Origin of the sequence: Propioniciclava sp. MC1683, assembly GCF_014164675.1 — a bacterium.
GTDB lineage: Bacteria > Actinomycetota > Actinomycetes > Propionibacteriales > Propionibacteriaceae > Propioniciclava.
This window is the reverse complement of the sequence record NZ_JACJFX010000001.1, coordinates 338,746-395,097: the sequence shown is the minus strand read 5'-3', so window position 1 is coordinate 395,097 and position 56,352 is coordinate 338,746. Positions and strand designations below refer to the sequence as shown.

Annotated in this window: 52 protein-coding genes and 1 tRNA gene (1 of these 53 only partly in view); 16 read left to right on the top strand and 37 right to left on the bottom strand. The window is 73.3% G+C overall.

What is annotated here, in order from left to right; genetic code table 11:
* A protein-coding gene (gene polA / locus H5397_RS01920; RefSeq protein WP_182814600.1) for a DNA polymerase I crosses the window boundary here: on the bottom strand, positions 1-1,812 show its 5' portion. 930 nt of this gene lie to the left of the window's left edge; 1,812 of the gene's 2,742 nt are visible here — the first part of the coding sequence; the start codon lies at positions 1,810-1,812; its stop codon lies beyond the left edge, outside the window.
* Between polA and H5397_RS01915 the strand changes: the two genes are divergently transcribed.
* Positions 1,811-2,212, top strand: a complete 402-nt coding sequence (locus H5397_RS01915) for a PaaI family thioesterase (protein ID WP_220491878.1) — start codon at positions 1,811-1,813, stop codon at positions 2,210-2,212. The genes polA and H5397_RS01915 overlap by 2 nt on opposite strands.
* A gap of 3 nt (positions 2,213-2,215) precedes the next feature.
* Here the strand turns inward: H5397_RS01915 and H5397_RS01910 are convergent, their stop codons facing one another.
* Positions 2,216-2,863, bottom strand: a complete 648-nt coding sequence (locus tag H5397_RS01910; RefSeq protein ID WP_309224250.1) for a response regulator — start codon at positions 2,861-2,863, stop codon at positions 2,216-2,218.
* A gap of 143 nt (positions 2,864-3,006) precedes the next feature.
* On the opposite strand from H5397_RS01910, the gene H5397_RS01905 reads away from it, so the two are divergent.
* Positions 3,007-3,089, top strand: a tRNA-Leu gene (locus tag H5397_RS01905).
* A 44-nt stretch (positions 3,090-3,133) separates the two neighbouring features.
* Here the strand turns inward: H5397_RS01905 and pyk are convergent.
* The 20 genes from pyk to mraZ all read right to left on the bottom strand — a co-directional run bounded on the left by pyk (position 3,134) and on the right by mraZ (position 24,786).
* The gene (pyk, locus tag H5397_RS01900) at positions 3,134-4,567 is read right to left on the bottom strand and encodes a pyruvate kinase (protein ID WP_375539335.1); all 1,434 of its coding nucleotides are present in this window, start codon (positions 4,565-4,567) and stop codon (positions 3,134-3,136) included.
* A 71-nt stretch (positions 4,568-4,638) separates the two neighbouring features.
* Complete coding sequence (locus H5397_RS01895) at positions 4,639-5,559, bottom strand: RluA family pseudouridine synthase (RefSeq protein WP_182814597.1); 921 nt, start codon at positions 5,557-5,559, stop codon at positions 4,639-4,641.
* Complete coding sequence (gene lspA / locus H5397_RS01890; RefSeq protein ID WP_309224249.1) at positions 5,556-6,086, bottom strand: signal peptidase II; 531 nt, start codon at positions 6,084-6,086, stop codon at positions 5,556-5,558. The genes H5397_RS01895 and lspA overlap by 4 nt, the downstream gene beginning before the upstream one ends.
* A 14-nt stretch (positions 6,087-6,100) precedes the next feature.
* Positions 6,101-6,517: a TraR/DksA family transcriptional regulator gene (locus H5397_RS01885; RefSeq protein WP_182814596.1), complete on the bottom strand. Its 417-nt coding sequence runs from the start codon at positions 6,515-6,517 to the stop codon at positions 6,101-6,103.
* Positions 6,518-6,648: 131 nt separating this feature from the next.
* On the bottom strand, positions 6,649-7,974 hold the full coding sequence (locus tag H5397_RS01880; RefSeq protein ID WP_182814595.1) for a DivIVA domain-containing protein: 1,326 nt from the start codon (positions 7,972-7,974) through the stop codon (positions 6,649-6,651).
* Between the two features lie 105 nt (positions 7,975-8,079).
* Entirely contained in the window at positions 8,080-8,586 is a 507-nt protein-coding gene (locus tag H5397_RS01875) for a cell division protein SepF (RefSeq protein WP_182814594.1), read from the bottom strand.
* Positions 8,587-8,670: 84 nt separating this feature from the next.
* Complete coding sequence (locus tag H5397_RS01870) at positions 8,671-9,378, bottom strand: polyphenol oxidase family protein (protein WP_182814593.1); 708 nt, start codon at positions 9,376-9,378, stop codon at positions 8,671-8,673.
* Positions 9,379-9,381: 3 nt separating this feature from the next.
* Positions 9,382-10,557 (bottom strand): cell division protein FtsZ, encoded by a 1,176-nt coding sequence (gene ftsZ / locus H5397_RS01865; RefSeq protein ID WP_182814592.1) that lies wholly within the window; start codon positions 10,555-10,557, stop codon positions 9,382-9,384.
* 197 nt (positions 10,558-10,754) lie between these two features.
* Entirely contained in the window at positions 10,755-11,477 is a 723-nt protein-coding gene (locus H5397_RS01860) for a cell division protein FtsQ/DivIB (protein WP_182814591.1), read from the bottom strand.
* Entirely contained in the window at positions 11,474-12,892 is a 1,419-nt protein-coding gene (murC, locus tag H5397_RS01855; RefSeq protein WP_182814633.1) for a UDP-N-acetylmuramate--L-alanine ligase, read from the bottom strand. Before murC ends, H5397_RS01860 begins: the two co-directional genes overlap by 4 nt.
* A 1-nt stretch (position 12,893) precedes the next feature.
* A complete protein-coding gene (gene murG / locus H5397_RS01850) occupies positions 12,894-13,988 on the bottom strand; it encodes an undecaprenyldiphospho-muramoylpentapeptide beta-N-acetylglucosaminyltransferase (RefSeq protein WP_182814590.1) in 1,095 nt (364 codons plus the stop codon).
* A 12-nt stretch (positions 13,989-14,000) separates the two neighbouring features.
* A complete protein-coding gene (ftsW, locus tag H5397_RS01845) occupies positions 14,001-15,287 on the bottom strand; it encodes a putative lipid II flippase FtsW (protein WP_220491877.1) in 1,287 nt (428 codons plus the stop codon).
* 22 nt (positions 15,288-15,309) lie between these two features.
* Positions 15,310-16,788 carry a UDP-N-acetylmuramoyl-L-alanine--D-glutamate ligase gene (gene murD, locus H5397_RS01840; protein WP_182814589.1) on the bottom strand — a complete coding sequence of 493 codons (1,479 nt, stop codon included), beginning with the start codon at positions 16,786-16,788 and terminating at the stop codon, positions 15,310-15,312.
* Positions 16,770-17,840: a phospho-N-acetylmuramoyl-pentapeptide-transferase gene (mraY, locus tag H5397_RS01835; protein WP_182814588.1), complete on the bottom strand. Its 1,071-nt coding sequence runs from the start codon at positions 17,838-17,840 to the stop codon at positions 16,770-16,772. Before mraY ends, murD begins: the two co-directional genes overlap by 19 nt.
* Complete coding sequence (murF, locus tag H5397_RS01830; RefSeq protein ID WP_375539398.1) at positions 17,837-19,261, bottom strand: UDP-N-acetylmuramoyl-tripeptide--D-alanyl-D-alanine ligase; 1,425 nt, start codon at positions 19,259-19,261, stop codon at positions 17,837-17,839. Before murF ends, mraY begins: the two co-directional genes overlap by 4 nt.
* A gap of 10 nt (positions 19,262-19,271) precedes the next feature.
* Positions 19,272-20,771 (bottom strand): UDP-N-acetylmuramoyl-L-alanyl-D-glutamate--2,6-diaminopimelate ligase, encoded by a 1,500-nt coding sequence (locus H5397_RS01825; protein WP_182814586.1) that lies wholly within the window; start codon positions 20,769-20,771, stop codon positions 19,272-19,274.
* Positions 20,771-22,624 carry a penicillin-binding protein 2 gene (locus tag H5397_RS01820; RefSeq protein ID WP_182814585.1) on the bottom strand — a complete coding sequence of 618 codons (1,854 nt, stop codon included), beginning with the start codon at positions 22,622-22,624 and terminating at the stop codon, positions 20,771-20,773. Before H5397_RS01820 ends, H5397_RS01825 begins: the two co-directional genes overlap by 1 nt.
* The gene (locus H5397_RS01815) at positions 22,621-23,265 is read right to left on the bottom strand and encodes a hypothetical protein (protein WP_182814584.1); all 645 of its coding nucleotides are present in this window, start codon (positions 23,263-23,265) and stop codon (positions 22,621-22,623) included. The genes H5397_RS01820 and H5397_RS01815 overlap by 4 nt, the downstream gene beginning before the upstream one ends.
* A complete protein-coding gene (rsmH, locus tag H5397_RS01810; RefSeq protein WP_182814583.1) occupies positions 23,262-24,224 on the bottom strand; it encodes a 16S rRNA (cytosine(1402)-N(4))-methyltransferase RsmH in 963 nt (320 codons plus the stop codon). The genes H5397_RS01815 and rsmH overlap by 4 nt, the downstream gene beginning before the upstream one ends.
* A gap of 115 nt (positions 24,225-24,339) precedes the next feature.
* A complete protein-coding gene (mraZ, locus tag H5397_RS01805; protein WP_182814582.1) occupies positions 24,340-24,786 on the bottom strand; it encodes a division/cell wall cluster transcriptional repressor MraZ in 447 nt (148 codons plus the stop codon).
* A gap of 142 nt (positions 24,787-24,928) precedes the next feature.
* On the opposite strand from mraZ, the gene H5397_RS01800 reads away from it, so the two are divergent.
* From H5397_RS01800 to H5397_RS01790, 3 genes are read left to right on the top strand one after another with little or no spacing between them, the layout of a single operon-like run.
* Complete coding sequence (locus H5397_RS01800; protein ID WP_309224248.1) at positions 24,929-25,897, top strand: MoxR family ATPase; 969 nt, start codon at positions 24,929-24,931, stop codon at positions 25,895-25,897.
* A gap of 8 nt (positions 25,898-25,905) precedes the next feature.
* Positions 25,906-27,126 carry a DUF58 domain-containing protein gene (locus H5397_RS01795; protein WP_182814581.1) on the top strand — a complete coding sequence of 407 codons (1,221 nt, stop codon included), beginning with the start codon at positions 25,906-25,908 and terminating at the stop codon, positions 27,124-27,126.
* Complete coding sequence (locus H5397_RS01790; RefSeq protein ID WP_182814580.1) at positions 27,123-29,270, top strand: DUF3488 and transglutaminase-like domain-containing protein; 2,148 nt, start codon at positions 27,123-27,125, stop codon at positions 29,268-29,270. The genes H5397_RS01795 and H5397_RS01790 overlap by 4 nt, the downstream gene beginning before the upstream one ends.
* Before the next feature lie 21 nt (positions 29,271-29,291).
* Here the strand turns inward: H5397_RS01790 and H5397_RS01785 are convergent, their stop codons facing one another.
* The 7 genes from H5397_RS01785 to H5397_RS01755 all read right to left on the bottom strand — a co-directional run bounded on the left by H5397_RS01785 (position 29,292) and on the right by H5397_RS01755 (position 36,930).
* Positions 29,292-29,642: a DUF3040 domain-containing protein gene (locus H5397_RS01785; protein WP_182814579.1), complete on the bottom strand. Its 351-nt coding sequence runs from the start codon at positions 29,640-29,642 to the stop codon at positions 29,292-29,294.
* A 67-nt stretch (positions 29,643-29,709) separates the two neighbouring features.
* Positions 29,710-30,882 (bottom strand): DNA polymerase IV, encoded by a 1,173-nt coding sequence (gene dinB / locus H5397_RS01780; RefSeq protein ID WP_182814578.1) that lies wholly within the window; start codon positions 30,880-30,882, stop codon positions 29,710-29,712.
* 64 nt (positions 30,883-30,946) lie between these two features.
* Positions 30,947-34,579, bottom strand: coding sequence for a DNA polymerase III subunit alpha (locus tag H5397_RS01775; RefSeq protein ID WP_182814577.1), 3,633 nt, complete (start codon positions 34,577-34,579; stop codon positions 30,947-30,949).
* Positions 34,572-34,937: an SAV_6107 family HEPN domain-containing protein gene (locus tag H5397_RS01770; RefSeq protein WP_182814576.1), complete on the bottom strand. Its 366-nt coding sequence runs from the start codon at positions 34,935-34,937 to the stop codon at positions 34,572-34,574. Before H5397_RS01770 ends, H5397_RS01775 begins: the two co-directional genes overlap by 8 nt.
* On the bottom strand, positions 34,937-35,251 hold the full coding sequence (locus H5397_RS01765; RefSeq protein ID WP_182814575.1) for a DUF6504 family protein: 315 nt from the start codon (positions 35,249-35,251) through the stop codon (positions 34,937-34,939). Before H5397_RS01765 ends, H5397_RS01770 begins: the two co-directional genes overlap by 1 nt.
* Before the next feature lie 45 nt (positions 35,252-35,296).
* Positions 35,297-36,727 carry a polysaccharide deacetylase family protein gene (locus tag H5397_RS01760; RefSeq protein ID WP_182814574.1) on the bottom strand — a complete coding sequence of 477 codons (1,431 nt, stop codon included), beginning with the start codon at positions 36,725-36,727 and terminating at the stop codon, positions 35,297-35,299.
* Positions 36,724-36,930 (bottom strand): hypothetical protein, encoded by a 207-nt coding sequence (locus H5397_RS01755; protein WP_182814573.1) that lies wholly within the window; start codon positions 36,928-36,930, stop codon positions 36,724-36,726. The genes H5397_RS01760 and H5397_RS01755 overlap by 4 nt, the downstream gene beginning before the upstream one ends.
* Before the next feature lie 78 nt (positions 36,931-37,008).
* Here H5397_RS01755 and H5397_RS01750 point away from each other — a divergent pair, with 78 nt between their 5' ends.
* From H5397_RS01750 to H5397_RS01735, 4 genes are read left to right on the top strand one after another with little or no spacing between them, the layout of a single operon-like run.
* Positions 37,009-37,608 carry a DUF4126 domain-containing protein gene (locus H5397_RS01750; protein WP_182814572.1) on the top strand — a complete coding sequence of 200 codons (600 nt, stop codon included), beginning with the start codon at positions 37,009-37,011 and terminating at the stop codon, positions 37,606-37,608.
* Positions 37,608-38,567, top strand: coding sequence for a hypothetical protein (locus H5397_RS01745; RefSeq protein WP_182814571.1), 960 nt, complete (start codon positions 37,608-37,610; stop codon positions 38,565-38,567). Before H5397_RS01750 ends, H5397_RS01745 begins: the two co-directional genes overlap by 1 nt.
* 49 nt (positions 38,568-38,616) lie before the next feature.
* Entirely contained in the window at positions 38,617-40,824 is a 2,208-nt protein-coding gene (locus H5397_RS01740) for a UvrD-helicase domain-containing protein (RefSeq protein ID WP_182814570.1), read from the top strand.
* Positions 40,821-41,321: an N-acetyltransferase gene (locus H5397_RS01735; RefSeq protein WP_182814569.1), complete on the top strand. Its 501-nt coding sequence runs from the start codon at positions 40,821-40,823 to the stop codon at positions 41,319-41,321. The genes H5397_RS01740 and H5397_RS01735 overlap by 4 nt, the downstream gene beginning before the upstream one ends.
* Positions 41,322-41,327: 6 nt before the next feature.
* Here H5397_RS01735 and H5397_RS01730 read toward each other — a convergent pair whose 3' ends face one another.
* Positions 41,328-42,200 (bottom strand): methylenetetrahydrofolate reductase, encoded by an 873-nt coding sequence (locus tag H5397_RS01730; RefSeq protein ID WP_182814568.1) that lies wholly within the window; start codon positions 42,198-42,200, stop codon positions 41,328-41,330.
* Positions 42,201-42,251: 51 nt separating this feature from the next.
* Here H5397_RS01730 and H5397_RS01725 point away from each other — a divergent pair, with 51 nt between their 5' ends.
* Positions 42,252-43,367 carry a polyprenyl synthetase family protein gene (locus tag H5397_RS01725; RefSeq protein WP_182814567.1) on the top strand — a complete coding sequence of 372 codons (1,116 nt, stop codon included), beginning with the start codon at positions 42,252-42,254 and terminating at the stop codon, positions 43,365-43,367.
* Positions 43,368-43,370: 3 nt separating this feature from the next.
* On the opposite strand, the gene H5397_RS01720 is transcribed toward H5397_RS01725, so the two are convergent.
* Complete coding sequence (locus H5397_RS01720) at positions 43,371-44,111, bottom strand: thiamine phosphate synthase (RefSeq protein WP_182814566.1); 741 nt, start codon at positions 44,109-44,111, stop codon at positions 43,371-43,373.
* A gap of 150 nt (positions 44,112-44,261) precedes the next feature.
* Here H5397_RS01720 and pknB point away from each other — a divergent pair, with 150 nt between their 5' ends.
* Positions 44,262-46,280 (top strand): Stk1 family PASTA domain-containing Ser/Thr kinase, encoded by a 2,019-nt coding sequence (pknB, locus tag H5397_RS01715; protein WP_182814565.1) that lies wholly within the window; start codon positions 44,262-44,264, stop codon positions 46,278-46,280.
* On the opposite strand, the gene argE is transcribed toward pknB, so the two are convergent.
* Both argE and H5397_RS01705 read right to left on the bottom strand, forming a co-directional pair.
* On the bottom strand, positions 46,267-47,448 hold the full coding sequence (argE, locus tag H5397_RS01710) for an acetylornithine deacetylase (protein WP_182814564.1): 1,182 nt from the start codon (positions 47,446-47,448) through the stop codon (positions 46,267-46,269). The genes pknB and argE overlap by 14 nt on opposite strands.
* 19 nt (positions 47,449-47,467) lie before the next feature.
* Positions 47,468-48,115: an MBL fold metallo-hydrolase gene (locus H5397_RS01705; protein WP_182814563.1), complete on the bottom strand. Its 648-nt coding sequence runs from the start codon at positions 48,113-48,115 to the stop codon at positions 47,468-47,470.
* A gap of 23 nt (positions 48,116-48,138) precedes the next feature.
* Here H5397_RS01705 and H5397_RS01700 point away from each other — a divergent pair, with 23 nt between their 5' ends.
* The gene (locus tag H5397_RS01700) at positions 48,139-48,471 is read left to right on the top strand and encodes a thioredoxin family protein (protein ID WP_182814562.1); all 333 of its coding nucleotides are present in this window, start codon (positions 48,139-48,141) and stop codon (positions 48,469-48,471) included.
* Here H5397_RS01700 and H5397_RS01695 read toward each other — a convergent pair.
* Genes H5397_RS01695 through H5397_RS01685 form a run of 3 tightly spaced genes read right to left on the bottom strand, consistent with a single transcriptional unit; the run spans position 48,462 to position 51,635 of the window.
* Positions 48,462-49,481 (bottom strand): low specificity L-threonine aldolase, encoded by a 1,020-nt coding sequence (locus tag H5397_RS01695; RefSeq protein WP_182814561.1) that lies wholly within the window; start codon positions 49,479-49,481, stop codon positions 48,462-48,464. The two genes, H5397_RS01700 and H5397_RS01695, sit on opposite strands and share 10 nt — an antisense overlap.
* A complete protein-coding gene (locus H5397_RS01690) occupies positions 49,481-50,872 on the bottom strand; it encodes a class II 3-deoxy-7-phosphoheptulonate synthase (protein ID WP_182814560.1) in 1,392 nt (463 codons plus the stop codon). Before H5397_RS01690 ends, H5397_RS01695 begins: the two co-directional genes overlap by 1 nt.
* A 4-nt stretch (positions 50,873-50,876) precedes the next feature.
* Positions 50,877-51,635, bottom strand: coding sequence for a 1-acyl-sn-glycerol-3-phosphate acyltransferase (locus H5397_RS01685; protein WP_182814559.1), 759 nt, complete (start codon positions 51,633-51,635; stop codon positions 50,877-50,879).
* A gap of 51 nt (positions 51,636-51,686) precedes the next feature.
* On the opposite strand from H5397_RS01685, the gene H5397_RS01680 reads away from it, so the two are divergent.
* The 3 genes from H5397_RS01680 (at position 51,687) to H5397_RS01670 (ending at position 54,647) form a co-directional block, all read left to right on the top strand.
* Entirely contained in the window at positions 51,687-52,442 is a 756-nt protein-coding gene (locus tag H5397_RS01680) for a carboxylesterase (protein ID WP_182814558.1), read from the top strand.
* A 202-nt stretch (positions 52,443-52,644) separates the two neighbouring features.
* Complete coding sequence (locus tag H5397_RS01675; RefSeq protein WP_182814557.1) at positions 52,645-54,375, top strand: DEDD exonuclease domain-containing protein; 1,731 nt, start codon at positions 52,645-52,647, stop codon at positions 54,373-54,375.
* A complete protein-coding gene (locus tag H5397_RS01670; RefSeq protein ID WP_182814556.1) occupies positions 54,372-54,647 on the top strand; it encodes an Lrp/AsnC family transcriptional regulator in 276 nt (91 codons plus the stop codon). The genes H5397_RS01675 and H5397_RS01670 overlap by 4 nt, the downstream gene beginning before the upstream one ends.
* 88 nt (positions 54,648-54,735) lie before the next feature.
* Here the strand turns inward: H5397_RS01670 and H5397_RS01665 are convergent, their stop codons facing one another.
* Positions 54,736-55,254 (bottom strand): peptidylprolyl isomerase, encoded by a 519-nt coding sequence (locus tag H5397_RS01665; RefSeq protein ID WP_182814555.1) that lies wholly within the window; start codon positions 55,252-55,254, stop codon positions 54,736-54,738.
* A gap of 145 nt (positions 55,255-55,399) precedes the next feature.
* Between H5397_RS01665 and H5397_RS18705 the strand changes: the two genes are divergently transcribed.
* Positions 55,400-56,341 carry a hypothetical protein gene (locus H5397_RS18705; RefSeq protein ID WP_182814554.1) on the top strand — a complete coding sequence of 314 codons (942 nt, stop codon included), beginning with the start codon at positions 55,400-55,402 and terminating at the stop codon, positions 56,339-56,341.
* Positions 56,342-56,352: the final 11 nt, after the last annotated feature.

Below are 56,352 nucleotides of genomic sequence, written 5' to 3'. Positions count from 1 at the left end.
GGTCTTGGCGTAGAGGCCCTCGAGGGCGTCGGCGTCCGTCGTCCACCCCGTGCGGGTGCGGCGGGTCTTCGGCATGCCGAGCTCGTCGAACAGCACCACCTGCAGCTGCTTGGGCGAGCCGAGGTTGATGGGCTTGCCGATGGCGTCGTAGGCCTCCTGCTCGGCGCGGCGCACCTCGACGTCGAACTCGGTCCACAGCGACTCCAGCGCGCCGGTGTCGAGCGCGATGCCGTACCGCTCCATGGTGGCGAGGGTGCGCTGCAGGGGCAGCTCGACCTCCTCCAGCAGCGATGAGCCGCCGGCCGCAGCCAGCTCGACCTCGAGGGCGCCGGCCAGCTCGGCGACCGCGCGGGCGCGGACCATGGCGTCGTGGCCCTCGTCCGGGTCCTCGAAGTCGAAGGCCAGCTGGTCGGTCGCGCTGGACCCGCCGCCCTCGGCCGCGAGCTCGCGCTTGAGGTGGCGGACCGTCAGGTCGCCCAGGTCGTAGGTGCGCTGGTCGGGCCGCAGCAGGTAGGCGGCCAGGTGGGTGTCGGACGCCAGCCCCGCCAGGTCCCACCCCCGCGACCAGATCGCCTGCAGGGGGCCCTTGGCGTCGTGCATGGCCTTGGGCCGGGCCGGGTCGGCGAGCCACGCGGCCAGCGCCGCGTCGTCGGCGGGAGTCAGGTCGGTGACGCGCACCCAGGCGGCCGCGCCGTCGAGGGACGCCAGAGCCAGGCCGACCAGGTCCCCCTGGCCGCCCTTCCACGAGCCCTCGGGCTGCACCCCGACCAGGCCGGAGGCGTGGGCGTCCAGCCACCCCGGCAGGGCGCCGGGCGCGAGCACCTCGCCGGCCACCTCGAACCCACCCTCGGGCTCGGCCGCCTCGGCGGGCAGGGTCTCGAGCAGCCGCTCGCGCAGCACCCGGAACTCGAGCGAGTCGAACAGGGTGTGGACGGCCTCGCGGTCCCAGTCCCGCCGCTCGAGACCCGCCAAGGCGACCGGCAGGTCGAGCGTGCGCACCAGCGCGTTCAGCTGCCGGTTGCGGCGCACGTCCTCGATGCGCTCCCGCAGCGACTCCCCCGCCTTGCCGCGCAGGCCCTCGGCGTGCGCGAGCAGGTTCTCCAGGCCGTCGTACTCACCCAGCCACTTGGCTGCGGTCTTGGGGCCCACGCCGGGGACGCCGGGCAGGTTGTCGGAGGTCTCGCCCACCAGCGCCGCCAGCTCGGGGTAGCGCGTGGGCGCAACGAGGTACTTCTCCTCCACCGCCGCCGGGGTCATGCGGGCCAGGTCGGAGACGCCCTTGCGCGGGTAGAGCACGGTGGTGCGCTCGTCGACGAGCTGCATCGCGTCGCGGTCGCCGGTGCAGATCAGCGTCTGCCAGCCCGCCTGCTGGGCCTGCAGCGAGAGGGTGCCGATGATGTCGTCGGCCTCGTAGCCGTCGAGCTCGAGGTGCACGATGTTGAGCGCGTCCAGCACCTCCTTCACCAGCGCGACCTGGCCCTTGAACTCCTCGGGCGAGGTGGACCGGTTGGCCTTGTACTCGGGGTACGCCTCGGTGCGGAACGTCTGCCGGCTCACGTCGAACGCCACCGCCACGTGGGTGGGCTGCTCGTCGCGCAGCACGTTGATCAGCATCGACGTGAACCCGTACACCGCGTTGGTGTGCTGCCCGGTGCTGGTGGCGAAGTTCTCCACCGGCAGCGCGAAGAACGCGCGGTAGGCCACCGAGTGCCCGTCGATGAGCAGCAGGCGGGCGTCGGACGCCGCGGGTGCAGGGGTCTGGCTGGTCACCCACCGCAGCCTAGTGGCTCGCTCTGACACGATGGCCTGCATGGATCCGACCGACCTGGCAGCACTCATGACCGGCGGGCTCGACGAGCGGATGGGGATGGAGGTGCTCGAGGTGTCCCCCGAGCGCACCCGCGGGCGGATGCCCGTGGCGGGCAACACCCAGCCGTTCGGGCTGTGGCATGGCGGGGCGTCCTGCGTTATGGCCGAGTCGCTGGCCTCGATCGCGGCGGCGAGCGCGGTCGGGCGCGGCGGGCAAGCCTTCGGCGTGGACCTCAACGCCACCCACCACGCGCCCGTGCGCTCGGGCTGGGTGACCGGCGAGGCGCGCGCGATCCGCATCGGGGGCACGCTCGGCACGTGGGAGGTCGTGCTCACCGACGACGCCGGCGAGCGGGTCTGCACGGCGCGCGTGACGTGCGCGCTGAAGCGGCCGAAGCCCTAGGCCTCAGGCCTCGTCGTCGAACTCCTCGACCGGCTTGGCCTTCTTCTTCTTGCCCTTGGGGCCCTTGCCCGACTTGCTGTGGTCGATGACGCCCTCGGCGACCTCGCGCATCGACTTGCGCAGGTCCATGGCGGTCTTCTGGATCCAGCGGAACGCCTCGGCCTCGGACAGGCCCAGCCCCTCCTGCAGCAGGCCCTTGGCCTGGTCGACGGCCTTGCGGGAGGCCAGTCGCTCCTCGAGGTCGGCGACCTCGTCGTCCAGCGCGCGGATCTCGGCGTAGCGGGCCATGGCCAGCTCGATCGCGGGCACCACGTCGGAGGCGTCGAACGGCTTCACGACGTAGGCCATCGCGCCGGCCTCGCGGGCGCGATCGACGAGCTCGCGCTGGCTGAACGCGGTCAGCATCACCACGGGGGCGATCCGCTCCTCGGCGATGGCGGTGGCGGCGGTGATGCCGTCCATCGTCGGCATCTTCACGTCCATGACGACCAGGTCGGGCTCGAGCTCGCGGGCCAGCTTCACGGCCTCCTCGCCGTCACCGGCCTCGCCGACCACGTCGTACCCCTCGCCGGTCAGCAACTCGACCAGGTCGAGGCGGATGAGGGCCTCGTCCTCCGCGACGAGAACCCGGGGACGGTCTGCCGACGGCACGTTCGAGCTCACCTTGGATCACCGCTTCCTGCTTGATGACGACCTGGTCACAACGATTCGGACCCTACACCCCACAACACTAGGTCGGTCGAGCCGGGACGACCCGGAGTTGGCCGCATGTGGCACTATGTTGCACGCGACTTGCCGGGGTGGCGGAATGGTATACGCGGACGGCTCAAACCCGTCTGGGCTCTGGCCCGTAGGGGTTCGAATCCCCTTCCCGGTACGACACAGGCCCCCTCCCGCACGGGAGGGGGCCTGTCGCGTCGGTCACGGGATCTCGGCGACCCGGAGCGAGTTGGTCTTGCCGGAGGTGTGCTTGGGGTTGCCGGCCACGATCACGATCTTGTCGCCGGCCTCGACCATGCCGGACCCCTTGAGGGAGTTCTGCACGGCCTCGACCATGGCGTCCATCGAGTAGAACTCGGGCGTCGTGAACGACTTGATGCCCCACGCAATCGACATCCGCTGGGCGGTCTCGACGTAGGGGCTGAACGAGCAGACCTGGATCTGGGAGCGCAGCCGCGTCAGGCGCAGCGCGGTGTCGCCGCTCTTGGTGAACGCGACCAGGTACGTGGCGCCCACGCGCTCGGCCACCTCGACGGCCGCCTTGGCGATGATGCCCGAGGTGGTGTGCGGGTCCCAGTCGATCGGCGCGATCTTGTTGAGCCCCAGCGACTCGATCTTGCGGATGATCCTCCCCATCGTGTCGACGGTCACGATCGGCCACGCGCCGACGGCCGTCTCCCCCGACAGCATGACCGCGTCGGCGCCGTCCAGCACCGCGTTGGCGACGTCGGACGCCTCGGCCCGCGTCGGCCGCGGGGCCGAGATCATCGACTCGAGCATCTGCGTGGCCACGATCACCGGCTTGGCGACCAGGCGGGCCGCGGTGATGATGCGCTTCTGCACGCCGGGGACGTCCTCCAGCGGCAGCTCCACGCCCAGGTCGCCGCGGGCGACCATGATCGCGTCGAAGGCGCGGACGATGTCGTCGAGCGCGGCGACGGCCTGCGGCTTCTCGATCTTCGCGATGACGGGGATGCGCCGGCCGTGCTCGTCCATGATCCGGTGGACGTCCTCCACGTCGCGCGCCGAGCGGACGAACGACAGGGCGACCATGTCGACGCCGTGCTCCAGCGCCCAGACGAGGTCCTCGGCGTCCTTCTCGGTGAGGGCCGGGACGGAGACCGCCACGCCCGGCAGGTTGATGCCCTTGTGGTCGCTGACCCGGCCGCCGATCACGACCTCGGTCACGACGTCGGTGTCGGTCACCTCCAGGGCGAGCAGCTCGATGGCGCCGTCGTTGATCAGGATCTGGTCGCCGGGGCTCACGTCGTTGGTCAGGGTCTGCAGGGTGGTCCCTGCCCGCTCCTTCGTGCCCGGCACGTCGTCGGTCGTGATCGTGAACCGGTCACCGACCTCGAGATCCTGCGGCCCGTCGGGGAACTTGCCCAGCCGGATCTTCGGGCCCTGCAGGTCGGCGAAGACGCCGATGGGGCGTCCGACGCTCTCGGAGGCCTGGCGGACCCAGCGCAGGCGGCGCAGATGGGTGTCATGGTCGCCGTGGCTCATGTTGAGCCGGGCGACGTTCATGCCCGCCTCGACGAGCTCGATGACCCGCTCGAGCGAGTCGGTCGCGGGGCCCAGCGTGCAGACGATCTTCGCGCGGCGGTTCGGCAGTCCGTCGTTCTTCAGGTTCACCACGCGCTCGACCTTAGCGCACGGTGTGTTTGCGCGGAGGTGACGCTCAGGTGGCAACCGGGCGGCAACCCTCAGTCGGCCGGGTCGGCCACCCGCCGGAGCGCGTGGGCGAGGTCCTCGGGGTAGCCCGACTCGAACACCACCCACTCCCCCGTGCCCGGGTGGGTGAAGCCCAGCTCGACCGCGTGCAGCCACTGGCGCTCGAGCCCGAGGCGTGCGGCGAGGTTGGGGTCGGACCCGTAGAGGGGGTCGCCGACGCAGGGGTGCTTGATCGCCGCCATGTGCACCCGGATCTGGTGGGTGCGGCCGGTCTCGAGCTGGACCTCGAGCAGCGTCGCGGCCCGGAAGGCCTCGAGGGTGTCGTAGTGGGTGACCGAGTGCCGGCCCCCGTCGACGACCGCCATCTTCCAGTCGTGCCCGGGGTGCCGCGCGATGGGGGCGTCGATCGTGCCGGTGAAGGGGTCGGGGTGGCCCTGCACCAGCGTGTGGTAGACCTTGCTGACCTCGCGGTTGCGGAAGGCGCGCTTCAGGGCTGTGTAGGCCGGCTCGCTCTTCGCGACCACCATCAGCCCCGAGGTGCCCACGTCGAGGCGCTGCACGATGCCCTGCCGCTCGGACGCCCCCGACGTCGAGATCCGGAACCCGGCGGCGGCCAGGTGGGCGACCACGTCGGGACCGTCCCAGCCGAGCGACGGGTGGGCGGCGACGCCGGCCGGCTTGTCGACGACGACGATGTCGGCGTCGTCGTGGACGATGCGGATGCCCTCGACCTCGCGCGGGGTCACGGTCGCGACCCGCGGGGCGGGGATCTCGAGCTCCAGCAGGTCACCGGCACCCACGCGCGCGGACTTGGAGACGACCTCGCCGTTCAGCCGGACCAACCCCTCGGCCACCAGCTCGGCCACCCGACTGCGGCTGACGCCCGTCATCCGGGACGCCGCGGCGTCGACCCGCTCGCCGGCGAGCCCGTCGGGCACGAGGTGGACGCTCACGCGGCCTCGGTCTTCGGGGGCTCCTTGGTGCTGGCCCCGTCGAGGTCGACCTGCTTGATCGCGACGAGCCAGATGATCAGCACGGCCGCGAAGGTGATGCACATGTCGGCCACGTTGAAGATGGCGAAGTTGGGCAGCTGCAGGAAGTCGATGACGTGCCCGTGCAGGGGGGCCGGCGGGCGGAACAGGCGGTCGGTCAGGTTGCCCAGGATGCCGGCCAGGATCAGGCCGCTCGCGACCACCCAGCCGCGGTGCCGCGCACGCGGCAGCAGGAAGGCCAGGACGCCGACGAGGGCCGCGATCGCGATCAGGGTCAGGACGATCGTGAAGTCTTCCCCCATGCTGAACGCGGCGCCGGGGTTGAAGATCAGCTGCAGCCGCAGCAGCCCGCCCAGCAGGACGGGCGGGTTGGCGGGGTCGAGGTAGGCCAGCGCCAGCTGCTTGGTCAGCAGGTCGACGCCGTAGCCGAGGACGGCGATGCCGAGGCCCAGGGCCCAGGCGGCCCGGCCGGACAGGACCCCGCGCACGGGATGGGGGGAGGTCAGCGCCGTTCCTCCCGCTGCTTGCAGGTCACGCACATCGTGGCGCGCGGGAAGACCATCAGCCGGTCCTTGCCGATCGGCTGGCCGCAGGCGTCGCACCAGCCGTAGCCGCCGGTGTCGAACAGCCGTAGGGCGGTCTGGGCCTGGTCGAGCATGTCGCGGGCGTTCTGGACCAGCGACATCTCCTGGTCGCGTTCGAAGTTGGTCGACCCCACGTCGGCGGGGTCGCGACCGGCGCCCTCGGTCCCCTCGTCGAAGAGCTTCTCCAGCGCCTTCTCCGCGGTCCGGATCGCCCGCTCCATGCGCGCGATGTCGAAGACCAGGTCCTCGCGGATCTCCTCGAGTTCCTCGTCGGTCCACGGGTCCTCCCCGTCGAGGACGGGAACCCGGACGTCACCGTCGGCCGGCTTGGCCATGCGCCACCCCCTCCAGGTGCTTCACGCTGCGTTGTGAGCGCAGACAGTACCACCCGCACGGTGGCTCCGCGCAAAGCGAATGCGCGACGCCCCCGACCGGTCCGGTCGGGGGCGTCACACGTGGTGGTTGCTCAGTTGTCCTTGTTGAGCAGCGCGTCGAGGCGCGGGGTCGCGGACTGGCCGCGGAGGCCCTCACCCAGCAGCTCGGGCAGCTGCTCGGGGGCGAAGCTGCCGCTGCGCAGGGCCTCGAGCTGCTGCTCGAGGTTGCCCACGAAGGACTGGCGGAAGCGACCCTCGAACTCACGCAGGTGGTCGACGCGCGTCGACAGGTCGTCGCGCTCCGCCTCCAGCGTCGAGAACAGCTCGGCGCGGCGGGCGACGGCGTCTGCGTCGACCTGGGCGGCACGGGCCTCGGCGTCACCGGTGAGCTTCTCGGCGTTGACCCGGGCCTCGGACTCGACGCGCTCGCCGCGGGTCTGGGCGTCGGCGACGATCTCCTTGGCCTTCTGCTCGGCCTCGGTGGTCACGCGCTCGGCGGTCTCGTTGGCCTCAGTGGTCACACGCTCGGCGGTCTCGTTGGCCTCGGCGGTCACACGCTCAGCGGTCTCGTTGGCCTCGGCGGTCACACGCGCGGCGGTCTCGTTGGCCTCGGTGGTGAGCCGGGTGGCCTCCTCCTGCGCCTCGGCGACCAGGCGCTCGGCCTGCTCGGTGGCCATCTGCAGCAGGCGGGTGACGGCCGGGGAGGCCTCGGCTGCGGTGCGGACCACGATCTCCTGGGGGCCGTCGCCGACCGCACCGAAGGCGACCGGGGCGGCCGCGGGGGCTGCGGTGCGCAGCGACTCGACCTCGCCACGGAGGCCGTTCAGCTCGTCGTCGCGCTGGGCGAGCTGCTCGCGCAGGGACTCGGCCTCGGCGCGCAGCTGCTCGAGGTTGCCGTCGCGGTCGCCCAGCTCGCCACGCAGGTGGTTGAGCTCGTTGTCGCGGTTCTCCAGCTCGCCGCGCAGGTGCGCCGCCTCGTCGCCGCCACCGGACAGCGAGTTGTGGAGGTTCTGGATCTCCTCGTTCTTGCGGCCCAGCTCCTCGTCGCGAGCACGGAGCTCGGCGTCCTTCGCCTCGAGGGCGGCGCGGAGATCGGCGTCCTGGCCACCGGCCTCGGCCGCGGAGCGGAGCTGCTCGTCCTTGGCCTCGAGCTGCGCACGCGCCTCCTCGAGCTCGGCGCGCACGCGCTCGAGCTCGGCGTCACGCTCCTCCAGCGCGCGCTGGAGCTCACCGTCGTCGGCGCCCCCACCGGACGAGAGGGTCGCGACCTGCTGCTGCAGCGTCGCGTTCTCCTCCGCCAGCGCCACCAGCGTCGTCTCGACCTTGTCGACGAACGTGTCGACGTCGGCCGGGTCGTAGCCGTTGCGGCGGGCCAGGTGGAAACGCGTGTCGCGCACCTGTTCGATGGTCAGGGTCATCGTTCAACCTCACGTGATGGACAGTGTGTCGGGCTTGCCGAGGCGCGACGGGGCGCGCCGAAACCTCAGGCTAGTGTAGCCAGACGAGGACCGCCAAGGTGAGCGTCAGCTCTGGTTGAAGAAGCCCCCGACGATGCGCTCCTTGTCCTCGGCGGTGACGTTCACGCCGGCCGGCGACAGCAGGAACACCTTGCTGGTGACGCGTTCGATCGTGCCGCGCAGGCCGAAGATCAGGCCGGCCGCGAAGTCCACCAGGCGCTTGGCGTCGGCGTCCTCCATGTCGGACAGGTTCATGATCACGGGGATGCCGTCGCGGTAGTTCTCGCCGATCGTGCGCGCCTCGTTGTAGGTGCGCGGGTGCACGGTGACGATGCGGCTGAGGTCCGCGGTGCGGGGCACGGGGGCGGGACGCCGCTCCTCGAGGGCGGTCACGCTCGCCTCGGCGGGCGCCAGCGCGCGGTCCTCGCGGACCTGGTCGTGGCGCTCACGCTCACGGTCCCGGTCGTGGCGCACGGGCTCGACGGCCTCGGTGAGCTCGTCGTCACGCTCGTCGTAGGGTGCGTCCGACATGAGGCCCAGCCAGACGGCAGCCTTCTTGAAACCTTCTGCCATGGTTCCTCCGTTCAGGGATCGACCATCACACTAGCGCGAGGCACCCGCGCCCCCGACGCGGCACGCCCGGGGTTCGGCAACGGTTCAGCGCGGTGCGATCCAGACGAGGCCGACCTGCCGGCCGGCGTCCCCGCCCCGGTGGGAGTGCAGCCCGGTGCCGTGCAGCGTGCAGCCGCCCACGGCGGTGGCGTCGACCCCGGCCTCGCCCAGCTGGGCCAGCGCCGCGGCCCCCAGGTCGATGGAGGGGGTGCCCCAGCTCGTGGTGGTGGGGGCGATGCCGAGCCGGGCGACGGCGTCCTCGGCCATCGCGGCGGGCACCTCGTAGCAAGCGCCGCAGACGTGCGGGCCGACCCACCCCACGAGGTCGGCGTCGGTGTCGGCGCGCAGCCGGTCGACCGCCGCAGCGATGACCCCCTGCATCAGCCCGCTGCGGCCGGCATGGACGGCGGCCACCGCCGATCCGTCGGCCGCGGCGATGCAGATCGGAACACAGTCGGCGACCCGCACCGCGAGCGCGACGCCGGGCCGGGTCGTCACGAGCGCGTCCGCCTGCTGCCCGGTCAGGTCGACCAGCCCGGACGCCGCGGGCGCGGTCTGCTCCCCCACGGCCAGCACCCCGTCGGAGTGCACCTGCGTGGTCACGGCGACGGGCACGCCCAGGCTCGCCGCCAGCGCGGCGAAGGCGGCCTCACGGCCGGTCTCGCCCTGCCCGTCGGACAGGTCGAGGTCGGCGGACGTGAACGCGACCCCGACGCCGAGGTCGGCGTCGGGGTCGCGACGGAAGACGAACACGGGCTACTTCAGGAAGTCGGGGACGTCCAGCTCGTCGTCGGCGATGGGCTCGGGGCGCGGCGCCGGCCGGGACTGCTGCTGGACGGGAGCCTGCTGCTGCGCGGGGGCGGCGGGACGCTCCTCGACCGGGGACGGCTGCGGGGACGCCTCGGGCTGGCGCACCGGCGGCTGGGGCGGCGGCTGGCGCAGGTCGGGCTTGCGGGTCACGCCGGGCTGGCGGCGCGGCGGCTGCCCCCCGTCGAACCCGGCGGCGATGACCGTGACGCGCACCTCGTCGCCGAGGCTGTCGTCGATGACCGTGCCGAAGATGATGTTCGCGTCCTCGTGCGCGGCCTCCTCGATCAGGTTGGCCGCGGCCGAGACCTCGAACAGGCCCAGGTCGGAGCCACCGGCGATCGCCAGCAGGATGCCGTGCGCGCCGTCGATCGAGGTCTCCAGCAGCGGGCTGGACACGGCCATCTCGGCGGCGGCGCGGGCGCGGTCCTCACCGCGGGCCGAACCGATGCCCATGAGTGCCGAGCCGGCGTTGCTCATGACGGCCTTGACGTCGGCGAAGTCGAGGTTGATCAGGCCGGGCGTGGTGATCAGGTCGGTGATGCCCGAGACGCCCTGCATGAGCACCTGGTCGGCCTGCTTGAAGGCGTCCAGGATCGCGACGTGGTGGTCGGTCATCTCGAGCAGCTTGTCGTTCGGGATGACGATGAGGGTGTCGACCTCCTCGCGGAGGCGCGTGATGCCGTCCTCGGCCTGGGTCGAGCGGCGGCGGCCCTCGAAGCTGAACGGGCGCGTCACGACACCGATGGTCAGCGCGCCGAGCGAGCGGGCGATGCGGGCCACGACCGGGGCGCCGCCCGTGCCGGTGCCGCCACCCTCGCCGGCGGTCACGAAGACCATGTCGGCCCCCTTGAGGACCTCCTCGATCTCGTCCGCGTGGTCCTCGGCGGCCTGGCGACCCTTGTCGGGGTCGGCACCCGCCCCGAGACCGCGGGTCAGGTCGCGACCGATGTCGAGCTTCACGTCGGCGTCGCTCATCAGCAGCGCCTGCGCGTCGGTGTTCACCGCGATGAACTCGACACCGCGGAGCCCCGCCTCGATCATCCGGTTGACGGCGTTCACGCCGCCCCCACCCACGCCCACGACCTTGATGATCGCCAGGTAGTTCTGGGATGCACTCACCACGTTGGGTACCTGTCTTCTGTCGTCTTGCCGCCAATGCTTCGCTGAGCCCCACCTCGGCGTTCCGAGTGGGAAGGCAAACGGCGCGGTACGGGGCTGCAGGTCAGGTTATTGACCCGCGGCGTGCGGAGTCCATCACCGGGGGGTCGGCGGGCGCGCCCCTCAACCTGTGGTTGAGGGTTGAGGTCGAACCCTCGACCTCACCGGGTGGTCGGGTGGGTGGGCGCGGAGACGTCGTACTCCTTGGCCTCCACCTTCAGCAGCGGCACGACGACGTCCGCCTTGAGCTCGGCCTCCTCGGCGCTTCCCCACAGGATCCTGCGTCCGTCCTCGAGGGTGATCGTCACCGAGTCCACGGTGTCGGCCTGGATGTACTCGGCCTGGGACCGCACCTCGCCGGGCAGGCTCGTCGCCACGGCGGCCAGCGTCGCGAGGACGTTCTCGTCGGCCAGCCCGCCCCGGGCGACCATGACGCCCTCCGGGCGCTCCTCGCTCGTGTGGAACGACCGGCCCTCCCCGGAGACCCACACCCACGTGCCGGGCAGCTCCAGCACGAGCTGCGGCGTCCATTCGGTGACCGTGAGCAGGACGGCGTCGGGCCAGGCCCGCGTGGCGTGGACGGACGCGACCGCGGGCAGCGTGCCGGTCACCCGCGCCTCGGCGGCCGCGGCGTTCACCCGCGCCAGCGGCGTCCCCAGCGGGACGGCAGCCGCGGCCACGACCTGGTCGACCGGGACCAGCGTCGCGCCCTCGACGCGCACCTCGCGCACGGCCAGCCACGGCGAGCCCAGCACGACCCACGCCACGCCGCCGATGACGGCAAGGACCCCCGCCACGATCCCGGCGACGACGAGGCGGCGCCTCAGCCTCGCCCGGGCGCGCCGGCGGCGGGCCCCGGTGACGTCGACCAGCGGTTCAGTCACGCCCGCTCCTCCAGCAGGGCGACCAGGGCCGGACCGGCCGTGGTGATGCTGCCCGCGCCGATGGTCAGCACGAGGTCACCCGGTCGGACGAGGTCGGCCAGAATCGGGGCGACGTCGGCGAGATCCTCGACCACGGTGGCGTCGTGCCCCAGCGCGCGCACGCGGTCGGCGAGCGCGGTCGCCGTGACGCCCGGGAAGTCGGCCGCCTCCTCGCGGGCGGGGTAGATGCCGCAGACGACGACCTCGTCGGCCAGGGACAGCGCCGCGGCGAACTCGTCCAGGAAGTCGCGCGTGCGGCTGAACAGGTGGGGCTGGAAGCAGGCCACGAGGCGTCCACCCTCGACGACCCGGGGCCGGGCCGCCCGCAGCAGCGCGGCGACCTCGGTCGGGTGGTGGGCGTAGTCGTCGAAGACGCGCACGCCGCCGACCTCGCCCTTGGCCTCGAAGCGGCGGTGGGTGCCGGTGAAGGTGCCCAGCGCCTCGCGCAGGGCGGGACCGGGCAGGGCGAGCGCGCGGCCCACGGCGTAGGCGGCCGTCGCGTTGTGCAGGTTGTAGCGGCCGGGGACGGCCAGCGCGAGGCGTCCGGTGTCGTCGGCGGCGGTCAGCGTGGCCGCCGTCACGTCGGGGGTGAGCTCGAGCTGGGTCAGGCGCACGTCGGCGTCGGCGGACTCGCCGTAGGTCACCACGGTGCGGCCGAGCCCGCGCAGGGTGTCGGCCACCTCCCGTGAGACGGGTTCGTCGGCGGTCATCACGACGACCTCGACGCCCTCGGCCGAGCCGAGCCGCACGAAGCCGTCGACGTAGGCGGCGGGCGTGCCCCAGTTGTCGAGGTGGTCGGCCTCGATGTTGGTGATCACCACGACCTGGGCCGGGTACTGCAGGAAGGAGCCGTCGGACTCGTCGGCCTCGACCACGAAGGCCTCGCCGGTGCCGAGCGCCGCGCTCTCCCCCGTCGTGGCCAGGGGCGAGCCGATCACGTAGCCGGGGTCGGTCCCGAGTCGGGTCAGCATGGTGGCCACCATCCCGGTGGTCGTGGTCTTGCCGTGGGTCCCGGTGATGGCGACGCCGCGGCGTCCGAGCATGAGGGCCCCGAGGGCCGCGGACCGGTGCCAGACGCGCAGGCCGCGGCGGTGGGCCTCGTCCAGCTCGGGGTTGCCGGGCTTGATCGCCGACGACACCACGACGGTGCGCGCGTCCCCCAGTTGGGCGGCGTCGTGGCCGACATGGGTGCGGACGCCGGCCGCGGCCAGCTTGCGGAGCGCGGCGGAGTCGTCGCGGTCCGAGCCGGAGACCTCGAGCCCCAGGTCGGCGTAGGCCTGGGCGATGCCGCTCATGCCGGCGCCGCCGATGGCGATGAAGTGGACGGGCCCGACCTCGGCGGCCGGGACCAGGTCGACGGGCTGCACCAGGGGCATGTCAGGCACCCGCCTGCTCGAGGACGAGGCGGGCCAGGTCGGCGGCGGCGTCGCGCGGGACGAGCCCGGCCAGGCGCTCGCGCATCCCGGTGAGCCGCTGGGGGTCGGTCAGCAGCGGCAGCGCCTCGGCCAGCAGGCGCGGGCCGTCGAACTCGCTGTTCGGCACCACGACCCCGGCGTCGGCCTCGACGATGAAGTCGGCGTTGCGCGCCTGCTCCCCGTTGCCGTGGGGGAGGGGGACGAACACGACCGGGAGTCCGACCGTCGCGGTCTCGACCACCGTGCCGGCCCCCGAGCGCCCGACCATCAGGTCGGCGGCGGCGTAGGCCTGCTCCATGGCATCGACGTAGCCGACCGGTACGTAGCGGGCGCCCGTGCCCGGGTCCTCGATCGTGGTGTGCGCGTCGGTGAGGTTCTTCGGGCCGAGCACGTGCAGGATGTCGACCCCCGCGGCCAGGAGCTCGGCGCGCGCCGCCTCGGTGGCCTTGTTGATCGCCACCGCGCCCTGCGAACCGCCCGAGACGAGCAGAAGCGGGCGGTCGCTGCCGAAGCCCAGCGCCTCGCGGGCGGCCGCGCGGTCAGCGACCGGGTCGAGGTCGGTGATGGCGGCCCGGACGGGCAGGCCGACGAAGCGGGCGTGCGGCAGGGGCGTCTTCGGGAAGGAGACCGCGACCACCTTGGCGAAGCGCGCCGCGATCTTGTTGGCCAGCCCGGGCACCGCGTTCTGCTCGTGGAGCACGACCGGGACGCGCCGCGCGAGGGCGGCGAGGTACACCGGCAGGGAGACGTAACCGCCGAAGCCGACGACGGCGTCCGCGTCCACGTCGTCGAGGATGCCGATGGCCTGCTGGACGGCACCCGCGAGACGTCCGGGGACGCGGAGCAGCTCGGGGGTCGCCTTCCGCGGGAGCGGGACCGGCGGGATCATCCGCAGTTCGAGGCCGGCGGCCGGGATCACCCGGGACTCCAGGCCCTTCGGCGTGCCGACACAGGTCAGCCGGACGCCGGGGTGCGCCTCACGCAGCCGCTCGGCCGTCGCGATGAGCGGCGAGGTGTGGCCGGCGGTGCCCCCGCCGGCCAGGACGATCGAAACCATGGGTCTCCTCCATCAGGACGGGCTGCGGGCCGGCAGGATCGCCGACAGCCTGCGCCGGGGTGCCTTCGCCTTGGCGCGTCGCCGCAGCCAGGCCTTCGCCTCGGGCTCGTCGCGCGCGCAGGCCACGAGAATGCCGACGGCCATGACGTTGGCCAGCAGCGCCGACCCACCGTACGACAGGAACGGCAGCGGGACGCCCAGCACGGGCAGCAGGCCCAGCACCACGAGGATGTTGATCGAGGCCTGCATGAGCAGCCAGGCGGTGATGCCGGCCGCGACCCAGCGGGTGAAGAAGGTGGAGCCGCGCAGGGCGATCCGGACGCCGGCCCAGGCGAGCATGACGAACAGGCCGAGCACGAGGAGGGTGCCGATGAGGCCGAGCTCCTCGCCGATGATCGCGAGCACGTAGTCGGTGTGAGCCTCGGCCAGGCTGCCCCACTTCTGGCGGCTGCGCCCGAGGCCCACGCCCAGCCAGCCGCCGCTAGCCAGCCCGTAGAGGGCCTGCAGCGGCTGGTGGTTGATGCCGGTCGGGTCGGACGTCGGGTCGAGGAAGCCCAGGATGCGGGCGACGCGTGACTCGTTGAGGGTGACGAGCACGCCCGCGGCCACGACGATCATGGCCATCATGCCGCCCAGCACCTTCAGCGGTGCGCCCACGCACCACAGGATCGCGAGCATGAGGGCGCCGAGGATGATCGCGGTGCCGAGGTCGCGCTGGAGGACGACGAGGCCGATGAGCAGCAGGGAGAACGGGACGAACGGCACCAGCAGGTGCTTGGGTTCGTTGAGCAGCTTCCGCTTGTTGGCCAGCACCGCGCTGCCCCACACCACCAGGGCCAGCTTGGCCAGCTCGGCGGGCTGCAGCCGGAGCATCTGGCCGGGGCCGCCGAAGTTGAGCCAGTTCTTGTTGCCGCCGACGCCGTAGCCCAGGCCGGGCACGAAGGTCAGGCACAGCAACAACGCGGCGAGCCCGAAGGCCACCCAACCCAGGGCGCGGAGCTTCTCGGGCGGCACCCGCGAGGCCACGAAGCCGGCGATCAGCGCCACGACCAGGAAGACCAGGTGGCGCTCCATGAAGTAGAAGGCGTCCCCGAACTGGCGGTACGCGAAGACAGTGGACGCCGACCACACCATGAGGGCGCCGAGGCCGAGCAGGATGGCGGTGGGCACGGTGACCAGGACCACGTCGGCCATCGGGTGCGACAGCCAGCCCGAGGCCGTGTCGGCGATGGTGTTCTCGCGACCCTTGCGGCGGGCGCTCGACGGCTTGGGGGGCCTGCTGGGGGTCAGGATCGCCACCGCCGTCCTCCTGTCTGCTCGTCTAGTCCTGTGCCCGGGCCCGGGCCGCCTCGGTGAAGTCGCGCCCGCGGGCGTCGTACCCGGTCCACATGTCCCTGCTGGCACATCCGGGCGCCAGGAGGACCGTGTCGCCCGGGGAAGCCAGGCCCGCCGCGGCAGCGACTGCCTCGGCCATGGCCCCAGTCTCGCCGTTGTCGATCACGATCACCGGGACGTCGGGCGCGTGTCGGGCAAGCGCGCCGGCGATCACCGCGCGGTCGACGCCAAGCAGCACCGCGCCCTTCAGCTTGGGGCCGTAGGTGGTGACGAGATCGTCGAAGGAGGTGCCCTTGGCCTGCCCGCCGGCGATCCACACGATCGAGTCGAACGCGCGCATCGAGGACGCCGCGGCGTGCGGGTTGGTCGCCTTGGAGTCGTCGACCCAGCGCACACCGCCGCCCTCGGCCACGGTCTGGATCCGGTGGTCGCCGATCTCGAGGTCGCGCAGCCCCTGCGCGACCGCTTGGGGCGGGACGCCGAAGCTGCGGGCCAGCGCGGCCGCGGCCAGCGCGTTCTCCACGTTGTGCGGCGCGAACGGGCGGACGTCGGAGAGCTCGGCCAGCGGCATCGCCGAGTCGCGGCGCTGCTCGACGAACGCGCGGTCGACCAGGAGGTCGTCGACGACGCCGAGCATCGACGGGGCCGGCACCTCGAGGCGGAACCCGATCGCCCGGGCGCCCTCGGTGACGTCGGCCTCCTCGACCATCTTCTCGGTGGCCGGGTCGGCGACGTTGTAGACGCAGGAGTGCGTCACCCGCTCGTAGATCTTCGCCTTGTCGGCGGCGTAGGCCGCGTAGGGGTCGTCCTCGTGGGCGTACCACTCCAGGTGGTCGGCCTGCAGGTTGAGGACGGCGGCCGAGTGCAGGGCCAGCGTGTCGGACCAGTGCAGCTGGAAGCTCGACAGCTCCACGGCGAACACGTCGTAGTCGACCTCGTCGAGGATCGCCTCGATGATGGGGCGTCCGACGTTGCCGACCGCGGCGGCCTTGAGGCCCGCCGCCAGCAGCATCGACTCGAGCATGTTCGTGGTGGTGGTCTTGCCGTTGGTGCCGGTGATGCCGAGCCACGGCACCACGCGGTCGGGCTGCATCATGCGCCAGGCCAGCTCGACCTCGCCCCACACCGGGACGCCCCGCTCGGCGGCCCGCAGCAGCAGCGGCGCCGTCGGGCGCCACCCGGGCGAGGTGACGACGAGGTGGACGCCCTCGGGCAGGGTGCCCGTCGCTCCGGCGCCGAGGGTGACCTCGACGTCGAGCGCGCGCAGCAGCTCGGCCTTGTCGCGGTTGGCGGGGGTGTCGGCCTCGTCGAGCACGACGATCCGGCCGGCGCCCAGGGCCATGAGCCCGTCGGCGGCCGCGTAGCCGGAGGTGCCGAGGCCTGCCACCACGACCGTGGCCTCGCGCCACGGGGAGAGGCGGTCGGCGGACGCGATCCAGTCGAGGGTCACAGGTTCACCACCCATTCGGCGTAGAAGATGCCGGTGCCGAGCGCGACGAAGATGCCGCAGATGATCCAGAAGCGGACGACGACGGTCTGCTCGGCCCAGCCGACCATCTCGAAGTGGTGGTGCAGGGGCGCCATCTTGAACAGGCGCTTGCCCTTGGACAGCTTGAAGAAGCCCACCTGGAGGACCACCGACAGGGTGATGAGCACGAACATGCCGCCGAGGATGACGACGAGCAGCTCGGTGCGGGTGAGGATCGCCAGGCCGGCGACGGCACCGCCGAGGGCCAGCGAGCCCGAGTCGCCCATGAAGATCTTGGCCGGGGAGGCGTTCCACCACAGGAAGCCGAAGCAGGCGCCGGCCAGCGCCATGGAGATGGCGGCCAGGTCGTTGGGGTCGCGCACCTCGTAGCACAGCGGGCCGGTGGTCGACAGGGTCGCGCACCACTGGTTGTACTGCCACAGGTTCACCAGCGCGAAGGCGGCGAACACCATGGTGGACAGGCCGGTGGCGAGGCCGTCGAGGCCGTCGGAGAGGTTCACGCCGTTGGAGAGCGCCGCGATGATGAAGACGATCCAGGCCAGGCCGAGCCACGGCCCCAGGTCGAGCCACTGGATGTCGCGCAGGAACGACACGTAGGTCGAGGCGGGCGTGAGGCCGCGCTCGTTGGGGAACTGGAAGGCCGCATAACCGAACGCCACCGCGATCAGCGTCTGCAGGATCAGCTTGGCCTTGCTGTTGAGGCCCAGGCTGCGGGCGCGGGAGATCTTGATCCAGTCGTCGAGGAAGCCCACGAAGCCCAGGCCGGTGAACAGCCCGAGCAGGAGCAGGCCGGACACGGTCGGGGGCCGCCACAGGATCAGGTGCGCCAGCGTGTAGGCCAGCAGGACGCTGAGGATGATCGCGATGCCGCCCATCGTGGGCGTGCCCGCCTTCTTCAGGTGCTCCTTGGGGCCGTCGTCACGGACGTACTGCCCGTACCCGCGGCTCACCAGGACGTGGATGGCCAGACGGGTGCCCACGAGTGTCCCGACGAGGCCGAGCGCGCCGGCCAGCAGCATCATGATCATCGGTGCGATTCTCCTTCGTCGTCGGCGCCCGCCAGGGCCTCCGCCACGGTCTCGAGTGCGAGGCCGCGGGACGCCTTGACCAGCACCACATCGCGAGGACCCAGGCTCGCGCGCAGGTGGCGCGTGAGCTCGTCCTTGCCCTCTAGATACTGGCCGCGGCCGCCCCCGGCGGCAACTGCGTCGATGACGTGGTTGCCAAACGCGCCGATCGCCAGGACCTCGTCGACCCCCAGGCGCGCGGCGAGCTCCCCCACCGCGCGGTGTGCCTGTGCGGAGGTGTCGCCGAGCTCCAGCATGTCCCCCACCGCGGCGACGACCCGGCCGCCGTCGCGGCGCAGGCCGGCGAGGCTGGTCAGGGCGGCGGCCATGGAGTCGGGGTTGGCGTTGTAGGCGTCGTTGAGGATGGCCAGGCCGTCGGCGCGGGTGACCAGCTCCATGCGCCAGCGCGACTGTGGGCGCGCGCTGGTGAGGGCCTCCGCCACGCCCGGCAGGTCGCAGCCGGCCGCCAGCGCGACCGCGGCGGCGGCCAGCGCGTTGGCCACGTTGTGGCGACCGAGGACGCCCAGGGCCACCGGCTCGCTGCCGGTGACGGCGCCGTCGGCGTGGAGGGTGAACGAGAAGCGCTGCAGGTCGTCGGCGACGACATCGGACGCCCACACGCGCAGGTCGCCCCCCTCCGGCTCGCCGGCGTCGGCGAACCAGGCGACGCGGGCGCGCCTCCGCGACGCCATGGCGGCGACGAGGGGGTCGGCGGCGTTGAGGACGGCCCAGCCGTCGGCGTCCAGCGCCTCGACGAGCTCGCCCTTGGCCTGCGCGATGCCCTCCACGGAGCCGAACTCCCCCACGTGGGCGTGGCCGACGTTGAGGACCGCGCCGATGTCGGGCGGGGTGACCTCCGTGAGCGCGCGCACGTGGCCGATGCCGCGCGCGCCCATCTCGGCGACGAGGAAGCGGGTGGCGCCGTCCACGCGGCAGGCGGTCAGCGGCGCCCCGATCTCGTTGTTGAACGAGCCGGGCGGCACCACGGTCGCGCCGAAGCGGCCGAGCACCTGCCCGATGAGGTCCTTGGTCGAGGTCTTGCCCGAGGAACCGGTCACCCCGACGACCACGAGGCCACCGGCGTGGCCGGCGTCGACGGTGTGTCGCGCCAGGCGCTGCAGGGCGGCGACCGGGTCGTCGACGACCACCTGGGCCAGGTCGGCGTCCACCTCGCGGGCGGTCAGCGCGGCGGCCGCACCCCCGGACGCCGCGGCGTCCAGGTAGTCGTGGCCGTCGACGCGCTCGCCCGGGATGGCCACGAAGACCGAGCCGGGCGTGGCCCGGCGGGAGTCGATGACGACGTCGGGCCCCACGCGGGCACCGGGGTCGGCGGCGCGGACCAGGCGCCCGCCCGTCGCGCGGGCCAGCTCGTCGAGCGTGATGGGTTCCACGTCACTCCCCCCAGGTCTCGCGGATCACCGCGACGTCGTCGAACGGGCTGATGACGCCAGCGACGTCCTGCCCCGTCTCGTGGCCCTTGCCGAGCACCGCCACCCAGTCGGCGGGCCGGGCCAGGCGCAGGGCCCGCGCGATCGCGGCGCGGCGGTCGCCGCCGTCGACGACCTCGGCGCCTCCGGCCTCCCGGGCACCGGCCAGCACGGCGGCCCGGATCGCGGCCGGTTCCTCGCTGCGCGGGTTGTCGTCGGTGACGACGACCAGGTCGGCCGCCTCCGCGGCGGCGCGCCCCATCGGGCCGCGCTTGCTCGGGTCGCGGTCGCCGCCGGCGCCGAGCACGGCGATGCGGCGTCCGGTGCGCGGCAGCGCCGCCAGGGCGGCGGCCACGGCCTGCGGGGTGTGGGCGAAGTCGACCACGGCGTGCGGGGCGTCCGGCCCCAGGTCGACGCGCTGCATCCGGCCCGGGACCTGGGCCGCGGCGAGCCCGGCGGCCGCGGCGTCCACGTCGAGGCCGGCCGCGTGCACGAGCCCGAGCGCGGTGACCGCGTTGGCGACGTTGAAGTCGCCCAGCATGGAGAGGTCGAAGACCGTCTCCCCGCCCGGGTGTGCGAGGCGGACGCGGGAGCCCCCGTCGGCCAGCGGCTCGGCCGCCACCACGCGCAGGTCGGCGTCGGCGGCCAGCGTGGTGACCACCCGGGTGCCGTCGGCGCGGGCGAGGTCGGCCAGGCGGCGGCCCCACGGGTCGTCGGTGTTCACGACCGCCGCGCGGGTGCGCCCGTCGACGAACAGGCGGGCCTTCGCCGCGAAGTACTCCTCGAGCGTGTGGTGGAACTCGAGGTGGTCCTGGCCCAGCATGGTGAAGCCGGCGGCGTCGAAGGTGAGGGCGTCCGCGCGGTGGAGGGCCAGCGCGTGGCTGCTGACCTCCATGGCGACGGTGTCGGCCCCCCGCTCGCGCAGGACGGCGAGGAGGGCCTGCAGGTCGGGCGCCTCGGGCGTGGTGATGGTGGTGCGGGCCACGTCGAGCGGCTGCCCGGCGACCCGGAACCCGATGGTGCCGATCGTGGCCACGGTGCGGCCGAGGGCGGCCAGCGCGGCCTCGAGGAGGAACACGGTGGAGGTCTTGCCGTTGGTGCCGGTCACGGCGAACAGGTCGAGGGCCTCCCCCGGACGCCCGTACACGTCGGCGACCAGCGGCGCCATCGCGGCCCGCGGGTCGTCGACGACCAGGACGGGCAGGCCGGCGGGCTCGGCGAGGGCCGCACCTGCGGCGTCCGTGAGCACGGCCAGCGCCCCGGCGGCCGCGGCCTGGGCGGCGAAGGAGGCGCCGTGCGCCCGCGCCCCCGGCAGCCCGACGTAGAGGTCGCCCGGGGCCACCGCACGGGAGTCGACGGCCACGCCGGTGAGGACACCTGACGCCCCCGGCAGCAGGTGTGCCAGGGGCAGTCCGGGTGCGGCGGAGGGCCGCAGGGCGCTCGGGTCGGACGTCACGGGAGGCATCATTCCTTGAAGAGGGGCAGCTTCGCCTGGTCGACGTCGTTGCTCGGCTGCACGCCGTAGCGCGGCAGGGCCAGCGACATGATGTCCCGGTAGACCGGGCCCGCCATGCCGAGGCCGGCGCCGAGGGTGTCGGGGCGGGCGATCAGCACGTAGACCAGGATCTGCGGGTCCTCGACGGGTGCCACGCCGACGATCGAGGCCACCTGGCCGGCGTAGCCGCCGGTGGCGGCCTGCAGGCGGGCGGTGCCGGTCTTGGTGCCGGTCCGGTAGCCGGGGATCTTCAGCTGCGCCTCGCTGTCGAGCGTGCGCTGCTCCATCATCTCGACGGTGGCGCGGGCGGCCTCCTCCGAGACCACGCGGTGCGTCTCCGGCGCGGCCACCGGGACGAGCGGACCCCCGTGGTCACCGGTCGCCTTGATGATCGAGGGGGCCGTGTACACGCCGTCGTTCGCGACCGCCGAGATGGCCGAGGCCATCTGCAGCGACGTCACCGACAGTCCGTAGCCGTAGGCGATGGAGTCGGCCTGGAACTGCGGCATGCCGGCGCCGGGGAGGCTGCCGGGCTGCTCGCCGGGCAGGCCGAGCGTCGTCTTCTGGCCGAGGCCGAAGCCGGCCATGTAGTCGCGCAGCTGGGCGGGCTCGAGCTCGCGCGCCGCGGTGATCGCGCCGATGTTGGACGACTTGACCAGGATGCCGCGCGTGGTGATGTCGATGTCGCCGTGCTTGAACGCGTCCCGCACGGTGTGCTCGCCCACCTTGACGGTGTCCTTGATCGCGTAGGTGCGGTCGGGGGTGGTGAGGCCGGCGTCCAGCAGCGAGGCGAGGGTGAGCACCTTCTGCACCGAACCCGGCTCGTACATCGCGGTGACCGCACGGTTGCCGGTGTCGCCGGGCGCGGCGTCCCCCGGCTTGTTGGAGTCGTAGGAGGGGTAGTTGGCCAGGGACAGCAGCTCGCCGGTCTCGACGTCCTGCACGATCGCGACGCCCCAGTTGCCGCCGACCTCGTCGACGCGCTCGGCCAGCCGGCGCTCGACCATCCACTGGAGGTCGGCGTCGATGGTCAGTTGGAAGTCCTTGCCGTCGACCGCGGGCGTCAGCGTCTGGTTGCCCAGCGGGATGCGGCCGTTCGGCGAGGTCTCGAACTGCTCGCGGCCCTTGGTGCCGGCCAGCGCGTCCTCCTGCGCGGCCTCCAGGCCGGTGCGGCCCTTGCCCTCGCTCATGAAGCCGACGATGTTGCTGGCCACGCTGCCCATCGGGTAGACGCGCTTGGGGTTGGACTCGCGGAACACGCCGACGTACTTGCCCTTGTTGAGCGCGGCGTTGAGCTCGACCCACACGCTGGAGCGCACCTGCCGGGCCAGGATCGTGTACTTGACCGGGACGGTCTCGCCCTTGGCGTTCGACGTCGTCGCGGTGCGCAGCTTCGCCTCGACCTCCTCGGCAGAAGCGCCCGTGTGGGCGGCGATGATCGCGGCCATCTCCGTCGGGGCGACCGCCGCCTTCGCGCGGTCCGAGTCGCGCATCGCCTCCGGCTCCTTGCCGTTGGTGGCGATCATCGACGGGTCGGCGATCACGTTGACGGTGGCCTCGGTCAGGGCGAGCACTTGGCCGTCACGGCCGGTGATGGTGCCCCGCTGGGCGGGGACGTCGCGGGCCACCGTCATGCGCTGGGCGGCCTCGGAGGCCATCGCCTCGGCGCTGACCACCTGGATCTGCACGGCACGGGCCGCCGCGACCGAGAACAGGATCGCGACGGCGAGGACGAGCACGCGCAGGCGGAACGCGGTCGCCGCCATGCGGGCACGGCCCGAGACGCGAGCCGGCTTGCGACGGGGGGTGGTCGGGCGGGTCATCCCTGGCCTCCCGTGGCGTCGGCGGGGATCGGCTCGGCCGGCGCTTCACCGGCCGGCGGCTGGTCGGCGGGCACGCCCTCGGCGGGGGCCTCGGCCTGGGCCGGGTCGACCGGCGCGGTGGCACCCTCCTCGGGGGTGGTGCCCTCCGCCGGGGCGGCGCCATCCACGGGCGCAGCCTCACCCTCGGCCGGCTCGACGGGGGCCACCGGGGCCGGGCGGACCTTCAGCGAGGGCATCTCGTCGCCGCGGGCCGCGATGGGCTCGCCGAGCACCTCGCCGGAGCTGACGTCGATGAACACCGCGTGCGGGTTGGGCACCATGCCCAGCTCGGTCGCGCGCAGGCCGAGCGACTCGGGGGCCTTCACTCGGTTGACCTGCGCCTCGAGGTCGGAGGCCCGGTAGCCGAGCTCGCTCGCGGTCAGCTGGGCGTCGCGCACCTCGAAGGCCTGGTTCTGCAGCACGGTGGTGAGCACGAGCATGCCCACCATGCCGGAGACGACGATGCCGACCACGAGCACGGCGAAGGTGACCGGCGACAGGCGCCGGGGCGGGCTGATGATGCCCCGCAGCTGCGGGCGGGCCTGGCTGGCCGCCTCACCGATCCGCCGGGGGGTCTCACGGATGGTCTGCCACGCGGTCACGCCGCCACCTCCTGGAGTCGTTCGGTCGCGCGCAGGCGTGCGGACGCCGCGCGGGGGTTGTCGGCCTCTTCCTCGGGGCTGGGACGTTCGGCACCGCGGGTGAGCAGGCGGAAGGCGGCCCGGTGCTCGACCGGGACGATGGGCAGGCCGCGCGGGGCGGTGTCGGTGGACGCCGCGGCGAACGACTGCTTCACCAGGCGGTCCTCCAGGGAGTGGTAGGACAGCACGGCGAGGCGGCCGCCGGGCGCGAGGGCGTCCAGCGCCGCCGGCAGGAGGCCCTCCAGGGCCTCGAGCTCGCGGTTGACCTCGATCCGCAGCGCCTGGAAGGTGCGCTTGGCCGGGTGGCCACCCGTGTGGCGGGCGGCCGCGGGGATGGCGTCCGAGATCACCTGCACCATGCGCGCCGACGTGGTGAACGGGGTCGCCGCGCGCTCGCGGACCAGGGCCCGGGCGATGCGGTCGGCGAAGCGCTCCTCGCCGTAGGTGCGCAGGATGCGGGTCAGCTCGCGCTCGCCGTACGTGTTCACGACGTCGGCGGCGGTGGGGCCGGAGGCCTGCGTCATGCGCATGTCGAGCGGGGCGTCGACGGAGTAGGCGAAGCCGCGCTCGCGCCGGTCGATCTGGAGGCTGGAGAGCCCGAGGTCGGCCAGGATCGCCTGCACCTTCGGCGTCCCGTCCTCGGCCAGAACGTCGGGGAGCTCGTCGTAGACGGCCTCGTAGAGGGCGACGCGGTCGCCGAACTCGGCGAGGCGCTCGCGGGCGATGGCCAGCGCGTCGGCGTCCCGATCGATGCCGACGAGGCGGGCGTGGGGGGAAGTGGAGAGGATCATCCGTGCGTGGCCGGCGAGGCCCAGGGTGCAGTCGACGTAGGTGCCCCCGTCGGCCAGCGCCGGGGAGAGCAGTTCGACGATGCGCGCGGCCATGACGGGAACGTGTCCCGCCTCGACGGCCTGCACCATGCCTGCTCCTCCTTCGTCCCTGCTGAGGGGTTTCGATCCGGGAGGACCACTTGGCACCGGGGAAGTGGTGTCAGGGGGTCCGACCGGGTCGAAGCCTCACGGCAGGGCTCCTGCCTCAGTCCTGCAGGCGGGTCGCCCCGCCCGGGAAGATCTCCTCGTCCATCCGCGCGAACTCCTCGTCCTGCGCGGCCTGGTACGCCTCCCAGGCGGCGAGGTCCCAGACCTCGACCCGGTTGAACGCACCGATCACGGCGATCTCCTTGTCCAGCCCCGCGTAGCCCCTGAGGACCGGCGGGATCGTCACGCGCCCCTGGCTGTCGAGCACCTCCTGTGAGGCACCCGCGGCGAACATGCGCTGGAAGTCACGGATCCCCCTCAGGGTCGAGGGACCGCTCATCGCCGCCTGCGCCTGCCGCTGGAACTCCTCGACGGTGTAGATCGCCAGGCAGCGCTCCTGCCCCTTGGCGATCACCAGTCCGCCACGGAGTTCCTCACGGAACTTCGCCGGGAGGACGAAGCGGTTCTTGTCGTCCACCTTGGGGAAATGGGTGCCCAAGAACATCGGGACCCCTCCCTTCGGCCGCCTTGCTCCTCCACTTCGCCCCACTCTAACCCACTCTCCCCCACCCGAGGCAACGGCACGCCCCTTTTTTCGGTGTCGGCAGCCCCTGTGACGGGATCGGGCGGCCGGTAGGGTGGCGTGGGTGACCACGAACACCACAGCCGTCGACGTGACCGAGGTGACCGGGCTGGCCCAGCGGCTCCGCGACTCCGTGGGGACGGTGATCGAGGGCAAGCCGGACGCCGTGGAGATGGCGCTGGTCGTCCTCCTCGCCGGGGGCCACCTGCTCATCGAGGACGTTCCGGGCGTCGGCAAGACGATGCTCGCCCGCACCCTGGCCCGCTCGATCGACTGCTCCGTCCGCCGGATCCAGTTCACGGCCGACCTGCTGCCCAGCGACATCACCGGCGTGTCGGTGTTCAACCCCCAGACCCGCGGCTTCGAGTTCAAGCCGGGCGGGGTGTTCGCCAACATCGTCATCGGCGACGAGATCAACCGGGCCTCGCCCAAGACCCAGTCGGCGCTGCTCGAGGCGATGGAGGAGGCCCGCGTCTCCGTCGACGGCACGACGCACGAGCTGCCCAGCCCGTTCATGGTGTTCGCCACCCAGAACCCGATCGAGATGCAGGGCACCTATCCCCTGCCCGAGGCGCAGCGCGACCGGTTCATGGCGTCGATCTCGATGGGCTACCCGACCCGGGCCGCCGAGCTGGACATGCTCGAGCACCACGGCGCCAGCAACCCCCTGGACGACCTGCGCCCCGTGACCGACGCCGCGGGCATCCTCGCCGCCCGCCGCCAGGTCGGCGAGGTCTTCGTCCACTCGGCGCTCAAGGACTACGTGGTGTCGATCGTCTCCGCCACGCGCACCTCCGACTCCCTGCGCCTGGGCGCCTCGCCGCGCGCCAGCCTGCAGCTGCTCCGGGCCTCCCGGGCGCGCGCCGCCATGCAGGGCCGCGGCTACGTCATCCCCGAGGACGTGGACGTGCTCACCGTGCCGGTCCTGGCCCACCGCGTCCTGCTGAGCCACCGCGCCCACACGTCGCAGGCGTCCACCGCCGACGTGCTGGCCTCGATCGTCGCGGCGATCCCGACCCCGCGCCGCACTTGAGGGAGCGCATGAGGTCCCTGCCGACGCCCACCCCGCGCACGCTCGCCCTCTGGGTGGGCGGTGCGCTGCTGATGACCCTCGGCGTCGCCCTGGGCAACCAGGACGTCGTGTGGCCGGCCCTGTTCCTCGTCCTGCTCCCCCTGCTCGCGCTGCTGACGGTGCTGGTGCTGCGGCCCCACTTCACCGTCGAGCGCACCATCACCCCGCCGGTCGTCGGCGCCGGCGAGCCCGCCACCGTGCACACGGTCGCGCGGGTCACGCGCCCGAGCCCGGCGGGCACGGTCGTCGCCGAGGACGACCCGGGCCACCGCCTCGGCACCCCCCACCACGCGCGCCTGGAGGCCTCGAGGGCGGGGCAGGCCACCGGCACCACGTACCCGATCCGCGGGCGTCACCGCGGGCGGTACACGCTGGACGGGTTCCGGATCCGGTTCAGCGACCTCCTCGGCTTCTGGGTGCACACCGTGCGCCTGCCGCAGCCCACGCCCTTCGTGGTCACGCCCGCCGTGGTGCCGCTGCCCCCGGCGCGCGCCAGCGCCTACGGCGCGACCGGCGAGACGCCGATCCCGCAGACGGCCATCTCCGGCCCCGACGACGCCATGGTCCGCGAGTACCAGCCGCGCGATGACGTCCGGCGCATCCACTGGCCGTCCACGGCCCGCAGCGGCACGCTCATGGTGCGCCGCGAGGAGGCGGCCTGGGACCCGACGGCCTGGGTGATGCTCGACTCGCGCGCCGGCGTCCACGACGAGGAGCGCGGGGAGCGCCCGACCTTCGAGTGGCTGGTGTCCGCGGCGGCGTCCGTGGGCCTGCGCCTGCTCGCCGACGGCTACACGGTCACGCTCGTCGACGCGAGCGGGACCCGCCACGACGTCGCGGCCGACCGACCCGCGGCCCGCGCCGAGTGGCTCGACCCGCTGGTCGACGTGCAGGTGAGCGCCGCGCTCGACCTGCACGAGGCCACCGTGCGCATGGCGCAGGCCACGTCCGAGCACCTCTTCGTCGCGCTGGTCGGCCTGCTCGACCGCGGGACCGCCGACCTGCTCGCCGCCACGACTGCCTCCCGCCAGCGCCGGCTGGTGCTGGTGGTGGCCCCCCGACCCGCGGCGCGTCCGGCCTTCGAGGACGGGCGGGCCATCCTGGTCGACCACGGCTGGACCGTGCACGAGGTGTCCGTCGACGCCGACCTCGCCGAGGTCTGGGAGTCGGCGTCGGGGGGTGTCGCATGAGCTTCGACACCCGGGTGGGCCTCGCGCTCGCCGTCGCCCTCCCTCTGCAGCTGCTGCCGTGGGTGCAGATGACCCGGCACCACGCCGTCCTCCAGTGGTCGGCCCTCGCGATCGTCGCCGTGCTGGCCATCGGCTGGGCGGCCCGGCGCTTCCGGCTGCCGCCCTACGTGGTGCTCGCGGCCCAACTCGTGGCCGTGGCCGCGGCGACCTGGGCCGGGGTGTGGCTCCTGCACGGCCGCGAGCAGGTGCGCCGGCTCCCGGAGCTCCCCGGCCAGGGCCTCGACTTCTTCCGCGACAGCGCGGCGCCGCTGTTCCCCAACCCGGGGGCGTCCCTGCTCATCGTGGCCGGCGTGGCCCTGGTCGCCGTCCTGGCGGACTGGCTCGCCATCACCTGGGAGCGGCCCGCGTGGGCGATCGCGCCGCTCGTCGCGCTGCACCTGGTCGTGGCGCTGGGGCTGACCACGCCCACGATCTTCAGCGAGTTCGTGCTGCTGGCCGCCGGCATCGCCCTGGTCCTGGCGGCGGCGAGCCCCTGGGGCGCCAACGCCCGCCCCGGCCGGCGGGCCACTGCCTGGCTCGTCGTGCTCGCCCTGACCGCCGGCGCGATCGGCCTGACCTGGGTCACCGCGCGGTTCGTGCCGACCTTCGAGCCGCGCAGCGCGTCCGAGCCGCTGCAGATGAGCGACCCGTCGCTGGACCTGAAGCGCAACCTGGTGCAGGGGTCCGACGACGTGGTGATCCGCTACACCACCGACAGCCCGGGGGGCACCTACCTCAAGCTCGCGTCCCTGCCGGCCCTCTCGGCCGGCGGCTTCGCGCTGTCCGACGTGCGGGTCGCCACCGGCCGGATGCCCGCCCCGCCCGGGTCACCGCCGGGCGAGCGCCGCACCACCCGCATCGAGGTGGGCGAGTTCGCCAGCGAGTGGCTGCCGGTGCCGTACGCCCCGACCTCGTTCGACGCGCCCGGCGAGTGGGGGTTCGCCCTCGACACCCTCGACGTCATGGCGATGGCCGGGCCCGAGCGTGGGACCGCCACCGAGGGCATCAGCTACGAGGTGACCAGCCTCGAGGTGCGACCGGACGCCGCCACGATCGGGCAGGCGGGTTCCGGCGGGGCCCCCGACCGGGAGCTCACGACCTCGCTGCCCAACGACCTGCCGATGCGGGTGCGCGAGCTGGCCCACGAGGTGACCGAGGCAGCCCCGACGCCGGGCGCCAAGGCCCAGGCGCTGGAGGCCTTCCTCCGCTCGGACCGCTTCACCTACTCCACCGCCCCGAGCACGGGCACGGGCGACGGCCTGGCCACCATCGACGACTTCCTCTTCGACTCCCGCACCGGGTACTGCGAGCAGTACGCGGGCGCGATGGCGATCATGGCCCGCGAGCTGGGCATCCCGACCCGCATGGCCGTCGGCTTCGTGCCCGGTGTGCAGGAGGGCGACGCCTGGGCGGTGACGGCCCGCGACCTGCACACCTGGCCCGAGCTGTGGCTCGAGGGCCTGGGCTGGGTCGCGTTCGAGCCGACGCCGTCACGCGGCGACGGCGCCCCGGGGACGGGTGGGGCGGAGGCGCCCCCCGAGAGCGCGGCGCCGGAACCCGGCGTCGAGGAGCCGACCATCGACCCCACCGTGCCCGAGGAGCCCGAGGTTCCCGAGCCGACGGCCACCCCGGTCCCGCCCGCGCAGGAGGTCGTGACCACCCTGCTGCCGTGGCTCGTCGTGGCCCTCGTCGTCGGGCTGCTGGGCCTCAGCGCCCTCCTGTCCCCCCGGGTGCTGCGAGCGCGCCGCCGCACCCAGCGGCTGGCCGGCACGGGCGACGCCCGGGTCGACACCCTCTCGGCGTGGGAGGAGGTCCGCGAGGTCGTGGGCGACCTGCGGCTGTCCTGGCCCGACGGCTCCCCGCGCTTCGCGGCCGAGCGCCTGGTCCCGTCGCTGGGCGGGGACGAGCGCGCAGCCGAGGCCCTGCGCGGTCTCGCCGCGGCGTCCGAGCGCGCCCTGTTCGACCGCAGCGAGAACTACGACCTGCCGGGCACGTGGGCCGACGAGGTGGCGGCCGTCACCGCCGCCCTGACGGCACAGGCCCGCGCCCAGGCACAGAGCCACCAACGGCGGAACGCGCGCCCCCGGAGGGCCGCGCGTTCCTGACTGGTTGTTCGGAGGAGCTGGTCAGAAGCCCTCGTCGCGCCGCCACCGGTCGTCGAGGTCGGTGAGCGCCGAGTCGGGGGCCCGGCCCCGGGACTGGGCCTCGGTCTCGACGACGCGCCACGAGCTGAGCGCGACGACGGTCGAGACGAGCATGACCACGAAACCGATCACGCTGACGAAGATCGAGAGCTGCATGCCACCGATGAGGGCGGCCAGGCCGATCACGAAGCCCAGGCCGGCGATCGCGGCGCGGCGCCGGTGCAACGTGCGGGTGGTGGTGCCGCGCAGGGTGTTGGCCAGCTTCGGATCCTCAGCCGCGAGGGCAGCCTCGAGCTGCTCGAGCAGACGTTGCTCCTTGTCGGACAGTGCCATCGCGCCTCCCTTCTCTGGGACTGGACCCGGGTCGACGGGCGTGGGACAAGTGTAGGCGTCGCGCGCCTCAAACGGAACCGGCGCGTCTCGCCAGACTGGCCCGCGAGACGGCGTGCGGCCCGAACCGGGCGATCGCGGCGTCGGCGGCCCGCTCCGCCTCGCGCCAGCCGCGCTCGGGTTCGTCGAGCGCGGGCTGCGTGGACACCTGGTCGGCGTCCAGCACGTGCTCGACCCGGATGCCGATGCGCCGCAGTCGCGGGCGCTCGAGCCGGAACGCCCGCAACAGGCGGACCGCCGCCGCGTACACCTCGTCGGTCGCATCGGTCGGGTACGGCAGGGTCAGCGACTTCTGCACGGTGCGGAAGTCGGCGAACCGCAGGCTGAGCGTCACCGTGCGCCCCACAACCCGGGCCATCCGCATGCGGGACGCGACCCGGGCGGCCGTGCGCAGCAGCTCGGTGCGGACCTGGTCGAGGTCGTCGGTGTCCTTGCCGAACGTCTCCTGGCTGCCCACGCTGCGGTCGCCGGGCTCGGTCGCCACCACGCGGCGGCCGTCGATGCCCCACGCGAACTCCCACAGCTCGCCACCCGCCCGGGCCCCGAACGCCCGCTGCAGCGTCGACTTCGGGGTGTGGGCCAGGTCGGCGATCGTGTACAGGCCCAGCTTGTTCAGCTTCTCGGTGGTGGACGGCCCCACGCCCCAGATCTTCTCCACCGGCTGGGGGTGCAGGAACGGCACCACCTCCCCCGGCGGGACCTGGTGCAGCCCGTTGGGCTTGGCCTTGTTGGAGGCCATCTTGGCGATCAGCTTGGTGGGCCCGAGACCCACCGAGCACGGGATGCCCTGCTCGTCGGCCACCAGCGCGCGGATGAGCTCGCCCACCTCGGCCGGCTCGCCCAGGAGGCGCCGGGTGCCGGTGATGTCGAGGAAGCCCTCATCCAGGCTGACCCGCTCGACGTGCGGCGTGATCGTGTCGAAGATCGCGAACACCCCGTCGGAGGCCGCCTCGTAGGCGTCGTAGTCGGGCGAGATCGCGACCGCGTCGGGGCACAGCCGGCGGGCCCGCGTGGACGACATACCGCCCTGCACCCCGTAGGCCCGCGCCTCGTAGGAGGCCGATAGCACCACCCCGCGGTGGGCGCCGCCCACCCACACCGGGCGCCCCCGCAGCTCGGGGCGGCTGCGGAGCTCGACGGCGACGTAGAAGGCATCCATGTCGACGTGTGCGATGACCGGCATGACCCCTCCTTTGATTCGAACACCCCTGCGAAATCCATGGTAGGCCGGGCCTCCGACAAAACGCTCAGCGGCCCGAGGACCCCGGGCTGGAGTGCCACAGCTTGCGGCCCGGGTCGGCGAACTTCCTCGGCACCGACCGCGGCGACTCCCCCGCCGGCGCCACGTCGGTGTAGGGCGACTGCACGAACCCGCTGGGGTGGATGAGCACCCGGCGCTGCCCCATGCCGCCGGCCGCGCCGGCGTGCTCGGTGTCGGCGCGCCGACGGGCCCGCTCGCCCTGCGACCCGCCGTCGCCGTCGGCGTAGGGCCGGTCCTGGGCCCTGGCGTTCCAGTCGGCCCGCGCGCGCTCCCCCTCCGCCACGGCCGCCGCCCGCGCGGCCAGGTCGGCGTCGACCAGCTCGTGCACCGCGGCCACCGCCGCCCGGGGGTCGCCGGTCGCCTCCAGCGTCGAGCGCCACAGGGCCTCCAGGTGCAGCAGGTCCCAGGCGCCGAGCGCCCGCAACGACACGCCCCGCGCCCCGGTGCGGCGCAGTTCCCCCACCCCGACCAGCAGCCAGGAGTTGAACACGGTGGTGGCGAAGGGGCCCTGGGCGTCCTCGAAGAAGGTGAGGTCGACGGGGCCGGTGCCGTCGTCGAGGGTGAGGAACACCACCCGCTTGCCCGACTTCACCGGCGGGGTCTGGGTGGCGACCTTCACCCCGGCCACGAGCAGGCGGCTGCCGCTGCGCCGCTTCACCTGCTCATCGGCGTGCGTCACCCCGATCGCCTCGACGAACTCGCGGTGGTCCTCCATGACGTGGCGGGTGGCGTCCATGCCCAGCACGGCCAGCTCGGCGGCCATCCGCTCCTCGGCGGTCATCTCGGGCAGCCCGGAGACCACCACGTCGCAGGTCGCCGGCTCGGTGAAGTCGAGGGCCAGCTGCACCGCCTGGTGGCCGGTCGCGCCGCCCGACCCCAGCCCGCGCGCCCGGCCGTGGGCGCGGGCGTCGACCCGGTCGAGGCGCTCGAGGTCGGCCAGGGTGAGCAGCAGGTCGCGCCGGGTGACCCGCCCCCGCGCGCCCGGCCCGCGCACCGACCCGATGCCGTACAGCGCGTCGAACGCCCCGGCCAGCACGAGGTGCTCGGCCACGTCGGAGCCCGGTCGCGCCCGCTGCCAGAAGTCGACCAGCCCCGCGTACGGCTGGCCGGCCACGATGCGCTCCACCTCGGCGGCGCTGATGTTCTTCACGTCGGTCAGGGCCAGCCGGACGCCCAGGGTGCCGTCGCCCTCCGCCGCCTCCACCCGGTACACCTCGCCGGACGCGTTGACGTCCAGCGGCAGCACGGGCACGCCCATGCGCCGTGCCTCGGCGAGGATGAGCCGCTTGGGGTACATGCCCGGGTCGTGGGTGAGCAGCCCGGAGACGAAGGCGGCCGGGTGGTGCCACTTCAGCCATGCCGACTGGTAGGTCGGCAGCGCGAACGCGGCCGCGTGCGCCTTGCAGAACCCGAACGAGGCGAACGAGACCAGGATCGCCCACACGTCGTCGATCAGCGCCTCCGCGTACCCCTGCGCCCGGGCAGCCGGGTAGAACCAGTGCCGCACGTCCTCCTGCCCCTCGGGCGAGCCCAGCGCCCGGCGCGCCTCGTCGCCGTAGGCCAGCGAGCACCCGGTCATGACGGCGACGACCTTGATCACCTGCTCGTGGAACACGATCACCCCGCGCGTCTCGGCCAGCGCCGGCACCAGGTCGGGGTGCAGGTAGGTCGCCTCGCTCCACCCGTTGCGCGCCCGCAGGAACGGCACCACCATGTCGGACTTCACCGGCCCCGGCCGGAACAGGCTGATGTCGATGACGAGGTCGTTGAACTCGCTCGGCGAGAACTTGCCCACCAGCTCGCGCTGCCCGGGCGACTCGATCTGGAAGCAGCCGATCGTCTCGGCGCGGCTGATCATGCCGTACACGTCCGGGTCGTCGTAGGGCGCCAGCGCGTCGATGTCGATGCGCTCCCCCGAGATCCGCTCGACCTCGTCCAGCGCGTGGGCCATCGAGCTCTGCATCCGGATGCCGAGGATGTCGAGCTTGAGCAGGCCCAGGTCCTCCACGTCGTCCTTGTCGAACTGGCTCATCGCGTACCCACCGAAGGACGACTCCACCGGCGTCCGCTCCCCCAGCGTCGCATCCGACAGGATCACCCCGCACGGGTGCAGCGCCACGTGCCGCGGCAGCCCGTCGAGCCCCTCGACGAGCTCGAACAGCACCCGCAACTGCTCGTCGCCGAGGTTGGCCCGGCGCAGCTCGGGCAGCTCACGCAGGGCGTGGCGCACGTCGCGCGCGCGGATGTGCGGGAACGACTTCGCGATCTGGTCGATGTCGCCCGGCGGCAGGCTCATCGCCGCCCCCACGTCACGGATCGCGTGCCGCACCCGGTAGGTGTCGAGCATCGCCACCGCGGCCACCCTGTCGGCGCCGAAGTCGGCGAACACCCGGTCGTACACCTCGAGCCGGCGCGCGGACTCGACGTCGATGTCGATGTCGGGCAGCGCCCGGCGCAGCGGCGACAGGAACCGCTCCATGATCAGGTCGTAGGCGATCGGGTCGACCCCCGAGATGCCCAGGCAGTAGTTGACCAGCGAGCCGGCCCCCGACCCGCGCGCGGCCACCCGGATGCCCATCTCCCTCACGCTGTCGACCACCTGCGCCACGGTGAGGAAGTAGGCGGCGAACCCCATCTGCTCGATCACGGCCAGCTCGTCGTCGAGCCGGTCGACCGTGGACGCCGCGGGTGCGGCGTAGCGGGCCCCCAGCCCCGCCTCGCACCGGGCCCGCAGCTCGGCGATGCCGCCCGGGAACTCGGGCAGGTGGATCTCGCCGATGCCGAGGTCGGCCACCGGGTCCAGCCGACAGCGCAGGGCCAGGTGGCGGGTGTCGGCGACCAGCCTCGCGGGGTCGCGGCGCCCGGCGAGCAGGGTGACCTCCTCGACGGTGGCGAGCATCTCCTTCCCCGACTTGAGGTACCCCTCCGCGTTGCGCCGGTCGACGTTGCGGACGTCGAGGGGCACGAGGCGACGGGCGGCGTCCAGCACGTCGGCGACGGGGGCGTCGGACTTGCGCGCCATGCGCACCGCGTTGGTGAGCACCCCGGCCACCCCGTGCGCGTCGGCGAACGCCAGCATGCGCCCGGCCAGCCGCGCGCTGCCGACCCCGGCGCCGGCGAGGTGGTGGTCGGTGACCCCGATGACGAGCTGGTGGGCCTCGACCACCTCCAGCCACCCGCGCAGCGCCGCCTCGGCGCGGCGCTCGTCGCGGGCCACCAGCGCCGACCCGAGGTCGGAGTCGGGGCCCAGCACGACGACCACGTCGTCGCGGTGCTCCCCCACCAGCGACCGCGTCGTGACCGGTGCCCCCCGCTCGCCGCGGGCGTGCGTCGCCGTGACCAGCCGGCACAGCGACCCCCAGCCGCGCCGCGACTCGGCCAGCACCACCGCCCGCCCGGCGCCCTCGACGGCAAGGTCGGCGCCCACGACGGGGGCGACGCCGCTGGCCATGCACGCCTTGGCGAACCGGACCGCGCCGTACAGCCCGTCGCGGTCGGTCAGCGCCAGCGTGTCCATGTCGTGGCCGGCGGCGGCCTCGACCAGCACGCTGGGGTGCGAGGCGCCGTACTGCAACGAGTACCCCGACGCCACGCGCAGGTGGACGAAGGGGTCAGTCATGGGCGGCCGCCGCGAACGCCTGCGCGTCGCGCAGCAGGTCGTCGGCCTCGCGCACGGTGACCAGCCCGACCGCGCCGGCCTGCACCGCCTCGACCTTCAGCTGGAGCATCGCGAAGTACTCGGCCCACTCGCCCAGCTCGGGCGCAACCTGGGCCACCACCGTCCAGATGGGGCGCCGCTCGCGCAGCCGCGGCCGCCGGCGGGCCAGCACGCCCGCGGCCACCCGCAGGGCGGCCCGGTGGGCGGCGAGGTAGCGCTCGGCCGGGCGCACCGCGTCCTCCGCCGCCGCCAGCGCGGCGGCGACGTCGTCGAACAGCAGCTCGGCGGGCTGCCAGGCCCGGGTGGGGTCGGCCGACATCAGTCCACCACCGCCCGCAGGAACCACTCCTCGCCGGCGACCGGGTGGGCCAGCTCGTACACCCCCGGCAGGCTGGTGCGCCCGGCGCTGGCCACCACCCGGAACACCTCCGACTCGGCCAGCAGGTCCTCGGACGGCCGGCTCCACCAGTCGGCCGTCTCGCGCCACCGGCTCTCGACGTCGAGCACCCGCCAGTAACGGCGCCGCCACAGGAACTCCACCGGGGCGGGCTCGCCGCCCACCTCGCCCGACCGCACCGCGATCGGTTCGTCGTACCGCCGCATGACCACCTCCGCGAGACCACTTTCGAACATGCGTTCGAAGGGATCACCACTATACGAGCGGCCTCCGACAATCCGTCAAGGGCGTCGCGACGACACCGATCCGGGCTCCTGCGGGCCCAGCAATTGCGACACGGTCACCAGCGTGAACCCGCGCTCGCGCAGGCCGGCGACCACGCGCGGGACGGCGTCCACAGTCGGGGCGTGGATGTCGTGCATCAGCACGATCGAGCCCGCCCTCGCGTCGCCCACGGCCGACGCGACGGTCGCGTCGGTCGACCGCGTCCTCCAGTCCAGGGTGTCGACGTCCCACAGGATCATCGGCGCCCCCACGACCTTCCGGGTGGTCGCGTTGTAGGACCCGTACGGGGGCCGGAACACCGTCGGCGTCACCCCGGCCTCCTCCACGGCCCGGACGCCCCGCTGCACCTCCCGGCGCTGGCCCTCCTCGCCGAGCTTGGTCAGCTGCTTGTGCGACCACGTGTGGGTGCCGACCTCGTGGCCCTCGGCGGCCATCCGGCGGACCAGGTCGGGGTGGGCCCGCACCGAGGTGCCGAGCACGAAGAACGTCGCCGGCGCGCCCGCGGCGGCCAGGTCGTCCAGCAGCCGCCCGGTCTCCTTGCCCGGCCCGTCGTCGAAGGTCAGGGCCACGCACGCCACGACCGCGCAGTCCACGGACGCCGCGGGCCGCTGTGACACCGGGGCCGCTGGCGTGGGCGTGGGCGAGGCCGGGCCGACCAGGCCGACCACCGCGTCGCGGAGGTCGCGGCCCTGCTCGGACAGCACCCCCTCGGCGACGGACGGGGCGAGCGTGACGTCGACGACGCCCTCGCTGAACGGCAGCACGAGCCCCTCGCCCACCCGGACGACGAGCTCACCCCGCGGGCCGACCACCACGTCGTCGAACAGGCGCGTCTCGAGGTCGGGCGCGTCGGCGAGGTCGTCGAGCACCTCGTGGCCGTCGGCGCGCAGGGCCGCGACCACGGCGTCCACCGCCGTGCGCCGCGCGGTCGGGGCCAGCAGGTCGACCGAGCGCAGCGCGGTCCCCGACAGCTTCTCCCCGTAGAGCACGGACGTCGACGCCCGCCCCGACGCCCCGGCGAACTCATAGAGGTCGACCCGGACGCCGGCCCAGGCGGGGGCGTCCAGCACCGTCTCCCACGTGCCGCTCAGCTCGGGCGGTACCTCGGGGTTGGGCACCGAGTCGGCCAGGAAGGCGCGGGCACGGGCGTCCATGTCCTCGGCCAGCATCGCGTTCAGCGCGGTCGCGCCCGGCACCACCGGCCACTGGAGGTGCACCGGCAGGGCGGGGTCGTTGTTCGACCACGTCTCCACGGTCCAGCCGGGCGGGGCCGGGCTCGCCGTCGGCGACGGCGCGGGGGCGACGGTGGTCGGCGACGGGATTCCCGGGGTCGGCGACGCGACCGGACCCGACGGCGGCGTGGGCGCGCACCCCGACAGCGCGAGGCCGAGGGCGCAGGCCCCGGCCAGCGCCCGCAGGCGGCTCACTGCTGCTTGAAGGTGTCGTCCATCACGTCGACGCGCGGCGGCCGGAGGATGGACCGGGCGACGTTGCGGAAGTCGTAGTTGTCGAGGACCCGCGCGGCCTCCTCGTCGGTCAGGTCGTAGGCGTGCGCCAGCATCCGCACGTGCTCGGTGTAGAAGGCGTGCAACTTGTCGACGCCCTTGATGAACTCGAGCGCATTGCCCATCCGAACGGCCTCCCGGGGGTCATGGCCCACCCGGGTGGGCGGGCCTCGTGCATCACCGTAGTCGCTACCCTGATCGCCATGGAGATGCTTCCTGCCGCGTTCGCCTCGGGTTGGGCCAGCGGCATCAACGCGTGGGGCACCGTGCTCGTGCTCGGGGTGCTGGGCCGGTTCGCCGGCATCGAGGGGATCCCCGCCGGGTTCCAGCGCACCGACGTCCTCATCATCGTGGCGGTCCTGTGCGCGATCGAGCTGGTCGTCGACAAGATCCCGTACATCGACAGCGCGTGGGACACCATCTCCACCGTCATCCGGCCCATCGCCGGCGCCGCGATCGGCGCCATCTACGCCGGCGCGACCGGCCACCTCGCCACCATCACGCTGGCGTCGGTCGGTGGCATCACCGCCCTGGTCAGCCACCTCACCAAGGCCGGCCTGAGGCTGGCGGTGAACACCTCCCCCGAGCCCTTCACCAACGTCGCCGCCTCGGCGGCCGGGGACGTCGCCGTGACCGGCGTGGCCACGCTCGTCGCGCTGGCCCCCGTGGCCGCGGCCATCGTGGTCGCCGTCCTCCTCGTGCTCGGATTGCTCGCCCTGTGGGCCATCGCGACCAGGATCCGGCGCGGCTGGCTGGCCTACCAACGCTGGCTGAGCCGGCGCAAGAACCCGGCCCCGGCCTGATGGGCCGCGTCACCGTCGTCGGCCGCACCTTCGCCGGCGTCGCGGCCGCGGTGCGCCTCGCCCGGGTCGGCCACGACGTCACCCTCGTCGACACCCCCGGTGGGGCGGCGGCCATGCGCGCGGCGCTCGGTGACACCCTCGACTTCCCGGCCCCGTGGCGCGACCTGTTCAAGAAGTCGGGGCGACCCGCCGCCGGCGCGCTCGGACTGCACGGCCTGGACCTCGTCGCCGACCCCGACGGCCCGCCCACCGAGCGCGCCGCGACCTGGTACGCCCACGTGGACGCCCTCGGCGAGTCGGCCGCCCGCGCCTGGCGCGACCTCGTGGACGCCGCCGACGACATCTGGCAGGCCGTGCGGCCCCTCGGCCTGGAGGCCGAGCTGACCCCGGACGCCGTCGCCCGCGCCGGCCTCCACCCGCGCCGCAGTCTCGAGGACGTCGCCCGCACGCTGGACCACCCGGTCCTGGCCGAACGGGTCCGGGCCGTGGCCCGTGCGCGGGGCCTCGAGCCCGCCGCGGCCCCCGCGTGGTTCTCCTCCCGGCTGGCCGTCGAGCGCACCTTCGGCCGGTGGCGCCTGCAGGATGTCGAGGGGCGACCCGCCCCGGCGTCCGGGCTCGTCGACGTGCTCGAGGACCGCCTGGCCGAGCGCGGTGTGACCCTCACCCCCGACGCGGCCGCCACCGAGGGCGCCGACGCGGTGGTCGACACCGTCGACCCGGGCGTGGCCTGGCACCGCCCCTCCCGCTGGAGCCGCCGCGACTCGTTCCCCGACCAGTTGCTGGCGCGCCCCGCCCTGCGCGACCCGCGGCGTCCGGGCTGGTTCCACGCCTCGGCGTCCTCGCCCGGCGGGTCCGAGCCGTGGGCCCAGCTGCTGTCGGGCGCGCTGGCCACGTACGCGGCGCACGAGTTCCTCACCGGCGACGACATCCGGCCGACGAACAAGGCGCTCGCCCGCTGAGGGGAGTAGTGTTGGTCTCTGGTCGAAACCAGACAAGGGAAACTCCACCTTGAACGAACCTGAACTGCTCGCCCACGAACTGGCCCACGAACAGGCCCATGTGGACGCCGTGTACGCCCGCCTCGAGGAAGCGACCCAGTCGGCCCGCAGCGCAGCGGCCAGCGGACAGGAGATCTTCCGGTCCAACCGCGAGACGTGGGTCCGCGAGGAGGACGGCACCGCCCTCTTCGAGCGCGACGCCTTCACCTTCCAGGCCGCCAAGCGGCTGGCCGTCCTCGACGCCGAGCACGAGGGGCTCGTGTTCGGCCGCCTCGACCTGGAGGAGCCCGAGGAGCGCGAGGTCCGCTACATCGGCCGCATCGGCGTGCGCGACGAGGAGTACGAGCCGCTCGTGATCGACTGGCGCGCCCGCGCCGCCGAGCCGTTCTACCGCGCCACCCCCCAGCAGCCCATGGACGTCGTGCGCCGCCGCGTGCTGCGCTGCCGCAACGACCGCGTCATCGGCATCGAGGACGACCTGCTCGACGCGCAGGCCAACACCGACGACCTCCCGATCATCGGCGAGGGCGCGCTCATGGCCGCCCTGTCGCGGTCGCGCGGCACCCGGATGAAGGACATCGTCGCCACCATCCAGGCCGAGCAGGACCTCGCGATCCGCGCCGAGTACCCGGGCGTGACGATCATCAGCGGTGGCCCGGGCACCGGCAAGACCGTGGTCGCCCTGCACCGCGCCGCCTACCTGCTCTACTCCAACCGCCGGCGCTTCGAGCGCGGCGGCATCCTGGTCGTCGGCCCAGGCCCGGTGTTCATGAACTACATCGAGCGGGTGCTGCCCTCCCTGGGTGAGGACTCCGTGACCCTGCGCGCCATCGGCCAGGTGGCCTCCGACGTGCTCGACGGGTTGTCGGCCGACCGGGTCGACGACGCCGACACCGCCTTCGTCAAGGGCAGCCTGCGCATGGTCGGGGTGCTGAAGAACCTCGTGAACCTGCCCCTGGGCGACCCGGACGCCCCCGCCCCCTCCCTGCTCGTCACGGTCAAGGGCAACGTCCTGAAGCTGGACGCCCACCAGCTGGGCCGGATCCGCGCCGGCGTGCTGGCCCACCAGCGGGTCAACCTGGCGCGGGAGTCCGCCGAGAAGGCGCTCGTCGCCGCCCTGGTGACCCAGGTGCCCGAGGACGTCGACGTCGACCCCGAGGCGATCCCCGAGCTGATCACCGACTCCGCGGCCTACCAGGAGTTCGTCGAGGCCTGGTGGCCGGCGCTGTCCGCGACCGGCGTGTTGCGCCGGCTCGTCGACCCCCGGGTCACCGCGCGGGCGGCCGACGGCGTCCTCGACGCGACCGAGCAGGCGCTGCTCGCCGCCTCCTACGCCCACGAGGGCGAGGACGCCGACTGGACCGTCGCCGACACCGCCCTGCTCGACGAGCTCGTCGCGATCCTCGGCCCCGAGCCGATCGACCACGACGCGGGCCCGTCGCTGTTCATCGAGGGCGGCGCCGACGTCACCGAGTTCGTCACCACGGCCGACCGGCTGGCCCGCACCGTCGAGCACGACTTCCGCGAGGACCGGCACGAGACCTACGCGCACATGCTCGTCGACGAGAGCCAGGACATCACGCCCATGCAGTGGCGGATGCTGCGCCGCCGCGGCTCGCAGGCGTCGTGGACGATCGTGGGCGACCTCGCCCAGAGCTCGTGGCCCGACCTCGACGAGGTGGGCCGCGCGGTCCGCGACCTCATCGGGACCGCCCCGCACCGCGACTTCCGGCTGTCGGTGAACTACCGCTCCCCGGCCGAGGTGTTCGACCTCGCCGCCAAGGTGGTCAAGGCGCACTTCCCCAAGGCCGACCTGCCCCGCGCGGTGCGCTCGACCGGCCACCAGCCGGAGTTGCTGCACACGTCGGAGTCGGCGCTGGTCAGCGACCTGGTCCGCATCGTCGACCGCCTCACCGATTCGGTCGGCGGCACGGTGGGTGTCATCGCTCCCCCGTCGCGGCTGGACCACCTGCGCACCGCCCTGCCCCCGCGCCTGTCGACCCGGATGAACCCGGCCAACCTGGCCCGCGTCATCTTCGTGTCCCCGCTCGAGGCCAAGGGCCTGGAGTACGACGCGGTCGTGGCGGTCTCCCCGGATGAGGTCGTCGAGCAGAGCCCCGGCGGGGTGCGCGTCCTCTACGTCGCCCTCACCCGCGCCACGCAGATGCTGGTCACGCTCGACGTGGGCGGCCCGGGCGCGTGGCGTCCGGAGGAGTGAGCGGGTCCGTCCCCGGTCCGCCCGTCCCGGTCCCGCTCGTCCCGGCCACCCCCTCGGACGCCGCGGACGCGGCCCGCTGGGTGGCCTCGGCCGAGGACGTCCTGGTCTTCGCCGGACCGCGCCTGGCGTACCCGCTCGACCCGGCGTCCCTGCTGGAGCCGGGGCCCGAGGGCTGGGCGGCCCACGCGCTGCACGACGGCGACCGGCTCGTGGGCATCGGCTCGGTGCGCCGCGTCGACGCCACCACCGCCCGGGTCGGCCGCGTGCTCGTCGACCCGTCCCGGCGGGGCGAGGGCTGGGGCCGGGCGCTGATGGTCGCGCTGGTCGAGGCCGCGGCCGCCCTCCCCGGCGTGCGCACCGTCACCCTGGGCGTGTGGCGCACCAACACGGGCGCGCTGGCGTTGTACCGCACGTTGGGCTTCGTCGATACCGGCGTGCGCGAGACCCGTGTGGGCGACGCCGTGTGGGAGAGCCTCGAGATGGCCCTCCCCGTCTGACGCGGCTCAGGCCTCGGTGCGCAGCCGGCCCAGGATCTCGGCGGTCGCGGTCGACCGGTTGAGCGTGAAGAACTGGAGGCCGGGGGCGCCGGCGTCCAGCACGTCGCGGCACAGCTGGGTGACCAGGTCGATGCCGACCGCCCGGAACGCCGCCTTGTCGTCGGCCACCGCGCGCAGCCGCGCCTCGAAGTCGGCCGGCATCGCCGAGCCCGACAGGCCGGCGAACCGCTCGATCTGGCTGGGCACGGTCACCGGCATGATGCCCGCGATGATCGGCATGGTGCCGCCCAAGGCCCGGAAGCGTCCGACCAGCGACACGTAGGCGGCCGGGTCGAAGAACAGCTGGGTGATGGCGAACTCGGCGCCGGCCTGCTCCTTGGCGAGCAGGATCCGCGCGTCGAGGTCGAGGTCGCCCTCGGGGTGGCCGTCGGGGAACGCGGCGACGCCGACGGTGAAGTCACCCAGCGACTTCACCAGCCGCACGAGGTCGGTGGCCGTGCGCAGGCCCTCGGGGTGCGGCGCGAACCGGCCGCCCGACGGCGGGTCGCCGCGCAGGGCGAGGATGTGGGTGACGCCGAGCCGCTCGTAGGCCTGGATGGCGCGCACCACCTCGGCGGCGCTCTGCCCCGCAATGGTGAGGTGCCCCATGGTCGAGACGGCGGTCTGGCCACGGATCGCGCCCACCGCCGAGAACGTCTTGTACCGGCTCGCGCCCGTCGCGCCGTAGGTCACCGAGACCCAGTCCGGCTGCAGCCCCTGCAGCTGGTCGACCGTGCCGATCAGCTGCTGGACGCCCGCGTCGTCGGAGGGCGGGAAGAACTCGACGCTGAACGTCGGACCGTCACTGGAGCGCAGTCGGTCGACGATCGTCTCGGGCATGCGGGCCACCCTAGTTCAGCCGCCCGCGCGGGCCGCCGGTAGGCTCGCAGCGTGGTCAGACTGGTCAGCGCCAACCCTGTGTCCGACGATTTCCGCGCCGCGGTGGCCGGGTCGATCGACGCGTTCCTCGACGCCCAGGCCCCCGTCCTGGCCGACATCCACCCGGCGACCGCGCCGCTGCTCGAGCGCGCCCGCCTGTTCACCCGCGGCGGCAAGCGCCTCCGCCCCGCGTTCTGCGCGTGGGCGTACGCGGCGGTCGCCGGCAGCCTCGACCTGCCCGAGGCGGTGGCCACGGCCGCGGCGTCCCTCGACGTGCTGCACGTGTCGGCCCTCATGCACGACGACGTGATGGACGCCTCGGACTTCCGTCGCGGCGTCCCCGCCGCCCACCGCCAGTTCGAGGCAGACCACCGCGACGCCGACTGGCGCGGCGACCCCGAGCAGTTCGGCCGCGCCGGGGCGATCCTGCTGGGCGACCTGTTGCTGGTCTGGTCGGAGGAGATGTTCCGCCGCTCGGGCCTGGACCCCGCCCAGCTGGAGCGGGGGCGTCCGCACCTCGAGGCGGTGCGCACCGAGGTGACCGCCGGGCAGTACCTCGACGTGCTCGCGCAGGCCCGCGACCCGTACACGATCAGCCGCACCGACGCCGGGCGCGAGCAGCTCGCCGACCTGGTGAGGACGGTGGTCACGTGGAAGTCCGCCTCCTACACGATCCGCCGGCCGCTGCTGCTGGGCGCCGCCCTGGCCGGGGCGGACGCCGCCCAGCTGGGCGCGCTCACCTCGTTCGGCCAGCCGCTGGGCCGCGCGTTCCAGTACCGCGACGACGTGCTCGGCATCTACGGCGACGAGTCGCTGACGGGCAAGGACTCCGGCGAGGACCTGCGCGTCGGCAAGCTCACCCTGCTGGCCGCCGAGGCCTTCGGGCGGGCGGGCGAGGCCGAGGCGTCCGAGCTGGCGGGCCTGTTCGGCAACCCCGACCTGGACGCCGACGGCGTGGCGCGTGCCCGCGAGATCATCGACGCCTCGGGGGCCCGTGCGGCCGTCGAGGAGGAGATTCGCCGTGAGTTCGACCTGGCCCTGGCCGCGCTGGCCGCCGCCGACCTGTTCGAGCCCGCGCGCGAGGGCCTCGTCGCCCTGGCGACCGCGGCGGTGACGCGAAAGTTCTGACCCCTACAGGTGCAGGTCGGTCGGCGGCGGGCTGACCGGCTTGCCGAAGCTGAGGTTCGGCGAGGGGCCGAACGCGGACGCCGTGACGGCCTCCATGCGCTCGTCGTCGTTCCACGCCTCGCGGAGGATGTCCTTGAGCGCCATCGCCGCGGCCTCGGGGTTGGACGCCCGGGTGATCGCCCCGCCCACAGCCGCGCGCTTCGCGCCGCCGCGGATGACGGCGGGCAGCGACTCCAGCGTGATGCCGCCCACGGCGAACCACGGCTTGGACTTCGGGTCGTGCTGCGGCGCGTGCTCGGCGGCGTGGCGGATCAGCGGCAGGCCCGGACCCACGAGCAGGAAGTCGACGTCGGGGTGCGCCAGCGCCGCCTCGGTCTCCTCGGTGGTGTTGCAGCGGCGGCCGATGAGCGTCCACTCCCCCACCAGCTTGCGGGTGCGGGCCGGGTTGGCCTCGTCGTCGGAAAGCACGAACAGGTCGGGTGACAGCGCGGCCGCGCGCACGGGGCGCCCGAAGTAGGCGGTCAGGCCCTGGGTCGCGCGGGCGGCCTCGGTGATCGCGTCGAGCCCGGCCTGCGCCGAGTCGTCGAACACGACCTCGGCGAGCCCCTCGTCGAGCATCACGGCGTCGGCCCCGCCGGCGTACGACGCGCGGGCCAGCGGGCCCACCGTGTCGCCCTCGTCGGCGACGATGTGGATCAGGCGGGCGAGCTTCAGCCGGGTGGCAATCCCCATCAGTGCGGTCACGGGTCCAGCCTGCCACACCCCGGCGGGTCGGCGCCGTCGTCGCGGCGGTCGCGTGCCACACTCGGATCGGGCCTGGCATGCCTTCCCTTCCCCGATCCATGCCGGAGATTCGTGTTGACGACTGACCGCAACAGTGGCCTGGTTGGCCACGTGCTCGACGACCGGTACGAGGTCGTCAAGAAGCTTGCGCGCGGCGGCATGGCCACGGTCTACGTCGCGAACGACCTGCGCCTGAGCCGCACCGTCGCCGTCAAGGTGATGAACGACGGGCTCGGCGACGCCGACGACTTCGCGATCCGCTTCGACACCGAGGCCCGCGCGGCCGCGCACCTGTCCCACGCCAACGTGGTCAGCGTGTTCGACCAGGGCAGCGACGGCGGGCGCCCCTACATCGTCATGGAGTACGTGCAGGGCTTCACCCTGCGCAACCTCATCACCCGCGAGGCCCCCATGGACCCGCGCCGGGCCATCGAGCTCGTCGAGCCCGTGGCGTCCGCGCTGGCCGCCGCCCACGCGGCCGGGCTGATCCACCGCGACATCAAGCCCGAGAACGTCCTGATCTCCGACCGCGGCCAGGTCAAGGTCGCCGACTTCGGCCTCGCCCGCGCGGTCACCGCGAACTCCAACGCCGCCACCACCGGCCTCGTGATCGGCACCGTGAGCTACATCGCCCCGGAGCTGGTCACCAAGGGCCGCGCCGACGCGCGGTCCGACGTCTACTCGCTCGGCATCGTGCTCTACGAGATGCTGACCGGCCGCAAGCCCCATCAGGGCGAGACCCCCATCCAGGTCGCCTACAGCCACGTGCACAACCAGATCTCGGCGCCGTCGATGGAGGTCTCCTCCACGTGGCAGGGCGGCCGGGGCGGTATCCCGCCCTACGTCGACGCCCTCGTCACCGCCGCCGCCAACAAGGACCGGCACAACCGCCCGCTGGACGCCGGCGTGCTGCTCGGCCACCTGCGCGCGGCCAAGGACGCCCTGGCCCGTGGCGTGGTCGACGACCCCGCCCTCGTCGCCCGGATGCGCCGCACCGAGCCCGAGCCGACCGACAGCCACACCACCCCGGTGCCGACGCTGCCGCCGCGGCTGGGCGCGGAGCGCCGGTTCACGCCGGTGACGCCCGTCTCGCCGACCTTCGACGTCTCGATCGACGGCGCGCCGTTCTACAGCACCGGCCCGGTCCCCTACTCGCCGCAGTCGCCGCACACGCGGGCGCTGCCCGAGCTGTCGGCCGCCCCCACCCCGTCGACCTCGTCCCGCGCACCGCGGCCCGAGGCGTCCGGACGCCGTTGGCGGCGGTTGGTCGCCGTCCTGGCCGTGCTCGCCGTGCTGGGCGGCGCGGGCTGGGGCGGCTGGTACCTGCTCGAGGGCCGCTGGACGACGGCCCCCGCGATGGCCACCCTGACCCAGGCCGATGCCGAGGCCGCCGCCGCGCTCGCCGAACTGCACGTCACGTTCCAGCAGGACTACAGCGAGGACGTCCCCGCCGGCCAGGTCATCCGCACCGAGCCCGCCGAGGGCGGACGCGTGCTGCGGGACGGCACGATGACCGCGTGGATCTCCCGCGGGCCCGAGCGTTTCGCGGTGCCCGAGGTCACCGGCCAGACCCGCGCCGACGCCGAGCAGCTGATCGCCTCGGGATCGCTGGCCCTCGGCACCGTCACCGACGAGCACCACGACACGGTCCCCGCCGGCACCGTCATCTCCCAGGGCGTGGCGCCCGGCGAGCAGGTCAAGCGCGGCACCACCGTCGACCTCGTCGTGTCGCAGGGCCCGGCCCCGGTCGAGGTCGTCAGCTTCGCCGAGAAGCCGCTCGCCGAGCTGCAGGCCTGGGCCAAGGCGAACCTGATCACCCTCGAGACCACCGACGAGAACCACGACACTGTCCCGCAGGGCGCGGTCATCTCTCAGAACCCGGCCGAGGGCCAGCTGCACCGCGGCGGGTCGATGACGGCCGTCGTGTCCAAGGGCCCGGTCATGGTCAAGGTGCCCACCGGCCTGCGCGGCCAGGGCGCCGAGACGGTCGCGCAGAAGATCCGCGACGCGGGGCTCGTGCCCCAGTTCAAGCGCCTGGTCAACGGCGGCTTCGGCATGGTGCTGAGCGTCGAGCCCGGCGAGGGCACCAGCGTGCGCAAGGGCTCGACGGTGGTGATCAACCTCGTCTGAGGTGCTCAACCAGCCGCCCGATGAAGGCCTCGCACTGGGCGAGCTGGTCCAGCTCGACGAACTCGTCGGGCTTGTGCGCCTGCGCGATGTCGCCCGGCCCGCACACCACGGTCGAGATGCCCGCGTTCGCGTAGATGCCGGCCTCGGTGCCGTAGGTGACCTTGTCGTCCTGGACGGCGAGCCCCAGCTCCTGCCCGAGCAGCACCGCGGGCGCGTCGGACGGGGTGTCCAAGCCGGCGGTCATCGTCTGCACGTCGACCTCGACGGACACCTCCTGGTCGGGCGCCTCGGCCCGCATCCGCTCCTCCACCGTGCGGCAGAAGGCGATGAGGGCGTCGACGTCGGCGCGGTCGTCGTCCGGCGTCCCGATGGAGCGGAACTCGAGCGTGACCGAGCATTCGGCGGGGATGATGTTGACCCCGTTGCCGCCCTCGATGAGGTTGACCGACCCGGTCGTGTACGGGATCGGGTACGCCTCGTCGAACGGCCCGTCGGCCCGCCACGCGTCGCTGCGCTCGCGCCAGTACCGCACCACGGACGCCGCGTGCTCGATGGCGTTTACCCCCTGCGCGGTCAGTGACGAGTGCGCGGCGAGGCCGCGGACGGTGACCCGGACGAGGTTGATCGACTTGTGCCCGCGGATCATCCGCATCGAGGTGGGCTCGCCGACGAAGCACACGCGCGGGTGGATGCCGACCGACGCCATCCCGTCGACGAGGGGTTGGGCGCCGATGCAGCCGACCTCCTCGTCGTAGGACAGCGCGACGTGTACGGGCTCGCTCAGCGGTTCCGCCACGAGGTCGGCCAGGGCCGCCACGACGATCGCGTCGAAGCCCTTCATGTCGGCGGTCCCCCGGCCATAGGCCTTGTCGCCGCGCACGTCGAGGGTGAACGGGTCGGAGCTCCAGGCCTGCCCGTCCACGGGCACGACGTCGCTGTGGCCGCTGAGCATGATGCCGCCGGAGGTCGAGCCCGCGGCGTCCGGGACGCTGACGACCAGCCCGGCCTTCGTGCCGTCCGCGGTCGGGAACAGGTGCGGCTCCAGGCCGAGCGAGCGCGCGTGCTCGGCCACGGCCTCGACCAGCGGCAGGTTGCTGTCGCGGCTGGTGGTGTCGATCGCGATCAGCCGGGAGAGCCAGTCGAGGACGGCCGGGGACGGTGCGGTCATGCCCCCTTTCCTACCACCCTCAGGCGGTGGGCTCCCACGGCGTGCCCGCGCGCAGGTCGTGGACGGTGGTGGGGGTCATCTCGTTGTACCGGCCGTGGGACAGCTTCCAGCCGCGCTCGGACAGCAGCGCCTCGTGGATGCCGAAGCCCTGCCCCGCCCCGAGCTCACGCAGGAAGTCGATGTGCTCCTTCATCGCCGCCCACGGCCCCATCACCGGGACCGCGACCACGTCGACACCCGCCGGCGCCGTGTCGAGGGAGTCGCCGGGGTGGAAGAACGTGGGCTCCCCCTCGGCGGTGACGACCAGCCCGACGTTGCCGATGCGCGGGATGTCGCGGTGGATCACCGCGTGCAGCCCGCCGACCGCGTCGATGCGGACGCCGCCGAGCTCGACCGACTCGTCCTCGGCGATCCCGTGGCCGCGGTCGCCGAGGTCCACGGCGTCCAGAACGCCGGGCTCGACCCAGACCTGGGCGTAGGGGTTGGCCGCGAGCAGCGCGCCGACGTGCTCGGGGTCGACGTGGTCGGGGTGCAGGTGGGTGACGACGATCGCGTCGAGGTCGGTGAGCGCGTGCCAGCGGTCGGAGAAGTTGCCCGGGTCGAACAGGACCCGCCGGTCCGCCACCTCGAGGAGGACGGCCGCGTGTCCGAGGTGCGTGATCTTCATGGCGGCCAGCCTAGGCTGTGCGCATGGCTACGGGATACGAGGAAGAGCAGCTGACCCGCGACGAGGTCGACGCGACCACCGGGCCGGTCGTGGTCGAGTTCGGCACGGACTGGTGCGGCTACTGCATCGCGGCGTCCCGGTTCATCGAGCCGGCGCTGGCCGAGCAGCCGCAGGTGCGCCGCATCCGGGTCGAGGACGGCAAGGGGCGCCCCCTGGGCCGCTCCTACCGGGTGAAGCTGTGGCCGACGCTGGTGTTCCTGCACGACGGCGTCGAGGTCGCGCGCGTCGTGCGGCCGGGCAACCGGGCGGTGCTCGACGAGGCCCTGGCCACGCAGGCGGCCGCCGCTCAGGCCTGAAGCACCTCGGCGAGGATCGCCCCGGCGTCGGCGCACTGCGCGGTCGTGACGTCGAGGTGGGTCGCCGCGCGCACCACGCGCGCCCCCACCGTCGACACCCGGACGCCGCGGGCTGCGGCCCGCGCCACCACCTCCGTGGCCGGGAGCGACCCGGTCGGGACGACGACGATGTTGGTCTCCGGATCGGCCAGGGTCACGGACGACCCGGCCGTGACCGCGGCGGCGAACGCCGAGGCGGCTGCGTGGTCGTCGGCCAGCCGTTCGACGTGGTGGTCGAGCGCGTACAGGCAGCCGGCGGCGAGCAGGCCGGCCTGGCGCCAGCCCCCGCCGAGCCGCTTGCGCAGCACGCGGGCGTTCGCCATCGCCTCGGCCGATCCGACCAGCACCGAGCCGACCGGTGCGCCCAGCCCCTTGCTGAAGCAGACGCTGACCGTGTCGAAGAGGGTGCCGTAGTCGGCGAGCGGGGTGCCGGTGGCGACGTGGGCGTTCCACAGCCGGGCGCCGTCCAGGTGCAGCCGGACGCCGGCGTCCCGGCACAGCGCGCTGGTCTGCGTGAGGGCGTCCAGGGGCTGCACCGTGCCGCCGCCGAAGTTGTGGGTGTTCTCGATCGCGACGCAGGCGGTCGACACCAGGTACGGGCCGGCGTCGGGGGCCAGCAGCTCCTCGACGAGCTCGGGCTCGGTCCTGCCGTCGTGCGTCACCCAGGTGCGCATGGTGACGCCGGTCAGCGCCCCGTGCGCGCCCATCTCGGCGCGGGCGATGTGCGCGCCCGAGTCGCACAGCACCTCCTGCCCGGGGCGCACGTGCTGCGCGACGCCGAGCACGTTCGCCAGCGAGCCGGTGGCGCAGAACAGGCCCGCCTCGTGGCCGAGCAGCTCGGCGACGCGCTGCTCGAGCTCACCGATCGTCGGGTCCTCGGCGTAGACGTCGTCGCCCACCGGTGCGGCGGCCATGGCCGCGCGCATCGCCTCCGACGGCTGGGTGAGCGTGTCGGAGCGGAGGTCGATCATCACATCTCCTGCGGCTCGAAGTCCTGCACGGGGTTGTAGCCGCGCCGGCGGATGTCCTCGCGGAGGCGCTCGGCGAGGTAGAACGCCAGCTCGATGCCCTGGTTGCGGTTCAGGCGGGGGTCGCAGGCGGTCTCGTAGCGGTCGAAGAGGGTGTCCTCGTCGAGTTCGTCGACGCCGCCCACGCACTCGGTGACGTCGTTGCCGGTCAGCTCGATGTGGACGCCGCCGGGCCACGTCCCCAGCTCGGCGTGGACGTCGAAGAAGCCGTCGACCTCGTCCCAGATCACCGGGAACGCGCGGGTCTTGTGGCCCTTGGCCGTGGAGTAGGTGTTGCCGTGCATCGGGTCGCACACCCACGCGACCTTGCGGCCGGTGTTCTCGACGGCCTCGACGATCGGCGGCAGCGCGTCGCGGACCTTGCCCGCCCCCATGCGGGTGATGAGCGTGAGGCGTCCGGGCTCGAGGTCGGGGTCGAGCTTCTCGACCAAGGCGCGGACGTCGTCGGGCGTGACGCTCGGGCCGAGCTTGATGCCGATCGGGTTGCGCAGCTTGCTGAGCAGCTCCACGTGGGCGCCGTCGAGCTGGCGGGTGCGCTCGCCGATCCACAGCAGGTGGCCCGAAGTGCCGTAGGCCAGGCCGGTGCGGGAGTCGATGCGGGTGAGCGCGTGCTCGTACTCCATCAGCAGGGCCTCGTGAGAGGCCCAGTAGTTGACCGTCCGGAAGGCGTCGTCGGGCACGCCGCAGGCGACCATGAAGCCCATCGCGCGCTCGATCTCCTCCGACAGGGCCTCGTACTTGGCCTCGACCCGGGAGTTGCGGACGAAGTCGGTGTTCCAGGTGTGCACCGTGCGCAGGTCGGCGAACCCGCCGTTGACGAACGCGCGGACCAGGTTCAGCGTCGCCGCCGAGGAGTTGTAGACCTCCTGCAGGCGGCGGGGGTCGTGGGCGCGGGCCTCGGGGGTGAAGTCGAGGCCGTTCACGGCGTCCCCGCGGTAGGACGGCAGGGTCACGCCGTCGCGGGTCTCGTCGTCGCTGCTGCGCGGCTTGGCGTACTGGCCGGCGATGCGGCCGACCTTCACCACCGGCACCTGGGCGGCGTACTGGAGGACGACAGCCATCGACAGCTGCACGCGCAGGGCGTTGCGGATGTTGACCGCGGTGACGTTGCCGAACGTCTCGGCGCAGTCCCCCGCCTGGAGCATGAACGCGCGGCCGGCGGCGACGTCGGCGATGCGGGACTTGAGGGCGTCGGCCTCACCCGCGAAGACCAACGGCGGGCGCTGGCGCAGCTCGGACACGACCGTCGCGAGTTCCGCGGCGTCGGGATAGGTCGGCTGCTGGGCCGCACCGCGCGCGTGGAGTTCGGTCAGGGCAGGGATCGTCGTCGACACCGGGTCAGGATAGTCCGCCCGTGGGCTCCTTCGGCGGGGGCCCACCACCCGGGCGCTCCCGGACGCGGCGGTCCGCCTCGGCGGCGTCCATCGACCCCGACTTCACCGAGGCGGCGTAGGCCTGCACGTAGGTCTGGCCGGTCAGCTTCTGGATGGCGGCCATGACCTCGTCGGTCACCCAGCGGCCCATCGCCCGGTCGTCCTGCATGCCCTTCCAGACCGAGAAGTCGAGGGGCTCGCCGACGATGATGCGGGGGCGCTCGACCCACGGGATGCCGAACTTCGTGCCGGCGATGTCGGCGTCCAGGATGCCGACCGGGACCACGGGTGCCCCCGTGGACAGCGCGAGGCGTGCCACGCCGGTCTTGCCCTGGTAGAGGCGGCCGTCGGGCGAGCGGGTGCCCTCGGGGTAGATGCCGACCACGCGGCCCTGCTCGAGGGCCTCGATGACCGGGCCGAGCCCGTCGAGCGCGGCGCGCCCTCCGCTGCGGTCGAGCGGCACCATGCCGACGGCCCTGAGGAACCATGCGATGACCGACCACGTGAAGCCCTGGTCGCGGCGGAACGCCTCGGCCTTGACCGGCAGCGTCACCTGGCGCTTGATGAGGGCGGGGGTCAGGAAGGTGTCGGCGTACGAGACGTGGTTGCTGGCCAGGATGACCGGACCCGTCGCCGGGATGTTCTCGGCTCCCGTGATCGTCGCCTTGTAGCCGTGCTTGACGAACTGCGTGAAGGGCACCTTGAAGAACCCGTACCAACTCATTGCTGACCTCCTGCCGCGCCAGCCTAGTGCCCGGCCCCGTACGATGACGCCATGGCACTCCCGGACCAGATGGCCCCGTTCCACGCACCCGGCGGACCCGTGGGCGTCCTGTTCTGCCACGGCTTCACCGGCAGCCCCGCCTCGCTGCGCGGTTGGGCCGAGCAGACGGCCGAGGCCGGGTACACCGTGTCGCTGCCCGTGCTGCCGGGGCACGCCACGGTGTGGCAGGAGCTCAACGTCACCAGCTGGCGCGACTGGTACGACGCCGTGGACGCCGAGTACCGCAGCCTGCGCGAGACCTGCGACACGGTCTTCGTGGCCGGGCTGTCGATGGGCGGCTCGCTGACCCTGCGTCTGGCCCAGCACCACACCGACGTCGCCGGCCTGCTGCTGGTCAACCCCGCGCTCGGCGCGGTCGACCCGCTGGCGAGGTTCGCCGGCGTGCTGAAGTACCTCGTGCCCGCCACCCCCTCCATCGGCAACGACATCGCCAAGGAGGGCGTCGACGAGGGCGCCTACGACATGACGCCGGTGGCCGGGGTGCACGAGCTGCACAAGCTGTGGGCCGACGTGCGCTCGTGCCTGGACCTCGTCACCTGCCCGATCGCGCTGTTCCGCTCGGAGGTCGACAACGTGGTGCCCGGCTCGTCGTCAGACACCGTGCTGCGCCTGGTCTCCTCGGACGACATCACCGAGGTGCGCCTGGCGAACAGCTACCACGTGGCGACCCTGGATCACGACGCCAACCTCATCGTCAAGACCTCCCTGCAGTTCATCGAACGGGTGGCGGCCGCGCACACGGCGTGACCCCACCGCCCTCGGGGGCGCCATCAGGCCGGCCCCGACCAGCAAATCCAACGCCGCCCGCTCGTCGGCGCTGAGCCGCGTGCACGACGTGTACTCCATCACCTGCGTGTCCATGCCGCCACGCTCGCAGGCGGGTCTGACAAAATGCGCACATGCGTTCCGATCGTTCAATTGTCGGAGCCGGGACCTAGGGTCCGGGGCCATGACAACCAGCCCTGTCCCCCACCCGGTGCAGCCCAGCTTCGACGACCTGGGCCGCCACCTGGCGACCACGGCGTTCGTGGTCGTCGACCTCGAGACGACCGGCGCCGGCCCCGACGCCACGATCACCGAGGTCGGTGCGGTGCGGGTACAGAGTGGCGAGGTGGTGGGCGAGTTCCAGACGCTGGTGAACCCCTGCACGCACATCCCGCCCCTGATCCAGGTGCTCACCGGCATCACCGACGCGATGGTCGCCGACGCCCCGCGCCTGGACCAGGTCGTGCCGCCGTTCCTGGAGTTCGCCCGCGACGCGGTGCTGGTGGCGCACAACGCCGGCTTCGACGTGGGCTTCCTCAAGCGGGCGTGCGCCGCACAGGGGCTCGCGTGGCCCGGCTTCCCGGTCGTCGACACGGTGGGGCTGGCCCGCGGCGTCCTGATGCGCGACGAGGTGCCCAACGTGAAGCTGGCCACCCTCGCGCGCCACTTCCGCTCCCCCGAGGCGCCCAACCACCGGGCGCTGACCGACGCCCGCGCCACCGTCCACGTGCTCCACGGATTGTTGGAGCGCATCGGCAACCTCGGCGTCCACACGCTGGAGGACCTGCTGGAGTTCACCCGTGGGGTCTCCCCCGAGCGGCGCGCCAAGCGCACGATGGCGTCCGACGTCCCGGCCGCCCCCGGCGTCTACCGGTTCGTCGCCGACCTGCCCGACCGCGACGGCGTGACCCGGCGGCAGGTGCTCTACGTCGGCAAGAGCGTGAACCTGCGCAACCGCGTGCGCAGCTACTTCACCGCCGCCGAGAAGCGACCGCGGATGGAGGAGATGGTGCGCATCAGCACCGGCGTCGAGACGACCGTGTGCCGCACGCCGCTCGAGGCCGAGGTGCTCGAGCTGCGCCTGATCGCGGCCCACGCTCCGCGGTACAACCGGCGCTCGAAGTTCCCCGAGCGCCAGCAGTGGCTGAAGCTCACCGACGAGGCGTTCCCGCGGCTGTCGATCGTCCGCCAGGTCGCCGACGACGGCGCGACCTACTTCGGGCCGTTCTCCCGGCGCGAGGCGGCCGAGCAGACGATGCTGGCGGTCTACGAGGCGTTCCCGATCCGACAGTGCACCGCGCGGCTCTCGGAGCGGCGGCCGTCGGGCAGCTGCGCGCTCGGCGAGCTCGGCAAGTGCCTCTCCCCCTGTGACGGCACCACCGGCCGCGCCGCCTACGCCGACGTGGTGGAGGCGGTGCGCACCTGCCTCACCGTCGACGTGCGCGGGGTGCTGTCGGGGCCCCGGGCCAGGCTGGCGGCCCTGATCGCGCAGGAGCGGTTCGAGGAGGCCCAGCGCCTGACCGCACGGCTCGAGTCGTTCGTCCGGGCCTCGACCCGGGCGCGGCGCATCGAGGCGCTGGCAGCCTGCCCCGAGCTCGTGGCGGCCAGGCGGTCCGACGAGGGGTGGGAGATCCACGTCGTCCGCCACGCACGGCTCGCGGCGGCCGCCCTGGCGCGGCCCGGCGAGGTGCCCCAGGCGGTCGCGCGGGACGCCGTGCGCGCGGCCGAGCACGTCCCCGCCCCGCTGCCGGGCCAGCCGGCAGGGACGGTGGAGGAGGCGGAACGGATCGCCGCGTGGCTGGAGAGCCCCGGCGTCCGGATCATGGAGGTGCAGGGCGACTGGGCCTGGCCGCTGCACGGGTCGATCCGCATCGAGGACCTGCCCCGGCACGCACTCGCTAGTGTGGCCCCATGAACACCGCCATCGTCTTCATCACCACGGCCGTCGACCAGGTGAGCGAGGTGGCCGAGGAGGTCGCCGCGCTGGACAGCGTCACCGAGGTCTACTCGGTGACCGGCGACGTCGACCTGATCGCGGTGGTGCGCACCCGCGACGTCGAGGCGATCGCCGACGTCGTGACGGGGCGGATCAACAAGGTCCTGGGCGTCACCGGCACCCAGACCCACCTGGCATTCCGGGCGTACTCGACCCACGACCTCGAGGCCGCCTTCTCCCTGGGCGACTGACACCCCATGGGCAGAAACTGACACCGGGGACGCGACGTGACGCGTCCCCGGTGTCAGGAGAGTGGTGTCGGCGCGGGCGCCGGGTGGATCAGCCCTCGGTGACCTCGACCGACTCCATCACGACCGGGTCGACCGGGCGGTCGCCACGGCCGGTGCGGACCTTGGCGATCGCGTCCACGACGTCGCGGCTGGCCTGGTCGGCCACCTCGCCGAAGATCGTGTGGCGGAAGTTCAGGTGCGGGGTCTGGGTGACCGTGATGAAGAACTGCGAGCCGTTCGTGCCGGGGCCGGCGTTCGCCATGGCCAGCAGGTAGGGCTTGTTGAAGGCCAGGTCGGGGTGGAACTCGTCACCGAAGCGGTAGCCGGGGCCACCGGTGCCGGTGCCCAGCGGGCAGCCACCCTGGATCATGAAGCCGTCGATGATGCGGTGGAACGTCAGGCCGTCGTAGAAGTTGCCCGTGGTGGCCGCGCCCGTCTCGGGGTGGCGGTACTCCTTGGTGCCGGTCGCCAGGCCGACGAAGTTCTCGACGGTCTTCGGCGCCTGCTCCGGGAACAGGTTGATGACGATGTCGCCGTGGTTGGTGTGAAGCGTCGCCTGCTGGGCCACGGTGCTTCCTTTCGATCGATGGAGCGCAGAAGAGCGCACATGCCCGGCCAAGGTTACCCGTCGTTCGTCCTGTTGCGGTGAGGGTCCCTTGGGTACGGTGGACGCACGCGATCACGCGAACAACCCAACCGTTACGGAGGAAACCGTGAACCGGAAGCAGTTCGAACGCGCCGTCGGTGACACCACCCACGCCGCGACCGACCTCGGCAAGGAGGCCCTCGCCCAGGCGAGCGCCTACCTGCAGCAGGCCCAGGAGTACCTGGCCCCGCGCGCCCAGGACGCCTACAGGGAGGCCAGCGACCGCATCGGTCCGCTCGCCAAGGACGTCAAGAAGAAGGGCGCCCGCATCGCGGCCGACGCCATGGACGCCGTCCAGCCCAAGCTCGACGAGGTCCTGGACCGCGTCACCCCCGCTGTCGACGACGCCTACGCCCGCTTCGCCCCGAAGCTCGACGGCGCGCGCAGCAAGGTCCAGTACGGCTTCCTGCCGGCGCTGAGCGACATGCTGCACAGCGCGGCCGACGACATCGCCAAGGTCGACCTGCCGCAGGTGCCGGCCCCGGCGAAGAAGAAGTCCGCCTGGTCCACGGTCGGTCAGGTCCTCCTGGCCGGTGGCCTGCTCGCCGTGATCGCCTTCGCGATCAAGAAGTTCCTGGCCCCCGACGACTCCGGGTGGCAGGCCCACGAGCCGAGCCAGCCGTACGTCCCCACGACCCCGCAGAAGATCGTCGACGACCTGGCCACCGCCGCCGCCGACGAGGAGACCGAGGTCGACGCCGCCGAGCAGTGGATCGAGGACGGCGGCCAGCCGCTGCCCAGCGACGAGCCGGTCGCGGCCGACGCCGACGACGCCGACGACGTCGAGAAGGCCGCGGAGGGCGATGCTGACCCTTTCGTTCCTAGCCCTCACGGGGACGGGTCCTATGTCGGGTCCGAGCCGCCGGAGGGCTTCGTCATCAAGGGCAACGAGCGCTCGATGAAGTTCCACGTCAAGGGGAACGCCGGGTACGAGCGCACGATCGCCGACGTCTGGTTCAACAGTGAGGAGGCCGCCGAGGCGGCCGGCTTCACCAAGGCCCAGCGCTGAGGCACCCGCAC

Bases quoted from the DNA above. Each gene is read 5' to 3' on its own strand.
- H5397_RS01915 (WP_220491878.1), top strand. From the start codon at position 1,811: ATGGATCCGACCGACCTGGCAGCACTCATGACCGGCGGGCTCGACGAG.
- H5397_RS01885 (WP_182814596.1), bottom strand. From the start codon at position 6,517: ATGGCCAAGCCGGCCGACGGTGACGTCCGGGTTCCCGTCCTCGACGGG.
- H5397_RS01880 (WP_182814595.1), bottom strand. From the start codon at position 7,974: ATGACCCTGACCATCGAACAGGTGCGCGACACGCGTTTCCACCTGGCC.
- H5397_RS01875 (WP_182814594.1), bottom strand. From the start codon at position 8,586: ATGGCAGAAGGTTTCAAGAAGGCTGCCGTCTGGCTGGGCCTCATGTCG.
- murC (WP_182814633.1), bottom strand. From the start codon at position 12,892: ATGCCCCTGGTGCAGCCCGTCGACCTGGTCCCGGCCGCCGAGGTCGGG.
- murG (WP_182814590.1), bottom strand. From the start codon at position 13,988: ATGGTTTCGATCGTCCTGGCCGGCGGGGGCACCGCCGGCCACACCTCG.
- murD (WP_182814589.1), bottom strand. From the start codon at position 16,788: ATGGGTGGTGAACCTGTGACCCTCGACTGGATCGCGTCCGCCGACCGC.
- mraY (WP_182814588.1), bottom strand. From the start codon at position 17,840: ATGATCATGATGCTGCTGGCCGGCGCGCTCGGCCTCGTCGGGACACTC.
- H5397_RS01825 (WP_182814586.1), bottom strand. From the start codon at position 20,771: ATGCCTCCCGTGACGTCCGACCCGAGCGCCCTGCGGCCCTCCGCCGCA.
- H5397_RS01820 (WP_182814585.1), bottom strand. From the start codon at position 22,624: ATGACCCGCCCGACCACCCCCCGTCGCAAGCCGGCTCGCGTCTCGGGC.
- rsmH (WP_182814583.1), bottom strand. From the start codon at position 24,224: ATGGTGCAGGCCGTCGAGGCGGGACACGTTCCCGTCATGGCCGCGCGC.
- mraZ (WP_182814582.1), bottom strand. From the start codon at position 24,786: ATGTTCTTGGGCACCCATTTCCCCAAGGTGGACGACAAGAACCGCTTC.
- H5397_RS01795 (WP_182814581.1), top strand. From the start codon at position 25,906: ATGAGGTCCCTGCCGACGCCCACCCCGCGCACGCTCGCCCTCTGGGTG.
- H5397_RS01790 (WP_182814580.1), top strand. From the start codon at position 27,123: ATGAGCTTCGACACCCGGGTGGGCCTCGCGCTCGCCGTCGCCCTCCCT.
- H5397_RS01785 (WP_182814579.1), bottom strand. From the start codon at position 29,642: ATGGCACTGTCCGACAAGGAGCAACGTCTGCTCGAGCAGCTCGAGGCT.
- dinB (WP_182814578.1), bottom strand. From the start codon at position 30,882: ATGCCGGTCATCGCACACGTCGACATGGATGCCTTCTACGTCGCCGTC.
- H5397_RS01775 (WP_182814577.1), bottom strand. From the start codon at position 34,579: ATGACTGACCCCTTCGTCCACCTGCGCGTGGCGTCGGGGTACTCGTTG.
- H5397_RS01770 (WP_182814576.1), bottom strand. From the start codon at position 34,937: ATGTCGGCCGACCCCACCCGGGCCTGGCAGCCCGCCGAGCTGCTGTTC.
- H5397_RS01765 (WP_182814575.1), bottom strand. From the start codon at position 35,251: ATGTTCGAAAGTGGTCTCGCGGAGGTGGTCATGCGGCGGTACGACGAA.
- H5397_RS01755 (WP_182814573.1), bottom strand. From the start codon at position 36,930: ATGGGCAATGCGCTCGAGTTCATCAAGGGCGTCGACAAGTTGCACGCC.
- H5397_RS01750 (WP_182814572.1), top strand. From the start codon at position 37,009: ATGGAGATGCTTCCTGCCGCGTTCGCCTCGGGTTGGGCCAGCGGCATC.
- H5397_RS01745 (WP_182814571.1), top strand. From the start codon at position 37,608: ATGGGCCGCGTCACCGTCGTCGGCCGCACCTTCGCCGGCGTCGCGGCC.
- H5397_RS01730 (WP_182814568.1), bottom strand. From the start codon at position 42,200: ATGCCCGAGACGATCGTCGACCGACTGCGCTCCAGTGACGGTCCGACG.
- argE (WP_182814564.1), bottom strand. From the start codon at position 47,448: ATGACCGCACCGTCCCCGGCCGTCCTCGACTGGCTCTCCCGGCTGATC.
- H5397_RS01705 (WP_182814563.1), bottom strand. From the start codon at position 48,115: ATGAAGATCACGCACCTCGGACACGCGGCCGTCCTCCTCGAGGTGGCG.
- H5397_RS01700 (WP_182814562.1), top strand. From the start codon at position 48,139: ATGGCTACGGGATACGAGGAAGAGCAGCTGACCCGCGACGAGGTCGAC.
- H5397_RS01695 (WP_182814561.1), bottom strand. From the start codon at position 49,481: ATGATCGACCTCCGCTCCGACACGCTCACCCAGCCGTCGGAGGCGATG.
- H5397_RS01685 (WP_182814559.1), bottom strand. From the start codon at position 51,635: ATGAGTTGGTACGGGTTCTTCAAGGTGCCCTTCACGCAGTTCGTCAAG.
- H5397_RS01680 (WP_182814558.1), top strand. From the start codon at position 51,687: ATGGCACTCCCGGACCAGATGGCCCCGTTCCACGCACCCGGCGGACCC.
- H5397_RS01675 (WP_182814557.1), top strand. From the start codon at position 52,645: ATGACAACCAGCCCTGTCCCCCACCCGGTGCAGCCCAGCTTCGACGAC.
- H5397_RS01670 (WP_182814556.1), top strand. From the start codon at position 54,372: ATGAACACCGCCATCGTCTTCATCACCACGGCCGTCGACCAGGTGAGC.